Consider the following 55,016-nt stretch of genomic DNA (forward strand, 5'->3'; position numbering starts at 1 on the left):
GCGACGGCGACCATGCCAGCGCCGCCAGCTCGGACAGCACCCCCATCGCCGTGCAGCCGATCACGTTGACGACGATCGTCCCCACCGGAAAGCGGGTGCCGGCCCATTGCATGACCATCATCAGCATCAGGTAACGCGCCACCGATCCGGCGGCACCACCGACGGCGACGGCAAGCAAGGACAGCGGGGATGCGAGCACGGCGCCTCCGGTTCAGCGCAGGACGGTGGGAAATGGGTGACGAGCGCCGGATTAGAGCCAGAAACCGCGCCACTTGTCACGCGATGGACAATCGCGGCAGGATCGTCGGCATGGAAACGCTCCCCCACAACGCCGCCCTGCTGATCGTCGACCTGCAAAAGGCCATCGACGACCCGCGCTGGAGCCGCGTCGGCCCGCGCAACAACCAGCAGGCCGAAGCCAATATCGCTGCCTTGCTGGCCGCCTGGCGGCGGGACGGGCGGCCCATCATCCACATCCGCCACGATTCGGTGGAGCCCGGCTCCACCTACCGTCCGGGCTGCCCCGGCCATGTCTTCAAGGAGGAGGCCATGCCGCTGCCGGGCGAGACGGTGATCGGCAAGCGGGTGAACAGCGCCTTCATCGGCACGGACCTGGACGAGTGGCTGCACGGCCGCGGCATCGGCGCGCTGGTGGTGGGCGGCGTCATCACCAACAACAGCGTCGAGGCGACGGTGCGGATGGCCGGCAACCTGGGCTACGACGTGCATCTGGTCGCCGACGCCTGCTTCACCTTCGCCCGGCTGGACCGGTCGGGCAGAGTGTGGACGGCGGACGAGGTGCACGACCTGTCGCTCGCCAACATGGACGGCGAATATGCGACGGTGGTGGAGACGGCCGAGGTGTTGGGAGCGGTGTTGCGGTGATGCCCCCTCCCCATCCCTCCCCCGCTTCGCGGGAGAGGGGGTAGGAGCTTTGCGGGAAGTCCGGCGGAGTTCCCTCTCCCGCGTTAGCGGGGGAGGGTTAGGGAGGGGGCAACAGCACGCCCGACTACGCCAGCTTCGCCCTCAAAAACTCCACCGTCCGCTTCCAGGCCAGATCGGCGGCCTCCTTGTTGTAGCGTTCGGCCGACGTGTCGTTGTGGAAGGCGTGGTTGACGCCCTCGTACATGTGGATCTGGTGTTCGACGCCGGCCTTCTTCAGCGCCTCTTCATAGGCGGGAATCCCGGCGTTGATGCGCTGGTCGAGCCCGGCATAATGCAGCATCAGCGGCGCCTTGACGGTGGTGACCAGCGCCGGGTCGGGCGCCGGGCCGTAGAAGGCGACGCCGGCTTTCAGATCGGGCGCCTTCAGCGCCAGCCGGTTGACCATGCCGCCGCCCCAGCAGAAGCCGATGGCGCCGACCTTGGCCGAGGAATAGCGGTAGGCCATCAGATAGCTCATGGCCGCGATCAGGTTGTTGACCGTCTTGTCGCCGTCGAGCTGGCCGATCAGGTCGCGGGCCTTGTCGGGATCCTGCGGCGTGCCGCCCAGCGGCGACAGCAGGTCGGGCGCCAATGCCACGAAGCCTTCGGTGGCGAGCCGGCGGGTGACGTCCTCGACATAGGCATTCAGGCCGCGATTCTCGTGGATGACGATGACCGCCGGGGCCTTGTCCGCCAGCTTCGGCCGGGCGAGATAGCCCGCCACGTCGCCGGTCGCCCCCTGGAAGCTCACCTTTTCCGCCGCCAGACGGGTGTCGTCCTCGCCGACGATGGCCGCGTGGGCATAGTTCGGCTCGATTGCCGACAGAATGGCCGGGATCGCCGCCGCGCTGCCGGCCAGTGCCGCCAAGCGTTCCAGAAAGACGCGGCGCGGCAGCGGCGCATGGGTGTATTCGTCGTAGAGGTCTATGATACGCTGGTCCATCCCCGATGCCCCCTGTTCTTGCGTGTGCCGCAGCTCAGCCGGTGCGGTCGCGCATGAGAGTGGGGGCACGGAACCGGCTTGGCAACCGGGGGGACGACGCGCTTTCGGTCTATGACGCGTCCGGCGCCGCTTCGGCCAGGGGAACCAGGTCCGACGGCTGATATTCGACCAGCCGGCCGTCGCGCATCTCTAGAACCCGGTCCATGCGGCGGGCGAGGTCCAGATTGTGAGTGGCGACCAGGGCGCCGACCTTGGCCTGCCGGACGATGGCCGACAGCATGGCGAAGACATGCTCCGCCGTGTGGGGGTCGAGGTTGCCGGTCGGCTCGTCGGCGATCAGCAGCGACGGCGCGTTGGCCAGCGCGCGGGCGATGGCGACGCGCTGCTGCTCGCCGCCCGACAGGCGGGCCGGACGGTGGGTGCCGCGCTGTTCCAGCCCGACCATGCGCAGAAGCTCGTCCGCGCGCTGGCGGGCGACGGATTTCGGCACGGCGGCGATCATCTGCGGTAGCACGATGTTCTCCCGCGCCGAGAATTCCGGCAGCAGATGGTGGAACTGGTAGACGAAGCCGATGGAGCGGCGGCGCACCTCGGTCCGCTTGCCGTCGTCGAGATTCGACACGTCGGTTCCGGCGATGCGCACCGTGCCGCCGGTCGGCCGTTCCAGCAGGCCGGCGATGTGCAGCAGCGTCGATTTGCCGGCGCCCGACGGACCGACCAGCGCCACCAGTTCGCCGGCGCCGACGGTCAGATCGACCCCGCGCAGCACCTCAAGCGTCTCGCCCGCCTGTTCGAAACGGCGGACGATGCCCTTCAACTCCAGCATCGGCTGCATGACCGCGTCACTCATATCGCAGAGCCTCCACCGGATCGAGCCGGGCGGCGCGCCAGGACGGGTAGATGGTGGCGGCGAAGGACAGGCCCAGCGCCATCAGCGTCACCTGCACCACCTCGCTCCAGTCGATCTTGGCCGGCAGGTGGGAGAGGAAATAGATCTCGGCGTTGAACAGGTTGGTGCCGGTCAAGCCCTGGATCACCTGCCGGATGCTCTCGATGTTCAGCGCGAAGGACACGCCCAGCGCCAGACCCAGCAGAGTCCCCGTCACGCCCACGCTGGCGCCGGACAGGAAGAAGATGCGCATGACCATGCCGCGAGTCGCCCCCATGGTGCGCAGGATCGCGATGTCGCGCCCCTTGTCCTTCACCAGCATGATCAGGCTGGAGATGATGTTGAAGGCCGCGACCATGATGATCAGCGACAGGATCAGGAACATCACGTTGCGTTCGACCTGAAGGGCGGTGAAGAAGCTGGCGTTCGACTGCTGCCAGTCGACCACACGCCCTTCCCCGGCCACCGCCGACTGGACGGCGGCCCGCGCGGCAACGATCTGCATCGGATCGTCGACGAAGACCTCAAGCGAGGTCACCGCGTCGCCGGTGCGGAAGAAGGCCTGCGCCTCCTCCAGCGGCAGGAAGATGAAGCTGTTGTCGTATTCGAACATGCCGACGTCGAAGATCGCGCCGATGGGATAGCTGCGCATCCGCGGCACGGTGCCGAAGGCGGTGACGTTGCCCTGCGGCGCGATCAGCGTGATCTGGTCGCCGACGCTCAGGCCCAGCCGCTGGGCCATGCGCGAGCCGATGGCGATGCGGTCCTCCCCGAACTCCTCGGCCGAGCCGCGGATGACGTTGTTGGCAAGCGTCGGCCGCGCCTTGAAGTCTTCCGCCCGCACGCCGCGGATGACCGCACCCGAGGCGACGCCGCGCACCGACACCAGTGCCTGCCCTTCAACCGTCGGGGTGACAGTGTTGACGCCCGGCGTGTTGCGAAGCTTGCCGGCCAGGATGTCGAAGTCCGGCAGCGGCCCGCCACGCACATTGTAGACGTTGAGGTGCCCGTTGAGGCCGAGCACGCGGCCCAGCAGCTCCGCCCGGAAACCGTTCATCACCGCCATCACGATGATGAGGGTCGCGACGCCAAGCGCGATGCCCAGCAGCGAGAACCCCGCGATGACCGAGATGAACCCTTCCTGGCGGCGCGCCCGGAGGTAACGCATCGCGACCATGCGTTCGAAGGCGGTGAAGATCATGCGGCTGGGATCCTGTGGGTGGGCTGAAACGATGCCCTACATGGGAACGTGAGCGTGGCGGAAAAAGGGCGAACCGGTGCCCTGCACTTTATCCCTCTCCCGCCCCGGGAGAGGGAAGGCCCGCACAGATCCCCTCTCCCCCCCGGGGAGAGGGTTAGGGTGAGGGGGACGCACGGCAAGGATTCTTGGCCAAGGCACGCAACGCATCCCCCTCACCCCGACCCTCTCCCCGGGGGGGAGAGGGGGGACGGGAAAGGGAGGCCCGGACCGATCAGCCCAGCAGCTTCGCCAGCGCCGCCTCGACCGGCAACTCTTCCTTCTCGCCGGTGGCGCGGCGCTTCAGCTCGACGACGCCGTTCTTCAGGCCGCGCGGGCCGACGACCAGCTGCCAGGGAACGCCGATCAGGTCCATGTCGGCGAACTTGGCGCCGGGACGCTCCTCTCGATCGTCATAGGCGACTTCCAGCCCGGCCGCTTCCAGCTTCGCATACAGCTCGGCGCAGACGCGGTCGGTCTCGGCGTCGCCGGACTTCAGGTTGATCAGGCCGACATTGAAGGGGGCAACGGCGTCCGGCCAGATGATGCCGTTGTCGTCGTGGCTGGCCTCGATGATCGCACCCATCAGACGCGACACGCCGATGCCGTAGCTGCCCATCTCCACCGGGATCGACTCGCCGTTCGGACCGGCGACCACGGCGTTCATCGGCTTGGAGTATTTGGTGCCGAAGTTGAAGATGTGTCCGACCTCGATGCCGCGGGCCGACACCAGATCGGCCTCCGGAACCGGGCTGTTGGCCGGGTCGTGCTTCTCGTCGGTCGCCGCATAGATGGAGGTGATGCGGTCGAAGAAGGGCTGCAGATCGTCGTCGATGCCCGGAGCGTCCTTGAGCACGTCCAGGTTCATCCACTCCTTGTGGCAGAAGACGCCGCTCTCGCCGGTCTCGGCCAGGATGATGAATTCGTGGCTCAGGTCGCCGCCGATGGGGCCGGTGTCGGCGCGCATCGGAATCGCCTTCAGCCCGATGCGGGCGAAGGTGCGGAGATAGGCCAGGAACATCTTCTGGTAGGAACGGCGCGCGCTGTCCGCATCGATGTCGAAGGAATAGGCATCCTTCATCAGGAATTCGCGACCCCGCATCACGCCGAAACGCGGACGGATCTCATCACGGAACTTCCACTGGATATGGTAGAGGTTCAGCGGCAACTGGCGGTAGCTCTTGACGAAGGAGCGGAAGATGTCGGTGATCATCTCCTCGTTCGTCGGACCGAACAACATCTCGCGGTCGTGGCGGTCGGTGATGCGCAGCATCTCCTTGCCGTAATCGTCGTAGCGGCCGCTCTCGCGCCACAGGTCGGCCGACTGGATCGTCGGCATCAGCAGTTCCTGCGCGCCGGCGGCGTCCTGCTCCTCGCGGACGATCTGCTCGATCTTGCGCAGAACCCGATAGCCCAGCGGCAGCCAGGCATAGATGCCGGCGCTGGTCTGGCGGATCATCCCGGCCCGCAGCATCAGGCGGTGCGAGACGATCTGCGCCTCGGTCGGGGTCTCCTTGAGGGTCGGCATGAAGAAGCTGGACAGCCGCATGGCTCTGCTCTCGTGTGCGAGGTGTTCGACAAGGCCGCGCGGACATGCTCCTTATCGAACGGGAGCGCACTCGGGCGGCGGGTGAGCGACTTTAGGAAGGTCGCCCGCACTTGTCCACTGTAAGCCCCCGCCCCGGCCGCCCCCGTCGGCTATCGGGTGCGGCAATAGGCGTAGAGGCGGTCCTCCGCTCCCGGATCGATCGGCTGGCCGTTGAGATAGAGCCGGTCGCCGACCACGCTGAGCCACACCGCCGTCACATCGTCGGGCAGGAAGGGCACCGAAGGCAGGGCGATGCCCATCCGCCGAACAAGATCGACCGACAGCGGCAGGTCGATGGGGATTGGCGGCTGCGCGCCCGCACTGCCCGGCAGGTCTGCCGGCGTCACCGGGCGGCCGTTCACATCCACCCCCGGCCGGTATTCCACGTCGGCGGCCGGCACATGGCGGGTCAGCCGCTGGCACAGCGACAGATCGATCGCCGGCCGTTCGCGGGCGGCATCGGGGGTCAGGGGGATCGGTCCCGGCAGTTGCGGCTGCGATTGCGCCGAAGCGGCACCGGCCGTCAAGGCCAGCAGGCACGCTGTCAGCAGGCACGCGCTCAGGCCGGCGCGCAGGGCCTTCTGCGCCGTCACAGCGAGTGCCGCTCGGCCACCGGGGCCGGGTTGCGCATGGTTTTCCAGTAGAGCGACAGGTAGGGCATTCCTTTCTCCGCCTCCTCCTGGGTCCGCGCCGACTGGCGGATGTATTTGCCGATGAAGGGCTTGTTCACATGCTCCAGGTCCACCGCGGCCTTCAGCACCAGGAACTCGCCGATCTTGTCCGGCAGATTGTAATGCCATTTCTGCAGGCAGTCGGAGGTCACGCCGGGCTTCGCCTGTTCCGGTTCGGGCAGGTAGAATTCCTGGTGGTGGTACTGCGAAATCTCCTTTCAAGCCTGGGCGACCCGGCCGGGCTTCACCCGCGGCAGAGCCTTCAGGATGCGGACATCGTCGTGGAACAACGGCAGGAAACCCCGCTTCTCCGCCAGTTCGGTCAGCATGATGTGCAGCCCGGCCATCACGCCGCCTTCCGCACCGCCGCCATGCCCGTTGTCGGCCTTTTCCTGGCGCTTGCGGCTGAACAGGGCGCTGAAAAAGCCCTTCTTCTGCTTGGTGCCGCCGCCCGCCCCGCCGCTGTCCTGCCCGACCTTGCGCTCGTCCCACAGCGAATCCCAGGCGTATTCCCAGGAGGTGAAGATGGCGTTGGATCGGTCGTCGAGGACCGTCAGCAGATATTCACGGCCCTCCCGCGCCCAATCGACGTCGCCGACGATGGCGCGCACCGGCCGGCGGCTGAGCACGACCGGCAGAATGCCGACACGCACGAGGTCCTGATAGAACTCGACGAAGGACGGCGTCTGGATAAAGGGCAGCATTGAGCAGGGCTGCTGATCCGGCGCCAGCAACTCCATGCTTTTCCTGGTCCGCTCCAACAGTTCGGTCGTCAGAACCGCGGCGAACTGATCGAACCGTTCGTTTTCGTTCGCGGCCATCGGCGTCTCGACTGTCGTCCTTCTTCTGACACCCGCAGGAGCGGGCGAATGATCGGCTGCCCCGATCGGCCAATACGGACACACCCTCCGGGCGGCGCGTGCCTCCCGGCGGTATCTTACGGCCAGTCCGGCCGGATTGGGGAAAACCCCAGGGCCGATGTTGGCCCGAGCAACGCTAACAAGTAAACCGTTAACGTTTTCTGGACCTGCCGCGGAAATTTCCTGTCCGTAGGCAAATCATCCGCATGGCCGATAAAGAAAGGCCGCGCGGCAAATGCGGCGCGGCCTGTCGAGTTTAGGGAGGAATCGCCACCAGGCGTCGGAAAGGGAGGAAGAACCTCCCTCGTCACAGCAAAAGTGTGGACCCGAGCCGACCCCATGGCAAGCCTAAAACTGAGGCAACACCCCGTCATGCCCAAAGTTTTTGCATTTTTGCCCAACCTTTCAGCGATTGCCACCGTTCTGACCGGAGCCTTGCCTATTTCATGGGCTCGTACCCGCGATAGCCGCCGTCCACAGCGGTTTTCCAGGGCGGACTCTGCGCCAACACGGTGGCATGGACCGGACAATCCGGCTGATGCGCGCCCGGCAGATAGCCCAGGCTCATCAGGAACTCGCCGACGATCTCGCCGCCGGTGAAACGGAACGTCCGGCCGAACAGCTTTACCCATTCCGCCTTGGTCAGGGGGTGGTGAGCGCGCAGCCAACCGTCGAAGGAACCGTGGGTCTGGCGCAGCGCGATGATGCGGCGGGCATTTTCGATTACCGCGTCGACCTTCAGCCGGTTGCGAACGATACCGGCGTCGGCCAGAAGCCGCGCCCGCTCCGCCTCGCCATAGACGGCGACCCGGTCGATGTCGAAATCGTCGAAGGCGGCGCGGAACGCCTCGCGCTTCTTCAGGATGGTCAGCCAGGACAGCCCGGCCTGGTTGATTTCCAGCACCAGCCGTTCGAACAGCACCCGGTCGTCGCTGCTCGGGAAGCCGTATTCCTCATCATGGTAGGGGCCGTGGTGGGGGTGGCCGGGTGCGGCCGCGCAATAGGTCAGGCTCAACCCGCCCTCTCCTCTCCAGTCGGTCAGTACATATGGCGCGCCATTTCGCGGAAGGAGATGATCCCCGACCGCTCCACGCCGAAGATCACCAGCCACACCAGCAGCGCGACCACCGAGGTGATCATGAATTTGCGCAGGATGCGCGGCTCTACCGGCGCGGACGAGGCCATTCCAGGTTCCGGCTCGTCCGGCGTCCTGACACCCCAGGGCAGCACCGCGAACAGCACCACCCACCAAACGACGATGTAGACGAAGACCGCCGTCACCCAGTTGTCCATCGCCCCCTCCGCCGCCTCTCTTGCCTTTCCCGACCCGCACAGTCCGGCGGAGGGATCAGGCCTGTTCCAGTTCCACCAGCGTCCCGCAGAAGTCCTTGGGGTGCAGGAACAGGACCGGCTTGTCGTGGGCGCCGATCTTCGGCTCGCCGTCGCCGAGCACGCGGGCGCCCTGTTCCTTCATCCGGTCGCGGGCGGCGAGGATATCGTCCACCTCGTAGCAGATGTGGTGGATGCCGCCGGACGGGTTCTTTTCCAGGAAGCCGGCGATGGGCGACTTTTCGCCGAACGGATGCAGCAACTCGATCTTGGTGTTGGGCAGGGTGACGAAAACCACGGTCACACCGTGCGGCGGCAGATCCACCGGCTGTGACACCGCGGCCCCCAGCGTGTCGCGGTAGAGCGCCGTCGCCGCCGGCAGGTCCGGAACGACAATGGCGACGTGGTTGAGCTTCCCGATCATGCGTGTCCTCTCGCTGGCTGTCCATTCGGCCCGTTAGCGGGCTCTGATAAGCCTCTTATACACGGATTCCGTCAGACGCGGACCAGATGGACCTCGGTCACCGGCTTCTTGCCATGGGACGCATTGAAGCAGCGGCGCACGGCGATCCGCGCCGCCTCCTTCACCTGGGCGTCGTCGGCCCGTGCCGATCTGGGCAGCATCGCCACCGATTCGCGCACCGCATCGATCACGTCCAGCAGCAGGTCGCGGTCGGTCGCCTCATCGATCAGCCCCATCACCGCCACCTGCGGCGCCGTCAGCAGTTCGCCGGTCCCGGTCATCACCAGCGTCACCACGGCGGCGCCGTTGTTCACCATCCGGTTGCGCGCCCGCATCATGCCGGTGTCGAGCGGCACCAGCCGCTTGCCGTCCACCGCCATGCGGCCGGCCCGCACATGGGCCACCACCTGCGCACCCTCCGCCGCATCGAGCCGGATCAGTTCGCCATTGGCCGGCACGATGCTGTGGGCGACCTGGCAATCCTCCGCCAAAACGGCATGCGCCTGCTGGTGGCGCTGCTCGCCATGAACCGGCACGGCGATGCGCGGACGCACCCACTGGTACATGCGCACAAGCTCGTCCCGCGCCGGATGACCGGAGACATGGACCGCCGCCTCGTCTGCCGTGACCAGCTCCACGCCCTGGGCGACCAGCTGGTTCTGCATGCGGCCGATGGCGCGTTCGTTGCCGGGTATCTCGCGGGAGGAGAAGATCACCACGTCGCCGCGCGACAGCGTCACCTGCGGATGGTCGTTGGCGGCGATGCGGGCAAGGGCGGAGCGCGGCTCCCCCTGGCTGCCGGTGCAGATCAGCACCAGCTTTTCCCGCGGCAGATAACTGGCGTCATGCTCCGACAGGAATTTCGGCACGTCGGCCAGATAGCCGCTGGCCCGCGCCGCCTCGTTGATCCGCCACAGCGACCGGCCGACCAGCGCCACATGACGGTCATGCGCGGCGGCGGCGGCAGCGATGCTCTCCAGCCGCGCCACGTTGGTGGCGAAGCAGCTGACGGCGATGCGCGAGTCGCGGTAGCGGCCGAACAGCTCCATCAGCGAGGCGCGCACCGTCGCCTCCGACCCGGCGGAGCCCGGAACCAGCGCATTGGTGCTGTCGCCGACCAGAGCCAGCACGCCCTCGTCGCCGATGGCGCGCAGCCGCGCCTCGTCGGCGGTGTCGCCGACCAGCGGATCGGGATCCAGCTTCCAGTCGCCGGTGTGCAGGACGGTGCCGGCGGAGGTGCGGATGGCGAGCGCGTTCGGCTCCGGAATCGAGTGCGTCATTGTGACGTATTCGACGGAGAAGGGACCGATCTCCACCGTGCCGCCCAGCGGGATCTCATGGATCGGAACCGTTGCGCTCAGCCCCTTCTCGTGCAGCTTGGCGCGCAGGAAGGCCGCGGTGAAGGGCGTGCAATAGACGGGGCAGCGCAGGTCCGGCCACAGATACTGCACGGCGCCGAGATGGTCCTCATGCGCATGGGTCAGCACCAGCCCGACCAGATCCTCCCGCCGCTCGGCGATGAAGGACGGGTCGGGCATGATCACGTCCAACCCGGGCATGGTGTCGTCGGCAAAGGAGATGCCGAGGTCCACCATCAGCCATTTGCCCCGGTGGCCGTAGAGGTTGAGGTTCATCCCGATCTCGCCGGAACCGCCGAGCGGGAGGAAATACAGGCCGCCATCCTCCGGAACGAAGGTGTCCGCCGGGGCTGCAGGAATTCCGGCGGCTGTCTTGGAGGATTGTGTCATTGGACCGTGTTGCGCTTGTGGATCAGGAGGAGACCGCGGAGCGTCAGCTCATTGTCGGTGTGTTCGATCACATGGGTGGCCTTGGCGAAAAGAACAGCCAACCCGCCGGTGGCGACGACCCGCATCGGTTCGCCGTACTCCGCCCGGATGCGGGCCACCAGCCCTTCGATCAGGCCGACATACCCCCAGAAGATGCCCGACTGCATGCAGGCGATGGTGTTCTTGCCGATGACCTCGGCCGGCGGCTGGATTTCCACCCGCGGCAGCTTGGAGGCGGCCATCTGCAGCGCCTCCAGCGACAGGTTCAGCCCCGGCGCGATCACGCCGCCGCAATAGTTGCCGTCGGCATCCACCACGTCGAAGGTCGTCGCCGTGCCGAAATCGATAACGATCAGCGGAGTCTTGTAGGTCGCGGCGGCGGCCACCGTGTTGACCAGCCGGTCGGCCCCGACCTCCTCCGGCCGGTCGACCAGCGCCTTGGCGCCCAGATCGACGCCGGGCTGGCCGACGATCACCGGTTCGCAGCCGAAATGATCCTTGCACAGGCGCTTCAGGTTGAAGGTGGCTCCGGGAACGACGCTGGCGATGATCGCGCCATGGATGTCGACCGGCTTCAGTCCCTTCAGCGCCATCAGGTGCGTCAGCCACACCATGTATTCGTCGGAGGTGCGTTTGGGGTCGGTCGCCGTGCGCCAGATGCCGCGCTGGCGGTCGCCGTCATAGATGGCGAACACCACATTCGTGTTTCCGGCGTCGATGGCTAGCAGCATGGCGTGGTCCTGAGGGCGATGGGCACTTGGGATTAGCTGGCGGCGGGGGGCGCGAAGAACACGTCCCCGGCGGCGATCCGCTGGCGCGGTCCGCCGTCCGTTGGATCAAGCAACAGAACGCCGTCGCTGTCCAGATCGGCGAAGGTGCCGGGGATCGTCCGATCCGCCAGCCTGACCACGATCGGCCCGCCCAATCCGCGGGCGCGCGACAGCCACGCCTCCCGCACCGGAGCGAAGCCATGGGCGCGCCAGCGGCCATACCAGTCCGCCAGATGGCCGGCGAAGACCTCCAGCAGGGCGCCGGTTCCCATCGGCGGTGCCCCTTCGGCAATCAGCGATGTCGCGCCATAGTCGGCGGTCGCGGGAAAATGCCGCAGGTTGATGCCGACGCCAAGCACCACCCAGGCGACCGTACCGTCCGCGGCAGGTTCCGACTCGAGGAGGATGCCCGACAGCTTGCGGTCATGCACCAGCACGTCGTTCGGCCATTTGCAGCGAACCCCGCCGGGATCGGGCAGCACCGATTCCGCAGTCTCGGCGATGGCGAGGGCGGCGACGAAGGAGACCTGGGCAGCCGCCGCCGCCGGCAGTCCGGGCCGCAGGATCGTCGTGCTGTAGAGGTTGCCTTCGGGAGAGGTCCAGGCCCGGCCGCGCCGGCCACGCCCGCTTTCTTGCCGGCGCGCCCAGACGATGGTGCCTTCCGGTGCCCCTGAACGCGACAAGGCCTTCGCTTCGTCGTTCGTGCTGCCGACGGAGTCGAAGGCCTTGACCTGGAAGCCCGGAGGCAGGCGCAGACGCGCCGCCTCCGCTTCGAGCGATGACGTCATCGGTCCGCCGTCAGCCGGCGAACAGGGCCGCCGCGGCAGCCGCCGCACCGTTCAGGATCGGCGCCGGGGCGACGAAGAACAGCAGGGTGAACAGGCTGGTGACGACCAGGACGCCGGTCATGCCGTCGTCGTCCACCTTGTCGACCACCACCGCGGGCTCATCGAAATACATGATCTTGATGATGCGCAGGTAGTAGAAGGCGCCGACGACACTGGTCAGCACGCCGATCACGGCCAGCGTGTATTCCTGCGCCGCGACGGCGGCGAGGAAGACATAGAGCTTGCCGAAGAAGCCGGCCATCGGCGGGATGCCGGCCATGGAGAACATGAAGATCGCCATGGTGGCGGCCAGCATCGGGTTGGTCTTCGACAGGCCGGCGAAGTCCTTGATCTCCTCCAGCATTTGGCCCTTGGCCTTCATGCTGAGGATGACCGCGAAGGCGCCGATGTTCATGGCGATGTAGAGCGCCATGTAGATCAGCACGCCGCGCACGCCGTCCTGGGTCCCGGTGGTCAGGCCGACCAGCGCGTAACCGACATGGCCGATGGAGCTGTAGGCCATCAGGCGCTTGATGTTGGTCTGCATGATGGCGACGAAGGACCCGATCACCATCGACAGCACGGCGGCGGCGACCAGTACCTGATGCCACTGGTCGGCGAGATGGCCGAACGGCTCGATCACCACGCGGGTCAGCAGGGCGATGGCCGCGACCTTCGGGGCAGCCGCGAAGAAGGCGGTGACCGGGGTCGGCGCGCCCTCATAGACGTCCGGGGTCCACATGTGGAACGGAGCGGCGGAGACCTTGAAGGCCAGTCCGGCCATCACGAACACGAGGCCGATCACCAGACCCGGCGACACATGGGCGCCGCCGGCGAACAGAGCCGCCACCTTGTCGAAGGATGTCGTGCCGGCGAAGCCGTAGACCAGCGAGGCGCCGTACAGCAGCATGCCCGAGGAGAGCGAGCCGAGGACGAAATACTTCAGGCCGGCTTCCGACGACTTGGCGCTGTCGCGGCGGAAGGCCGCGATGACATAGAGCGCGAGGCTCTGCGTCTCCAGCCCGACATACAGCGAGATGAAATCGTTGGCCGAGATCATCATCAGCATGCCGAGGGTCGCGAAGACCATCAGGACCGGGAACTCGAAGCGGGCCATCTGCTCCCGCTCATTGAACCCGAGCGAGAGGACGACCGCGAAGGCCGCCGACACCAGCACCAGCACCTTCATGAAGACGCCGAAGGCGTCCATTACGAACATGCCGTTGAAGGTGACGATACGGCCGCTGCCGTAGCCCATCGCCAGAACGGCGGCGAGCAGCATGCAGACGATCGCCAGGTAGGAGACGGGACGGGTGAAGCCGTCGCCGCGGAACACGCCCAGCATCAGCAGGGCGACGCCCGAAAGTGCCAGGAAGATCTCCGGCAGGGCCGGCCAGATGTCGGGAAACACTGCGGTCATGTCGAAGAACCCCTTACCGAGCGGCGACCGAGACGCCGGACGCGGCGTGCGACGCGGCCAGCTTGGTCTGGTAGGTCTGGATCAGCTGCTCGACCGATGCCGAGGTGACGTTCAGGAAGCTGCTGGGATAGACGCCCATCCACAGGACGACGGCGACCAGCGGCAGGAACACCGCGATCTCGCGCGGGGTCATGTCGAACATCGCCTTGACGTCCGGCTTCACCAGCTTGCCGTAGACGATGCGGCGGTACAGCCACAGCGCATAGGCGGCGCCCAGCACCATGCCGGTGGCGGCAAGCGCGGCGACCCAGGTGTTGTCCTGGAAGACGCCGAGCAGCACCAGGAACTCGCCGACGAAGCCGGCGGTGCCCGGCAGACCGACCGAGGCCATGGTCATGAACAGGAAGACCACCGCGTATTTCGGCATGTTCTTCACGAGGCCGCCGTAGCGGGAGATTTCGCGGGTGTGCAGCCGGTCATAGACGACGCCGACGCACAGGAACAACGCACCCGACACCACGCCGTGCGACAGCATCTGGAACACCGAGCCTTCGATGCCCTGCTGGTTCAGCGCGAACATGCCGATGGTGACGAAGCCCATGTGGGCGACCGACGAGTAGGCGATCAGCTTCTTCATGTCCTCCTGCGCGAGAGCGACCAGCGAGGTGTAGATCACGGCGACGACCGACAGGGTGTAGATCAGCGGCGCGAAATACTCGGTGGCTTCCGGCAGGATCGGAATGTTGAAGCGCAGGAAGCCGTAGCCGCCCATCTTCAGCAGTACGCCGGCCAGGATGACCGAACCGGCGGTCGGCGCCTCGACGTGGGCGTCCGGCAGCCAGGTGTGGACCGGCCACATCGGCACCTTCACCGCGAAAGAGGCGAAGAAGGCCAGCCACAGCCACAGCTGCATGTTGCGCGGGAACTGGGTGGCGGTGATGGTCGGGATGTCGGTGGTGCCGGCCACGAAATACATGGCCAGGATCGCCAGCAGCATCAGGACCGAGCCGAGCAGCGTGTAGAGGAAGAACTTGAAGGCGGCATAGACGCGGCGCGGACCGCCCCAGACACCGATGATCAGGAACATCGGGATCAGGACACCTTCGAAGAACATGTAGAACAGCACGAAGTCCAGCGCGCAGAACATCCCGATCATCAGGGTTTCCAGCGCGAGGAAGGCCATCATGTATTCCTTCACCCGGACCTGCACCGACTCCCAGCTCGCCAGGATGCACAGCGGCATCAGGAAGCCGGACAAGACGACGAACAGCACCGAGATGCCGTCGACGCCCATGTGGTAGTTGATGCCGAATTCCGGGATCCAGCCCGCCTTCTCGACCATCTGATAGCCGGGATTGCGCGGATCGAAGTTGGCCCAGACGAGCAGCGTCAGCACGAAGGTGACGAGCGTCGTCCACAGCGAGATGTACCGCACGTTCCGCAGCACGTCCGGGGAATTGCCCCGGCAGAACAGCAGGATCAGCGCGACGCCCACAAGCGGCAGGAAGGTCGCGAACGACAGGATCGGCCAGCTAGCCATTGTTGTTGTTCTCCTTCGATACCGCTCAGCCGAAGACCGACAGCCAGGCGACGAACAGGACGACCCCGATCACCATGGCAAAGGCGTAGTGATAGACGTAACCGGACTGCAGACGGCTGGCGCGCGCCGCGACATCGCGGGTGGCGGCGGCGACGCCGTCGGGACCGACGCCGTCGATCACCGCACCGTCGCCCGCCTTCCACAGCCCATAGCCCAGGGCCTTGGCCGGACGGGTGAACAGCGCGTCATACAGCTCGTCGAAGTACCACTTGTTGTAGAGGAACTGGTGGATGCCGCGGAAGGTACCGGCGATCTGGCCCGGCAGGCGCGGCATCATGATGTAGCCGACATAAGCCATGGCGATGCCGATCAGGCCGACCACCAGCGGGGCCAGCTTGACCCAGCCCGGGGTGTGGTGGTGCGCCGCCTCGATGGTGTCGTGGTCGTGCAGGACCATCAGGGCCTTGCCCCAGAACTCGGCGCGGTCGTGGCCGATGAACCACTCGTGGAAGCCGACGCCGGCGAACAGCGCGCCCAGGGTCAGCACCGCCAGCGGCACCAGCATGACGACCGGCGACTCATGGGCGTGATCGTAGACCTTCTTGTCCATCCGCGGCGTGCCGTGGAAGGTCATGAACAGAAGGCGCCAGGAGTAGAAGGCGGTCAGCAGCGCGGCGGCAATGCCGAGCGCGAAGGCGAAGCGCCCCACCCCGCTGCCCGAGGCGAAGGCCGCCTCAAGGATCATGTCCTTGGAATAATAGCCGGCGAAGAAGGGCAGACCGGCCAGTGCCAGGTTGCCGATCCACATCATCGCGTAGGTAGCGGGGATCTTGCGCCAGACGCCGCCCATCTTGCGCATATCCTGCTCATGGTGCAGGGCATGGATGACGGAGCCGGCGCCGAGGAATAGCAGCGCCTTGAAGAAGGCGTGCGTGAACAGGTGGAACATGGCGGCGCCATAGGCCGACACGCCGATGGCGAAGAACATGTAGCCGAGCTGCGACATCGTCGAATAGGCGATGACCCGCTTGATGTCGAACTGGGTGAAGCCGATGGTCGCGGCGACGAAGGCGGTCAGGCCGCCGACCACCGCGACGACTTCCAGCGCCGTCGGCGCGTATTCGAACACCGGGGACAGGCGGCAGAGCATGAAGACGCCGGCGGTCACCATGGTGGCCGCGTGGATGAGCGCCGACACCGGAGTCGGGCCTTCCATCGCGTCCGGCAGCCAGGTGTGCAGGCCGAGCTGCGCCGACTTGCCCATGGCGCCCATGAACAGCAGCAGGCAGGCAACGGTCAGGCCGTTGAAATCCCAGCTGAGGAAATGCAGCGTCTCGCCGGTCAGCGTCGGGGCCTTGGCGAAGATCGCGTCGAACTGGACCGAGCCGGTCAGCACGAAGATCGCGAAGATACCGAGCGCGAAGCCGAAGTCGCCGACACGGTTGACCAGGAAGGCCTTCATGGCGGCGGCGTTGGCCGAGGGCTTCTCGTACCAGAAGTTGATCAGCAGGTAGGAGGCGAGACCGACGCCCTCCCAGCCGAAGAACAGCTGAACGAGGTTGTCCGCAGTCACCAGCATCAGCATGGCGAAGGTGAACAGCGACAGGTAGCCCATGAAGCGCGGCTTCTGCGGATCCTCGGCCATGTAGCCGATGGAGTAGACATGCACGCAGGCCGAGACGGTGTTCACGACGATCAGCATCACCGCGGTGAGCTGGTCGACGCGCAGCGCCCACTTAACGTCCAGCGTGCCGCTCTGGATCCAGGTCATCAGCTCGATGGTGCGCGGGTGACCGCCGACGGCGACGTCGAAGAACAGCACCCAGGAGAGGATCGCCGACACCAGCACGGCGCCGGCGGTCACGAACTGCGAGACGCGGTCGCCGACGGTCGGCGGGCCGGCGACGGCATGATGGTCGTCATGCCCGTCGTCGTGGCCATGATCGTCGTGGGAATGGTCGTCATGGGCGTGGGCGATCTGGGCGTGCCCGTGATCGTCATGGCCATGACCGTGGCTTCCGTGACCCGCAGCTGCCGGCTCGGCCTTCGGCCCGCCGAACAGCGCGATCGATCCGGCGACGAGGAACGCCAGGAACGGAAGGAATACGACTAGCACTTCCATGGCGCCGCCTCAGCCCTTCATCATGTTGATGTCTTCGACTCGGATCGAGCCGCGGTTGCGGAAGTAGACCACCAGGATGGCGAGGCCGATGGCCGCCTCGGCGGCGGCGACGGTCAGGATGATCATGGCGAAGATCTGGCCGACCAGATCGTGCAGGAAGGTCGAGAAGGCGACGAGGTTCAGGTTCACCGCCAGCAGCATCATCTCGATCGACATCAGGATGATGATGACGTTCTTCCGGTTCAGGAAGATTCCCAGCACACCCAGCGTGAAGATGATGGCCGAGACCGTCAGGTAATGTCCGAGACCGATCTCCATGATCACACGCCCTCCCCGGTCGTGACCTTGCGAATGACGACCACGTCTTCCCGGCGACGGGAGATCTGGGCGCCGACATTCTGTTTGCGCACGCCCGGACGGTGCCGCAGCGTCAGCACGATGGCGCCGATCATGGCGATCAGCAGGACGATGCCCGACGCCTGGAACAGGTAGACGTACTGCGTGTACATCAGCCGGCCCAGCGCATGGGTGTTCGTCACCTGATCGAGCGCCGGCGTCGGCGCACCGGCCACCGTCGCCACATTCGGAGCGACGATCCAACCGCCCAGCACGGCCGCCAGTTCCGCCAGCAGGATCAGCCCGACGAGCGCGCCCAGCGGCAGCGCTTCCATCGCGCCCTTGCGCAGTTCGCGGAAGTTGATGTCGAGCATCATCACCACGAACAGGAACAGCACGGCGACGGCGCCGACATAGACGATGACCAGGATCATCGCGATGAACTCGGCGCCCATCAGGACGCAGAGACCGGCCGCCTGGAAAAAGGCGAGGATCAGGAAAAGGACCGAATGAACGGGGTTCCGCGCCGAGATGACCATCACACCGGAGGCCACCAGCAGCGCGGCGAACACGTAGAAGGCGATGCCTTGGAGTATCATCGTTTTTCTCGCTTCCGCTTACCGGTAAGGAGCCTCGGCCGCGAGGTTCTGGGCGATTTCCGCCTCCCAGCGGTCGCCGTTCGCCAGCAGCTTCTGCTTGTTGTAGAAGAGCTCTTCACGGGATTCGGTGGAGAACTCGAAGTTCGGCCCCATGACCACCGCGTCGACCGGGCAGGCCTCCTGGCACAGGCCGCAGTAGATGCACTTGGTCATGTCGATGTCGTAGCGCGTGGTGCGGCGGCTGCCGTCGTCACGCGGTTCGGCCTCGATGGTGATGGCGAGAGCCGGGCACACCGCTTCGCACAGCTTGCACGCGATGCAGCGCTCCTCGCCATTCGCATAGCGTCGGAGCACATGCTCGCCGCGGAAGCGGGAGCTGATGGGGCCCTTCTCATAGGGATAGTTGATCGTGACCTTGGGCTTGAACATGTAGCGCAAGGTCAGCGCCATGCCGCCCAGCAGCTCGGTCAGGAACAGGCTGCGCGCCGCGCGGTCGAGGAACGCCATGGCCTCTTCGTCTCCTTCCTCGCCGGCGGTCGCCCGTTTTGTGGACGGCTCGCCGGCACTCAAATCGACACACGATGGTGGGTTCGGTGCAGGCTGGCTTGTCTAAGCCCGGTTGTTACGTCCGGATCACTTGGGCAGCCAGCCGAAGGTCACCAGCACGCCAGCGGTCAGCACGACCCAGAACAGCGAGAAGGGCAGGAAGACCTTCCAACCCAGCCGCATCAGCTGGTCGTAGCGGTAGCGCGGCATGGTGGCGCGAACCCAGACAAAGGTGAACAGGCACAGCGCGATCTTCAGCGCAAACCACACGATACCCGGCACCCAGGTGAAGGGTGCGAAGGGCAGCGGGGGCAGCCAGCCACCGAGGAACAGGATGCTCGTCATCGCGCTCATCAGGATCATGTTGGCGTATTCGCCAAGGAAGAAGAGCGCGAAGGGAGCGGAGCTGTATTCCACCATGAAGCCGGCGACCAGCTCCGACTCACCTTCCGGCAGGTCGAAGGGGGCGCGGTTGGTTTCTGCCAGCGCCGAGATGAAGAACATCACGAACATCGGCAGCAGCGGGATGGCGAACCACACCGTTTCCTGCGCCTTCACGATGTCGGTCAGGTTCAGCGAACCGACGCAGAGCAGAACGGTGATGATGATGAGGCCCATCGAGACCTCGTATGACACCATCTGTGCTGCGGAGCGCAGCGCACCCAGGAAGGCGTAGCGCGAGTTCGACGCCCAGCCGGCCATCACGATGCCGTACACGCCCAGCGACGAGATCGCGAACAGGTACAGCACGCCGACATTGATGTTGGACAGCACCACCCCGTAATCGAACGGGATGACCGCCCAGGCGATCAGCGCCAGGAAGAAGGTAATCATTGGCGCGATGTAGAAGACGATGCGGTTGGCGCCTTCCGGCAGGACCTGCTCCTTCGCGAACAGCTTCAGGCCGTCGGCGAAGGGCTGCATCAGGCCGAAGGGACCGACGATGGCCGGACCCTGGCGCAGCTGCATCGCGCCCATGATCTTGCGCTCGGCATAGGTCATGAAGGCGACCGCCACCAGCAGAGGCACGGTGATCGCCAGGATTTGCAGGACCATAATGATCAGCGGCAGGAGGAAGCCGCTCCAGAACTCAGCCATGGGTGCCAGTCCTCTCCTGAGCAGGGCCCACCAGCGCTTCCGTGCAGTTGGCCATCGTCACCGATGCCCGGCTGATCGGGTCGGTCATGTAGAAGTTGGTGATCGGCGTCACGAAGGGAGCGGCATCGACCGGACCCTGCGCGCCGAAGGGCGCCCAGGCGGCCGGGGTCATCTCGCCGATCGCACCGAAGATCGGATTGGCCGCCATCAGCCGCTGGCGCAGCTGGCCATGGGTGTCGAAGGGCAGCGTGGCGCCCAGGACTTCCGACAGGGCGCGGACGATCTTCCAGTCCTCGCGCGCTTCCCCAGGCGGGAAAACCGCGAGGCGGGCGAGCTGTGGACGGCCTTCGGTGTTGACGTAGACCGCGTTCTTCTCGGTGTAGGCGGCACCCGGCAGGATCACGTCGGCGCGGTGGGCGCCGGCGTCGCCATGGTGGCCCTGATAGACGACGAAGGCGTTGCCCAGCTTCGCCGTATCGATCTCGTCGGCGCCCAGCAGATAGACGACGTCGATCTCGCCCTTCGACGCACCGTCGAGAATGCCGTGGAGATCGCGGCCACCCTCGCCCGGCAGGAAGCCGGCTTCGATGCCGCCGACCCGCGCCGCGGCGGTGTGCAGCACGTTGAAGCCGCTCCAGTCGTCGCGGAACATGCCGTACACCTCGCCGACCAGACGGGCGGCGGCCTGCACCGCGAGACCGTCGGCGCGCTGGAAGGCGCCCATGCCGACGATGATCATCGGATTCTTGGCGGCGCGCAGGGTCTCGGAGAACGGGTGGCTGCCGTCGACCAGCTGCTGCAGAGTCTCCGGGCCGGAGCCGATCACGCTGTAGGGGTAGGTCAGGTCACGCTGCTCGCCGATGGAGGCGATGGTGACGCCGCCGGCCAGATAGCGCTTGCGGATGCGGGCGTTGACCAGCGTGCCTTCCCAGCGCGGGTTGGTGCCGACCAGCAGGATGACGTCGGCCTTCTCGATGCCGGCGATGCCCGAGTTGAACAGGTAGCCGGCCCGCACCGAGGTGTCGAACCGCGCACCGTCCTGGCGGCAATCCAAGTTCGTGGAACCCAGGCGCGACAGCAGTTCCTTCAGCGCGAACTGGGCCTCGACGTCGACCAGATCGCCGGAGATGGCGGCGATGCGGTTGCCGGGCAGGCCCTTCAGGCGCGCCGCGATGGCGGTGAAGGCATCGGCCCAGCTGGCCGGAACCAGCTTGCCGTTCTGACGAATGTAGGGGCGATCCAGGCGCTGGCGCTTCAGACCGTCATAGGAGTAGCGGCTCTTGTCGTTCAGCCACTCCTCGTTGATGTCGTCGTTCACGCGCGGCAGGACGCGCATCACCTCGGCGCCACGGGCGTCGACGCGGATGTTCGAGCCGACGGCGTCGAGGACGTCGATGGTCTCGGTCTTGCGCAGCTCCCACGGACGGGCCGTGAAGGCGTAGGGCTTGTGGGTCAGCGCGCCGACCGGGCAGACGTCGGCAAGGTTGCCCGACAGCTCCGACCCGATGGCCTTCTCGACGAAGGTGGTGATCTCCATATGCTCGCCGCGATAGACGGCGCCGACATCGGGGACACCGGCCACTTCGTTGATGAAGCGGACGCAGCGGGTGCAGTGGATGCAACGGGTCATGATGGTCTTGATGACCGGACCCATATACTTGTCCTTGACCGCCCGCTTGTTCTCGCCGTAGCGGCCGCGGTCGAAACCGTAGGCCATGGCTTGGTCCTGCAGATCGCACTCGCCGCCCTGGTCGCAGATCGGGCAATCGAGCGGGTGGTTGATCAGCAGGAACTCCATGACGCCCTTGCGGGCCTTCAGGACTGTCTCGCTGTTGGTGCGGACGACCATTCCGTCGCCGCAGGGCATGGCGCAGGACGCGACCGGCTTGGGCGCGCGCTCCATCTCCACCAGACACATGCGGCAGTTGGCCGGCACGCTCAGGCGCTCATGGTAGCAGAAGCGCGGAATCTCGATCCCCAGCTGCTCGCAAGCCTGGAGGATCGAGGTGCCCGGCTCGACCTCGATCTCGATCCCGTCGATGGTCAGTTTCGGCATGGGAACGGGAACTCCTTACTCGGCCGCCAGCGGGGCGCTGTTGCGGTAGGCCTGGATGCGCCGCTCGACTTCCGGACGGAAGTGGCGGAACAGGCCCTGGATCGGCCAGGCGGCGGCGTCGCCGAGCGCGCAGATGGTGTGGCCTTCGACCTGCTTGGTGACCTGCAGCAGCATGTCGATCTCTTCCATGCGCGCATTGCCGGTGACCATGCGCTGCATGACGCGGCTCATCCAGCCGGTGCCTTCGCGGCACGGCGTGCACTGGCCGCAGGACTCATGGGCGTAGAAGGACGACAGACGGGCGATGGCCTTCACGATGTCGGTGGACTTGTCCATCACGATCACCGCGGCGGTGCCGAGGCCCGACTGCACTTCGCGCAAGGAGTCGAAATCCATCAGCACGGTGTCGCAGATCGACTTCGGCAGCACCGGGACCGACGAGCCGCCGGGGATGATGCCCAGCAGATTGTCCCAGCCGCCGCGCACGCCGCCGGCATGCTTCTCGATCAGCTCCTTCAGCGGGATGCCCATCTCTTCTTCGACGTTGCACGGCTTGTTGACGTGCCCGGAGATGCAGAAGAGCTTGGTGCCCGAGTTCTTCGGACGGCCGAGGCCGGCGAACCAGGAGGCGCCGCGACGCAGGATGGTCGGAACGACGGCGATGGATTCGACGTTGTTCACCGTGGTCGGGCAGGAATAGAGACCGGCCTGGGCGGGGAATGGCGGCTTGTTGCGCGGCTGCCCCTTCTTGCCCTCGATCGACTCGATGAGCGCGGTTTCCTCGCCACAGATATACGCGCCCGCACCCCGGTGGATGTAGACGTCGTAGTTATAGCCGGTGCCGCAGGCGTTCTTGCCGATCAGCCCCGCCGCATACGCCTCGTCGATGGCGCGCTGGACGTTGGAGCCCTCGTTGTAGAACTCGCCGCGGATGTAGATGTAGCAGGCGCTTGCGCCGATGGCGAAACCGGCGATCAGGCAGCCTTCGATCAGCTTGTGCGGATCGTGGCGCAGGATGTCGCGGTCCTTACAGGTGCCGGGCTCGCCCTCGTCGGCGTTGATGACGAGGTAGACGGGCTTGTCGGTCACGTTCTTGGGCATGAAGGACCACTTCATGCCGGTCGAGAAGCCGGCGCCGCCGCGGCCGCGCAGCCCCGATTCCTTCACCTGCTCGATGATCCAGTCCCGACCGTTGGCCAGGAAGGACGCCGTGTTGTCCCAGTCACCGCGCTTGCGGGCCGCCTCGAGACCGAAGTCCTGGTAGCCGTAGAGGTTGGTGAAGATGCGGTCCTCATCGCGAAGCATCGCTGTCCCCTCCCCCTCAATCGTCCGCTTGCGCGGTGTTGGCGTCCGCTTGCGCGGTGGTGAAAGCCTTCAGCGTCGTCGGGCCGCCGACCGGCTCCGAGGACTGACGGCCGGTCTGCGAACCGGGCTTCGGCGTCTCGCCGCGCGCCAGCGCGTCGAGGATGCGCTCCATATGCTCCGGGGCCACGTCTTCGTAGTAATCGTCACCGATCTGCACAACCGGCGCGTTGACGCAGGCGCCCGAGCACTCGACCTCGCCCAGCGTGAACTGGCCGTCGGCCGTGGTCTCGCCCACCTCGATGCCGAGCTTCTTCTTGCAGGTGTGGACAATGTCGTCCGACCCGCGCAGCCAGCAGGGCGTGGTGGTGCAGACCTGGATGTGGTGCCTGCCGACCGGGTTCTTGTTGTACATCGTGTAGAAGGTCGCGACCTCGTACACGCGGATGCGCGGCATGCCGAGCAGGTCGGCCACGGCGTCCATGGCGACGCGAGGCAGCCAGCCGCCGTTCTGGCGCTGGGCCACGTCCAGCAGCGGCATGCAGGCGCTGGCCTGCTTGCCCTGCGGGTACTTGGCGATGATGCGCTTCGCCAGCTCCAGGTTTTCCGGAGTGAAGGTGAAGCTGGTCGGCTCGGCGTGGCCGTGATCGGAAGCGGGCGCGCTCATCGATCGATTTCTCCGAAAACGATGTCCATCGAGGCGATGTTGGCGACGGCGTCGGCCAGCATGTGACCCTTCGACATGAAGTCCAGGCCCTGAAGATGGGCGAAGCCCGGCGCGCGGATCTTGCAGCGGTAGGGCTTGTTGGTGCCGTCCGACACCAGATACACGCCGAATTCGCCCTTGGGCGCTTCGATGGCGGTATAGGTCTCGCCGGCGGGGACGTGGAAGCCCTCGGTGAAGAGCTTGAAGTGGTGGATCAGCGCTTCCATCGAGCGCTTCATCTCGCCGCGCGGCGGCGGCGACACCTTGCGGTCCTCGATCTTGTAGGGGCCGGCCGGCATCTCCTTGCAGCACTGGCGGATGATGCGCAGCGACTGCCGCATCTCTTCCATGCGCACGAGATAGCGCGCCCAGCAGTCGCCGGTCACGCCGACCGGGACGTCGAACTCCATGCGGTCATAGACCTCGTAGGGCTGCGACTTGCGCAGGTCCCAGGCGACGCCGGAGCCGCGCAGCATCGGACCGGTGAAGGCCCAGTCCAGCGCCTCCTCCTTGGTGACGATGCCGATGTCGACCGTGCGCTGCTTGAAGATGCGGTTCTCGGTCAGCAGGCTTTCGAGGTCGTCCATGAACTTCGGATAACGCTCGGTGAAGGCCCAGATGTCGTCCAGCAGCCCGTCCGGCAGGTCCCAGGCGACGCCGCCCGGCCGGAAATAATTGGCGTGCAGGCGGGCACCCGAAACGCGCTCGTAGAACTCCATGAGGATTTCGCGTTCCTCGAAGCCCCACAGGGCCGGCGTGATGGCGCCGACGTCGAGCGCACCCGTCGTGATCGACAGGATATGGTTCAGGATGCGCGTGATCTCCGAGAACAGGACGCGGATATACTGGGCGCGCAGCGGCGCCTTGATCTGCAGCAGGTTCTCGATGCCGAGCACATAGGCATGCTCCATGCACATCGGGCTGACATAGTCCAGCCGGTCGAAATACGGCACGGCCTGGACGTAGGTCTTGTACTCGATCAGCTTCTCGGTGCCGCGGTGCAGCAGGCCGATGTGCGGGTCGCAGCGCTCCACCACCTCGCCGTTCAGCTCCATCACCAGACGGAGCACGCCGTGGGCGGCCGGGTGCTGCGGCCCGAAATTCATCGTATAGGGCTTGATCTGCGTCTTGGTCTCGGGACCCGACGCGCTGATCGGCCCGGTGGGGCCAGTCGTGACGACGCCGGTCGCCGATTCGGTCGAAACGGTCATGCTCACGGCTTCTTGCTCCCGTCCTGGAGGGCCGCCTTCTCGTCGCCGGGCAGCATGACGTTGGTCATGCCTTCCCACGGGCTGAGGAAGTCGAAGGCGCGGAAATCCTGGGTCAGACGGACCGGCTCGTAGATCACGCGCTTCTGGTCCTCGTCGTAGCGGGCTTCGACATAGCCGGTCAGCGGGAAGTCCTTGCGGAACGGGTGCCCCTCGAATCCGTAATCGGTGAGGATGCGGCGCAGGTCCGGGTGATTCTCGAAGAAGATGCCGAACAGGTCCCACACCTCGCGCTCGAACCAGTTGGCCGCGCTGAAGACGGACACGGCCGACGGGACCGGCGTGTCCTCGTCGGTGGCCAGCTTCACGCGCATGCGCCGGTTGTGGGTGTAGCTGAGCAGCTGGTAGACGACCTCGAACCGCTCGACGCGATCCGGGTAATCGACCGCGGTGATGTCGGTCAGCTGCTCGAACCGGGTGGCCGGATCGTCGCGCAGCGCGGTCAGCACCGTCAGGATGGCCGGCCGTTTGACCGTCACCATCAGCTCGCCGAGCCTCACCTCGACCTTCAGGACGTCGCCGCCGAGTTTGGCCGCGATGACGTCCCCGAGTTCCTTCAACGCCTGTTCGGACATGGGTGGGACCCTGCCTTCCTACTTGTCTTCAGCGCGCTTGTCGTTCGTCCCGCCCGGCAGCGGCATGGCTGCGGGCGGGAACGGTACGCCGTGGTCAGCGGGCGATGCGGTTGCCGCGCTTGATCTTCTTCTGGAGCTGGAGGATGCCGTAGATCAGCGCCTCCGCCGTCGGCGGGCAGCCGGGAACATAGATGTCGACCGGAACGATCCGGTCGCAGCCACGGACCACGGCGTAGGAATAGTGGTAATAACCGCCGCCGTTGGCGCAGGACCCCATGGAGATCACCCAGCGCGGCTCCGGCATCTGGTCGTAGACCTTGCGGAGAGCGGGGGCCATCTTGTTGGTCAGGGTGCCGGCGACGATCATGCAGTCGGACTGGCGCGGGCTGGGACGCGGGATCACGCCGAAACGGTCCAGGTCATACCGGCTCATATAGGCGTGGATCATCTCCACCGCGCAGCAGGCCAGACCGAAGGTCATCGGCCACAGCGAACCGGTGCGGGCCCAGGACAGCAGGTCCTCGTACTTCGCCAGCACGAAGCCCTTGTCCTGGATCTCGTCGGAGACCGCGCGGATGTAGGCGTCCTGTTCCGGTCCGGGCGGAATCGGCGCCAGCGGCTTGGCGACCTCTACTCCCATTCCAGAGCTCCTTTCTTCCACTCATAAATGAAGCCGATGGTCAGGATGCCCAGGAACAGCATCATCGACCAGAAGCCGAACAGCCCGATGTCGCCGAGGGCGATCGCCCAGGGGAACAGGAAGGCGACTTCCAGGTCGAAGATGATGAACAGGATCGAGACCAAATAGAACCGCACGTCGAACTTGGTGCGCGCGTCCTCGAACGGCTCGAAGCCGCATTCGTAGGGGGAGACCTTCTCGGCGTCCGGGTTCTTCGGGCTGATGACGTAGGATGCCCCAACCATCACCGCGGCCAGCGCGATGCCGATCAGCAGAAACACCAGGATCGGAAGATACTCAATGATCAGCGGAGTCGACACCGCGTTCCTCCCATAAGCCCACGACCACGGGCGCCGTTCCAGCCGGAAATCGGTGGAAGCGCAAAGCCGTGGCAGCCATGCCTTGGATTAGCCCATCAGACGGGCCGGAATATATGCCGAGACCGTGGGCAAGGAAAGCGCTTTGAATCGCTTTTCACTACGCGGAAGGACAAGCCGGTCCCAGCGGTAGATCCTGGTAATACCACGTTTTTAAAATCGGGCAAAGGGTAGACTATTCGCATGCGAAAAAGGACCCGCGATCTGCGAGTCCTTGGGCCATACTGGCGAACGACAGCGATTTTCAAAGAGAAAGTGGCGCGAGTGACGGGACTTGAACCCGCGGCCTCCGGCGTGACAGGCCGGCGCTCTAACCAACTGAGCTACACCCGCGCTGAGCGACTTGGCTTCAACATCGGCAAATCTCAAAGCCAAAGCTTTGAACCGCCTACCGTTTTCACCCGGACCGTTGTGGCCCCGTCGTTCGGTGGGCGGTTTGTAGTCGCCCGGGAGGCCGCCTGTCAATCACCAAATTGCAAAAAATTAATGTCGAGCCGGCACCTCGGATTCCGGCGGTTTCCCCAGTCTGCTCAAGGCAGTCGATGCGCTTCCCGGCGCAGGGCTTCCAGGCGGTCGAAGGCCTGGATCATGCCCGCCGACAGTTCGCGGTGGTCGACGGCATCGGGTCCGCCGAAGCGGGTCAGTGTTTCTTCCAGGGCCCGCGCCAGATGTTCGGCGACGTCCAGATGCTTTTGTTCCAGCGCCAGTTCGAGTGCGGCGAGGATGCGGTCGCCGAGCCGCCGGTCGTTCGAAGTCATGCGTTTCCCCAACCCGTGAATTTCTGCGGCCGGCCATCGGCCGCCCTTGTTTCGGTTGAACAGGCAGAATAGCAGTTTCGCTGCAGCGGAGCGGCGGGAATCGCACGCTGCGACATTTCGGAGGCACCTCTTCCGATTCGGCGTCTCGTCATGCGATAGTCCGGCCATGCCATTCCTTGTTCCGTCCCGCCGCAGCCTCGTCGCCCTTCTACTGACCGCCAGCGTCGTCATGGCGGCGAGACCGGCGCAGGCCGCCTCCAATGTCTCCGCCGCGCAGGCGGAGGCCAAGGAGATCGCCAAGTCCATGGGCAACTGCACCCCGGCCAAGGTCGAGGTGCTGCGCTATACCGTCGGGCGCGAGGGATCGACGACCTTCAAGATCGGCTGCAGCGAGGACAAGGATGCCTTCGTCGTCGTGCAATGCCGGTCGCGCATCTGTGCGTTGGCGCGCTGAGATCCGCAAGGTCGAGCCGTATGAGTGAATTCACCGCTTGTTAACCGCGCTCGCGCGCAATGGCGGAGTCCGGCGGATCGGGGCCGGTGCGCGCATGGCAACAGGGGCCGGATGACGATGGGCATGGGACGGACGGCGTCGGTGCGGGGATGGCTGGCCATTGCAGTTGCGGCGCCGGTGATGGCCTTGGCCGGCTGCACCTCCCCGCTCGGGTTGGCGGCGGCCGGCGCGGATGTGGTGACGCTGAACGCCACCAAGAAGACCATCGGCGATCATCTGGTGTCGGCGGCGACCGGCCGCGACTGTTCGATCCTCAACTTCGAGCAGAGCGGCGATTACTGTCCGGACAAGGTGGAGGTCGACCGCTCGCGGGTCTATTGCTACCGCACGCTGGCCGATGTCGAGTGCCACCACATCCCCGACCCCTACCGCAACGGCAACACGGCGCTCGCCAGCCCGCCGCCGGATATCCGGACGGTGCCGCGCCGAAAGAGCTTGTTCGACGACGCCACGCCCTATTCGGCGAACAACGGAAGCTGAGACTGCTCAGCGCACCTTCTTGGCGACGAAGGCCTTGGCGATCGCCATCATCGCCTTCTCGTGCGTCGGCCCGCCGGCCGGAGCGTCGTGAACGACAGCCCCCTTTGCAGCCGCCGCAGCCTTGCCGGCGGCGGCGCCGCGCTGTGGAACCGGATCTCCCGAATCGCGGCCCAACTGGTTCAGCAGGTTTTCAAGCGCATCGCGGCTGAGACCCGAGGCGGACGGCCGCCCTCCCCCTGCCCCGCCGCCGGCGGCCGGTCGCGCGGGCGCGTTCCGGCTGGGCGGACGGCCGGCACGCTCGATGGCGGCGGCGGCGATGGCCTTCAGGAAGGGCTGGGCAATCCCGCGCAGCAGGTCGGGGTCTTCGACGGCCCAGGCCATCAGGAGCTTCTGCGCGTTCATCCGGCTGCCCTTGGCCGCCAGGATCGCTTCGCGGACCTTGCCGTCGACGTAGGAATTGCTCATCGGGAATCGTCCACCGGGATATGTCCGCCCGCCGCGTCACGACCGCGGGAACCACGGAGGACTGTCGGGCCAACTCGGTTAACAAACGGTTGCGGGGGCCTTTGCGCTTTGCGGAAGGAATGGAAGAAGCGGTTGCCGCCGGCCGGGGAGGCGCGGATAGTGGCGGGATGCTGATCGAAACCTTCGCCGACCTGATCTGCCCCTGGTGCTACATCGGCAAGCGCCGGCTCGACCGCGCGCTGATGCAGCGGCCGGGCCTGCGCCCGGAACTCCGCTGGCAGCCGTTCCAGCTGAACCCGGACATGCCGCGCGGGGGGATGTCGCGCGACGATTATCTGGCTGCCAAGTTCGGCGGCGGGGAGCGCGCCCGGCAGATTCACCGGGTGGTCGAGGATACGGCGGCGCGCGACGGGCTGCCGCTGGCGCTCGACCGCATCCAGCGCACGCCCAACAGCTTCGACGCGCACCGGCTGGTCCGGATCGCCGGGCGCCACGGGCTGGGCAACGCGATGGCCGATGCGCTGTTCGCCGCCTATTTCGTCGAGGGCGTGGACATCGGCGACCGGGACGCATTGGCCAGCGTCGCCGCCGGGCTGGGAATGGATTTCGCCGAGACGCGGCGCCAGCTGTCCACCGACGCCGAATCGGCGTCCGTGCATGCCGCCGACGCGCTGGCCCGCCAGATGGGACTGCAGGCGGTGCCCTGCTATATCTTCAACCGCCGTTACGCCCTGTCCGGCGCGCAGGAGCCGGCGAGCTTTCTGCCGCTGCTGGACCTCGGCAGCGAAGAGCCGGAGAATTTGTCGGTCGTATCCGGCTGACACAGCCCAACGAGAAAGGGCGGCCCGAGAGCCGCCCTTTTCCCTGTCCGCCCGGTCAGGCCGGCGTGCTGCTGGTCTTGGCGTAGCCCAGCGTCTTCAGCGCATCGGCGATCTCCGGCAGGATGCCCGGATCGTCGATGGTCGCCGGCATCTTGTAATCCTGGCTGTCGGCGATCTTCTGCATGGTGCCGCGCAGGATCTTGCCCGACCGCGTCTTCGGCAGGCGGTCGACCACCAGGGCGCGCTTGAAGTCGGCGACCGGGCCGATCTGCTCGCGCACCAGCTGGACAACCTCCTTGACGATCTCCTCATGCGGGCGGGTGACGCCGGCCTTCAGGCAGACGAAGCCCAGCGGCACCTGGCCCTTCAGGTCGTCGGCGACGCCGATCACCGCGCATTCGGCGACGTCCTTGTGGCTCGACAGCACCTCTTCCATGGCGCCGGTCGACAGGCGATGGCCGGCGACGTTGATGATGTCGTCGGTGCGCGCCATGACATAGACATAGCCGTCATCGTCGATGAAGCCGGCGTCGCCGGTCTGGTAATAGCCCGGGTAGTCGGCGAGGTAGGATTTCTTGAAGCGCTCGTCGGCGTTCCACAGCGTCGGCAGCGTGCCCGGAGGCAGCGGCAGCTTGACGCAGATGGCGCCGATGTCGCCGCGCGGAACCTCCTTCAGCTCGGCGTTCAGCACACGCACGTCCCAGCCCGGCATCGGGCGGGTGGCGGAGCCGTATTTGATCGGGAACAGGTGGACGCCCAGCGGATTGCCGGAAATCGCCCAGCCGGTCTCGGTCTGCCACCAGTGGTCGATGACCGGGACGTTCAGATTGTCCTCGGCCCAGTGCAGCGTGTCGGGGTCCGACCGCTCGCCGGCAAGGAACAGGGCGCGGAAATGCGACAGGTCGTATTTCTTCAGGTGATTGGCGTCCGGATCCTCGCGCTTGATGGCGCGGAAGGCGGTGGGCGCGGTGAACAGCGTGCCGACCTTGTGCTGCTCGATCACGCGCCAGAAGGTGCCCGGATCGGGGGTGCCGACCGGCTTGCCTTCGAACACCACGGTGGTGCAGCCGGTCAGCAGCGGCGCATAGACGATGTAGGAATGGCCGACGACCCAGCCCACATCCGACGCCGCCCAGTAAACCTCGCCGGGCTTGACGTTGTAGATGTTGGTCATGGTCCAGCGCAGCGCCACCGCATGGCCGCCGTTGTCGCGCACCACGCCCTTGGGCTGGCCGGTCGTGCCGGAGGTGTAGAGGATATAGAGCGGGTCGGTCGCCTTGACGGGCACGCATTCCGCCGGTTCGGCCTTCGCCACGGCCTCCATCCAGTCGACGTCGCGGCCGGCGACCAGCGTCGCGGTCTCCTGCGGGCGCTGATAGACGATGACGCTGCTGGGCTTGTGGGCCGACTGCTCGATGGCGGAGTCCAGCATCGGCTTGTACTTGACGATGCGGTTCGGCTCGATGCCGCAGGAGGCCGAGACGATGGCCTTCGGCTTGGCGTCGTCGATGCGGGTCGCCAGCTCGTGCGGGGCGAAGCCGCCGAACACCACCGAATGGACGGCACCCAGACGGGCGCAGGCCAGCATCGCGACGACCGATTGCGGGATCATCGGCATGTAGAGGAGGACGCGGTCGCCCTTCTCCACGCCCTGGGCGCGCAGCGCGCCGGCGAAGCGGGCGACCTGTTCCCGCAGCTCGGCATAGGTGATGGTCTGGACGGTCTGGGTGACCGGGCTGTCATAGATGATCGCCGCCTGGGCGCCGCGCCCGTCTTCCACATGACGATCGACCGCGTTGTAGCAGGTGTTCAGCTCCCCGCCGGTGAACCAGCGGTAGAAGGGCGCGTTGCTGTCGTCCAGCACCTTGTCCCACGGCTTGAACCAGGAAATGTCCTTCGCCGCCTCGCCCCAGAACCCGGCGGGGTCCGACAGGGAACGGGCATGCATCTGGTCGAAAAGCTCTGCAGTCGTGGTGCTGGCGGTCGGGCTCATGGCGGGGCGTCCCTCGTTCTATTTTGGTACTATTCGGTGCGCATTTCCTCTCGGCCACGAAACGATCAATTTCGCAGCCTCCACAATCTGCGACAAAAGCATAAGTGCAGGCAAATGTCAGAAGGTCGGGGGTGCGGCGAGCTGTCGCATTCCCCGTTCGTGAAACGCCGTTCCGACCCCTGGAATTCAAAAGGAAACACAGACCGGCCTTATGGCGAGTCCGACGGACTGCTGGTGGAATCGCTCCTTGTACGATTCGACGATTTCGCGGATGAGCGACAGCGTCGCCGGCCCTCCTTCGGCCAGCAGGGTCAGCACCTTGCTCGGCTCCCGGATCAGCCGGCCGGTCTCGCTGTCGCGCCAATGGCCGGAAGCGTCGATGACGGTCAGACCGTTGGGAAAGCGCGGCGTCACCTCGCCATCCAGGAAATCGGCCCAGTCGCGCTCGCTGACGCCGACATCCGCACCGATGTTGCGGCCGAAGAACAGCTGCGCCTCGATCATCGGGGCGGCGGAATAGGCCTCGCACGCGAGCGGAGCCGCGGCCGGAGCGAAGGCGGGCTGCATGGGGGCCAGCTGTGCCGCGGCCGGCGCGCTCAGCAACAGGAGCGGGAGAAGAACGGACGGCAGAGTCGGGACGGGGCGCATCGGCGAGTCTCCGTTCGGGCGAGGGATGGCACGTCAAGTCAGGCGGGCGGCATCTGGATCAGCGACGCTCTGGTCAGGACGCCCACGGACCGTTATGCATGGATCATGGCCATCGATCCACCCATCACCGGGATTCGCCCGATCCTGACCGTCGTCCACGGCAACGGCGAGCGCCTGATCGTGGCCCGTCTCACCAACCTGGGCGGCGGCAGCCAGTCCAACCGCTTCGTCCTGCGCCGCGCCGACTTCCGCGCACCGTGGGAGCAGCCGGAGAAGGGCTATTTCGGCTATGCCGAGGTCGCCCGCGCGCTGGACGCCAACGGCTGGCGCGGCTGCAGCATCGAAGCGATGGCGACCACCGACCTGGAGGAACGCCGCGCCCGCCAGCTCGCCCGCAAGAAGCTGCACCTGCAATGCGTCGAGGCGGCGATCCGGCGGGCGCAGGAGGGGGAGCACGCTTAGGCTCCGGCCTCCCCGATCAGCAATCCGGCGGCAATGGCCCACATCACCAGGGCGATGACACCGTCCATCACCCGCCAGGAGGCCGGCCGGGCGAACAGCGGGCGCAGCAGGCGGGCGCCATAGCCGAGCCCGAAGAAGAACAGGAAGGACGCCGTCATCGCCCCCAGCGCGAAGGCCTCCCGCGCCTCGGCAAAGCGGGCTGAGACGGAGCCGACCAGCACCACCGTGTCCAGATAGACATGCGGGTTCAGCCAGGTCAGCGCCAGACAGGTCAGCAGCGCCGGCAGCAGCCCCGCCGGCTCCCGCTCCGCCGGGGTCAGCCCGGTTCCGCTGCGCAGGGCGGATCGGGCGCTGCGCAGGCCATAGACCAGCAGGAACGCGGCACCGGCATAGCGCATCAGCGGCTCCAGCCAGGGCCAGCGCGCGCCGGCCGTGGCGAAACCGCTGACGCCGATCAGGATCAGCACCGCGTCGGACAGGGCGCAGGTGGCGCAGATCGCCAGCACATGCTCGTTGCGCAGGCCCTGGCGCAGCACGAAGGCGTTCTGCGCCCCGATGGCGACGATCAGGCTAAATCCCAGGAACAGGCCGGGCAGGAAGGCGGTGAGCAGGGCGGAGGAAAACAGGGAGGCGGCAAAGGGGTCGGTCATGGCGCGGTTCCGGAGTCGGTGGATGCCAATCCGCTACCATCGGACCGCCCTTTGCCCTACTTAACACTCCTTGCCCCGATTAAGCGGAGCTAATCCATGCTGGACTATCCGCTGCTGGCGGCACTGGCCGCCGTGATCCGCACCGGCAGTTTCGAACGCGCCGCCCAGCAGCTGCACGTCACGCCCTCGGCGGTGTCGCAGCGGGTCAAGCTGCTGGAGGAACGGCTGGGCAGCGTCCTGGTGGTGCGCGGCCAGCCCTGTACCGGGACGGCCGCCGGCCAGCGCCTGTGCCAGCATGTGGAGCGGGTTGCCCTGCTGGAAAGCGAACTGCGCGGCGCCCTGCCCGGCTTGCTCCCGGCAGAGGGGCCGACCACCCTGCGCATCGCGGTGAACGCCGACAGCCTCGCCACCTGGTTCGTCGCGGCGATGGCCGAGATGCCCGATTGCCTGTTCGATCTGGTGCTGGACGACCAGGACCACAGCGCCGAATGGCTGCGCAAGGGCGAGGTGCTGGCCGCCGTCACCGCCAGCGCGGCACCGGTCCCCGGCTGCAACAGCCATCCGCTGGGCGCGCTGCGCTACCGCGCGACCGCAAGCCCCGACTACATGCGCCGCCATTTCCCGGACGGCGTGACGCCCGACGCCCTGGCCCGCGCGCCCTGCCTGACCTTCAACCGCAAGGACCGGCTGCAGGCGCAATGGCTGCGGACGGTGCTGGGCGACCGCGATTCACAAACGCCGACTCCGCCCACCCATTGGCTGCCCTCTACCCACGCCTTCGTCGACGGGGCGCTGGCCGGGCTGGGATGGGGGATGAACCCGGACCCGCTGGTCGCCGACCATCTCGCCGCCGGCCGGCTGGTGGAGCTGGTGCCCGGCCAGCCGTTGGACGTGCCGCTCCATTGGCAGCAGAGCCGCATTGCCGGAACGGCGCTGGCCGAGCTGTCGCGTGCCGTGCTGCGCGCCGGCCGGCGGGCGCTGCAGGACCCCGCATGAGGACTTTGCCCGCGGCGCGTGCGCGCTTATATGGATCCAACCAATCTCTGGAGGGATTCGATGACCAGCAGCGCCGCCATGGCCGCAAACGACACCCCCGAACTGGGTGCGCTTCCCACCTGGGACCTGAGCGACCTCTATCCCGGCATGGACTCGCCGGAGCTGAAGGCCGACCTCGACCGGATGGAGCGGGAGTGCAAGGCCTTCCGCGAACGCTACGCCGGCAAGCTGGCCGCGCTGAAGGGCGATGAACTGGCCGCGGCGATCCGCAGCTATGAGAGCATCGACGAGACGCTGTCGCGCGTCATGTCCTATGCCGGGCTGGTCTACAACGGCAACATGATCGACCCGACCATCGCCAAGTTCTACCAGTCCGCGCAGGAGCGGGTGAACGACATCTCCGCCCACCTGATCTTCTTCACGCTGGAGATCAACCGGCTGGACGAGGCCGATCTCGCGGCCAAGCAGAAGACGTCCCCGGCGCTGCGCCATTACGAGCCGTGGCTGCGCGACGTCCGCCTCTACCGCGACCACCAGCTGTCCGACGAGATCGAGCGGCTGCTGCACGAAAAGCATGTCGTCGGCCGCGCCGCCTGGAACCGCCTGTTCGACGAGACCATCGCCAGTCTGCGCTTCCCCATGGGCGGGAAGGATCTGACCTGTGCGGAGGCGCTGAACCGCCTGTCCGACCGCAACCCCGCCATCCGCCGCGAGGCCGGCGAGGTGGTCGGCAAGGTGTTGGGCGAGAATGCGCGGCTGTTCGCGCTGGTCACCAACACGCTCGCCAAGGACAAGGAGATCGAGGACGACTGGCGCAACTATCCGACGCCGACCTCCGCCCGCAACCTGTCCAACCGGGTCGAGGACGAGGTGGTCGACGCGCTGGTCTCCGCCGTCAGGGGCGCCTATCCGGACCTGTCCCACCGCTATTATGCGATGAAGGCCAAGTGGTTCGGCCAGGACCATCTGGATTATTGGGACCGCAACGCCCCCCTGCCGGAGGATGCCGACCGCAGCATCCCCTGGGAGGAGGCGCGCGACATCGTGCTCGGCGCCTATGCCCGCTTTTCCCCCGACCTCGCCAGCCTGGGCAAACGCTTCTTCGACAATCCCTGGATCGACGCGCCGGTCCGCCCCGGCAAGGCGCCGGGAGCCTTCGCCCACCCGACCGTGCCCAGCGTCCACCCCTATCTGCTGGTCAATTACCAGGGCAAGACCCGCGACGTGATGACGCTGGCCCATGAGCTGGGGCATGGCGTCCACCAGATCCTGGCGGGCAAGCAGGGGCATTTCCTGTCCGACACCCCGCTGACGCTGGCGGAAACCGCGTCGGTGTTCGGCGAGATGCTGACCTTCCGCGCCCTGCTGGCGGCGGAGACCGACCCCAAGCGCCGCCGCATCATGCTGGCCGGCAAGGTCGAGGACATGCTGAACACGGTGGTGCGCCAGATCGCCTTCTTCGATTTCGAACGCCGCGTCCACACCGAGCGGCGCGAGGGCGAACTGACCTCCGACCGCATCGGCGAAATCTGGATGGCGGTGCAGACCGAGAGCCTCGGCCCGGCGCTGCGCTTCGACGAGGGATACCGGCACTACTGGTCCTACATTCCCCACTTCATCCATTCGCCCTTCTATGTCTACGCCTATGCCTTCGGCGACTGTCTGGTGAACTCGCTCTACGCGGTCTATCAGGATGCCGAGAAGGGCTTCGCCGAGAAGTATCTGGCGATGCTGTCGGCCGGCGGCACGCTGCGCCACAAGGAGCTGCTGGCCCCGTTCGGGCTGGATGCCTCCGACCCGGCCTTCTGGCAGAAGGGTCTCGGCGTCATCCGCGGCTTCATCGACGAACTGGAGGCCGGCGAGGCGAAGGGCTGACGATCCGGCTGTCTTGACCGCCGTCAAGAGACCATGACGGCAGTGCGGGTATGGTGGCCTTCGGAGCGTCGTCTCCGAAGGCCATCTTCGTTTCAGGAAGCCCCGCCATGCTTGCAACCGCCACGCCCGCCGCCACCGCCAGCGATGTCCCCATGCTCGGCCAAGCGGTCATGGACCGCGACCATATCGATTCCGTCGCCCTGCTGCAGGCGGCCTGCGATGCCCCGGCCGGCGAACTCCGGGCGCCCTTCGCCATCTTCGCCAAGCATCTGCGCGAGCATTTCGCCCGCGAGAACGCGCTGATGACCCAGCACGGCTTCTTCGCCCTGCATTGCCACATGGACGAGCACGCCCGCGTCCTGAAGGTGGTCGCGACCCTGGAAGCGGAACTGGCGGAGGGCAAGGAAGACCGCGCCCGCCTGTATGTGACCGAGCATTTCCCCGACTGGTTCCACACCCATCTGGCGACGATGGACCGGGTGACCGCGGATTTCCTGGCGCATGCGGCGGGGTGAGGGTTCGGCAGCCGGTTGCCCCCTCCCCATCCCTCCCCCGCAGCGCGGGAGAGGGGGGCGGACGCTTGTCGGCGTGACAGATGTGCAAAGCGGCGGCAGTCCCCTCTCCCGCTCTCGGCGGACCGAAGGTCCGTCCGATGGCGGGGGAGGGTTAGGGAGGGGGCACCACGCGGACGCCACGACCACTCCCAAACAGAACCCCAAAACTGGAAAGGGGCCGGAACCTGCTCGGTTCCAGCCCCTTATGGATGGTGGGCGCACAAGGACTCGAACCTTGGACCCGCTGATTAAGAGTCAGCTGCTCTACCAACTGAGCTATGCGCCCATCCGTAGGAAATGTTCAAGAGATGGTGGGCGCACAAGGACTCGAACCTTGGACCCGCTGATTAAGAGTCAGCTGCTCTACCAACTGAGCTATGCGCCCATCTCTTGCTGCGGCGAACCTGGCTGAAATCCCTGCAGAAATCAGCCGACTGTTCATCGCCCCGGCCAAGCCGTTGTCCCGGCCGGTGTGGCGCGGTTTATAACGAAGGGCTTTTGGCCTGTCGATAGCAAAATCGCACCCCATGTGAATTTTTTGGCGCGCGCTTTTCGGTGGCCGGACTCGACCCCCGGCGGCTACACCGGCGCTTTCGAGAACGGGCATCGAAACGGGAGATCGGGAATGGGCGGCTGGACCGAAGGCTATGTCGGCGGCATCGACTATATCCGCGCCGTCTATCGCGACTGGTCGCCGGCCCTGCTCTGCTTCGCCCTGATCCTGCGCGGCTGGCGCCCGCCCGAAGCGCTGCGCCGCGGCAGCTTCACCATGGCGGAGCCCGGCTGCGGTCATGGGCTGACCAGCGCGCTGCTGGCCGGCGCCCACCCGGCGGCGCGGTTCGAGGCGATGGACTTCAACCCCTCCCACATCGCCGGCGTCCGGCGGCTGGCCGACGATGCCGGGCTCGCCAACGCCACCTTCCTGGAGGAGAGCTTCGCCGACCATGCCCGGCGCGAGGGGCCGATGCTGGACGTGGTGGCCCTGCACGGCGTCTGGTCCTGGGTGAGCGCGGAGAACCGGGCGATCCTGCTCGACACGCTGCGCCGCCGGCTGGCGCCCGGCGGGGTCGTGTTCGTCAGCTACAATGCCCTGCCCGGCACGTTGACCCATATGCCGCTGCGCCGCCTTCTGGTGGAGCGTTGCGCCGAGGGCGACGGCCCCCTGCCCGACCGCATCGCGCGGGCGGTCGAATTCGCCTCGCGGATGGCTGCCCAGGGCGGCGGCTGGTTCGGCAGCACCGACGGCGTGGTGGAGCGGATCGAACAGCTGCGCCACAAGTCGCCGAACTACATCGCCCACGAATATCTCAACGGCGACTGGACGGCCTTCTACCACGCCGACGTTGCGCGCGAGCTGGCCGCCGCCAAGCTGGAGTTCGCCGGCGCCGCCGTGCCGATGGAGCAGTTGCACGACCTCAGCCTCTCCCCCGCGCAGCAGGCATTGGCAGCGGAATCGCGCGACCCGGCCCAGGCCGAGACCTTGCGCGACGTGATGACCAACCGCAGCTTCCGCCGCGACCTGTTCGTGAAGGGCGGCGAGCGGCTGGGTCCGGCCGAGCGGCGCACGCTGTTGGGTGAGACCCGGTTCGCGCTTCTGGTGGCCGCCGACGACCTGCCGGAGGTCGCCTCCACCCCCGTCGGCCGCCTGCCCTTCCCGCGGGCGCTCTACCAACCGCTGGGCGAGGCGCTGGCCGAGGGGCCGCAGAGCCTCGACGCGCTGCTTGCCCGGCCTGCCCTGGCGGCGCAGGGGGAGGAGGCGGTGCTGCGCGCGCTGATCCTGCTGACCAGCCTGTCGCTGGCCGCGCCGCTCATGCCGGAGGACGGATTTGCCGAACGCAAGATCTCCAGCGACCGCTTCAACGCCGCCGTTCTGCAACGCCACCGCTTCGGCGACACGCCGGGGCAGCTCGCCTCCCCGCTGCTGGGCGCCGGGGTGCCGGTGTCGCGGATCGAGGCGCTGTTCCTGCTGGCCGCCCGGCTGGGCGAGGATCCCGCCGCCTTCGCCTGGCGCCACCTGTCCGCCGACGGAATCACGCTCGGCCGCGACGGCGAGCGCTGCGAGGGAGATGAGGCCAACCGGGCGGAACTGGCGCGCCGGCATGCAGCCTTCGCCCAGCGGCGGTTGCCGTTGCTGGAAGTGTTGGGAGTGGTTTGAGGCCTGGGAGCGTCGGCGTCGTTGCCCCGACAGCCCTCTCAGCGCTCGGCGACGACCTTGGGCAGCTTCTCGGCGATGCCGTAAAGCGCTTCACGCCGCCGGATTTCGGCGAACACGTCGTCCGGGTGGATGTTCAGCGTCGCCCACAGAACCGACAGGTTGTACAGCAGGTCCGCACTTTCGTTGATGACCCCCTGGCGATCCTCGTTCATGGCGTCCAGCGCCACCTCGACCGCCTCCTCACCCACCTTCTTGGCGATCTTCTTCGGACCGGCGGCGATCAGCCGGGCGGTCTTGGACTGGGCGGGGTCCATCTGCTGGCGGTCGAGTATGGCGTCATAGAGGCGGATCAGGTCGTCGGTCATCGGGAAGGGTTTGTCTCGTCTGCGGGCGGGAACGGCATCCCGTTAACGTGATCGCTCCGCAACGAAGATGCTATCCCCCATCGGCCCGGTTCCAGGCCGAACGATCGCCTTATGCCTTGCGGTGACAACCAGCCTCAGCCAGCCGGATCATAGGAATGGTCGGCCTTCGGACGCTCGTCCAGCAGAGTCTGGCCGGTGCTGACGAAATACACGACCTCGGCGATGTTGGTGGCGTGGTCGCCGATGCGCTCCAGGTTCTTGGCGATCATCATCAGGTGCATGTGCGCCATGAACTGGTCCGGAGCCGAAAGGGCAGACCGTTCCACTTCCGCAACGAGGCTGGTGTAGAGTGCATCCACCTCGTCGTCGGTGCGCCAAATGCGCAGGGCCGCCTCGCTGTCGCAATCGACATAGGCGTCGACCACGGCGCCGAGCCGCTCGCGCACCAGCCGGCCGAGTTGCGGCAGGCCGGGCAGCGAGGCCGATTCCGTAAGGCTGAAGATGGCGACCGCGCGCTTGGCGGTGTTGGCGGCATGGTCGCCGATACGCTCCAGATTGCCGGCGATCTTCAGCGCCGCCACGACCTCGCGCAGGTCGTCGGCCACCGGCTGGCGCAGGGCCAGCAGGCGCATGCAATGCGCTTCGATGTCATGCTCGAAGGAGTCGAGTCGCGCATCCGACTCGACGATTTCACGCGCCAGATCGGGGTTGCGCTGGGCCAGACAGGTCAGGGCCTGATCAATCTGCGTCTCCGCAGCGCCGGCCATCTGTACGATGGCGGATTTCATCCGCTTCAACGCGTCCTCGAACGCGGACACGATGTGCGGCGCGGAGGTCTTCATGGTCGCCAAACCCTTCCCGACGGTCTCTTCCCAAGCCGGGACCATAGCGCCCGGACGTTACGGTACGATGACAATGCCTATGCGAACGGATGATCCGACCCTCTCCGCACGAAGAATGAAATGCCCGGTTGATTTTGCGGCGCAGCATTGCGAAACATCCGCCGTCTCCACGACTTCCCTAATCAACGACGTGCCGAACCCGCCATGATCGAACGCCGCTTTGAACAGATCATCTTCGCCAGCCGCTGGCTGCTCGCCCCCTTCTATCTCGGGCTCGTGGTCTCGCTGGCGGCCCTGCTGGTGAAGTTCACCCAGGAAATCCTCCACATCATTCCGCATGTGCTGGACATGAGCGAGAAGGACGTGCTGCTGGCCGTGCTGACGCTGATCGACCTGTCCTTCGCCGGCAACCTTCTGCTGATGGTGATCTTCGCCGGCTACGAGAACTTCGTCTCGAAGATCGACGTGGCCAATCACGAAGATCGGCCGGACTGGATGGGCAAGGTCGATTTCGGCGGGCTGAAGCTGAAGCTGATCGCCTCCATCGTCGCCATCTCCGGGATTCATCTGCTCAAGGCCTTCATGAATCTGGCCCAGACCTCGAAAGAGGAGTTGATGTGGCTGGTCATCATCCACATGACCTTCGTTGTGTCCGGCGTTCTGCTGGCCTTCATGGACCGGCTGGAGGGCCACCACGCCCCTGCGGCCAAGCCGGCCGGCAAGCCTGGAACCGGGGGTCACTGAAAATCTCCACGGATTGGCGGCCAATTGCCCGTTGCGGCGCAACAAGGTTCGGACTAGACACTGAACCGTTACACCGGCACAGAGGCTGTCGGCAGATCAGGATGGGGTTTACCGCAAGGGCTCGCCCGCAAGAGCTCGGCCGTTGACGGAAAATTAACCCTGATCCGCCAGTTTCGCCTTCACCAGACACCGCAAGAGGCGGCGGGTACCGGCCATCCGGAACCTGCTTTCGCGACACGGGTCAGGACTGCCGGGCGCACTCTCCGCTTGAGCGCGCGGACGCATTCGACTATGGAACCGTCGGCGGGCATGCTATGCCAGTCTCCGCCGGCTCGGCCGTCTCAACCGCTTTGATAGAGTTCGTCAGCTCCATGCTCTCCAAACTGCTGGGCGTTCTGTCCGCCGACATGGCGATCGATCTGGGGACGGCCAACACCCTGGTCTATGTCAAGGGCCGCGGCATCGTCCTGAACGAGCCGTCCGTCGTCGCCATCGCCAACGTGCGCGGCAAGAAGCAGGTCCTCGCCGTCGGTGACGAGGCGAAGATGATGCTCGGCCGAACCCCCGGCAACATCCAGGCCATCCGGCCGCTTCGCGACGGCGTCATCGCCGATTTCGAAGTCGCGGAGGAAATGATCAAGCATTTCATCCGCAAGGTTCACAACCGCCGCAGCTTCGCCAGCCCGCAGGTCATCATCTGCGTGCCGTCGGGTTCGACCGCGGTGGAACGCCGGGCGATCCAGGAATCGGCAGAGGCCGCAGGCGCCCGCCGCGTCTTCCTGATCGAGGAGCCGATGGCCGCCGCGATCGGCGCCGGGCTTCCGGTGACGGAACCGACGGGCTCGATGGTCGTCGACATCGGCGGCGGCACCACCGAGGTGGCCGTGCTGTCGCTGGGCGGCATCGTCTATTCGCGGTCGGTCCGCGTCGGCGGCGACAAGATGGACGAAGCCATCATCGGCTACATCCGCCGCAGCCACAATCTGCTGGTCGGCGAAGGCTCGGCCGAGCGGATCAAGAAGGAAATCGGCTCCGCCTGCCCGCCCGAGGACGGCGAGGGCCGCATCCTCGAGATCAAGGGCCGCGACCTGATGAACGGCGTACCCAAGGAACTGATCATCTCCGAACGGCAGATCGCCGAGTCGCTGGCCGAACCCGTTTCGGCCATCGTCGAGGCGGTGAAGGTGGCGCTGGAACACACCGCTCCGGAACTGGCCGCCGACATCGTCGACAAGGGCATCGTGCTGACCGGCGGCGGCGCCCTGCTGGGCAACCTGGACTTCGTCCTGCGCCACGCCACCGGCCTGCCGGTGTCGATCGCCGACGATCCCCTCTCCTGCGTCGCGCTCGGCACCGGCCGCGCGCTGGAGGAGATGAAGACGCTGCGAAACGTCTTGGTCAGCGCTTACTGATTGGTGTATCCCTGATTGGAAGGCCTCCGGCCCGTCGCCCAATCCCCGGGCGGTGAGGGCCGGAGACGGACCGCGTATCTGGACGGGAATTTCCTGTGAAGTCACGCTCATCCGGCTCCGTCATCCGCCTTGCCGCGCCTTTGCGGGCCCTCGCGCAGCGTTTCTCCTTCCTCCTGCTCGTCCTGGCCTCCATCGCGCTGATGATGGTCGGCAAGATCGAGTCCGTGTCGGTGGACAGCGCCCGCGCCCGCGTGACCGACGCCTTCGCCCCGATCCTCGACGCCATCTCCCGCCCCGCCGCGACCGCGGCGCGCGTCGTCGAGTCGGTGGTGGAGCTTGAAAACGCCTTCGACGAGAACCAGCGCCTGAAGGCGGAGAACGCCCGGCTGCTGCAATGGAAGCAGGCGGCATTGCGGCTGGAGGCGGAGAACAGCAGCCTGCGCAGCCTGCTGCGCGTCCGTCCGGAGCCCTCCGTCAACTACATCGCCGCCCGCGTCATCGCCACCCCCGGCAGTTCCTTCGTCCGTACGCTGGTGGTGACCGCCGGCAAGCGCGACGGGGTGCGCAAGGGACAGGCGGCGCTGGCCGGGGCCGGTCTGGTCGGCCGGGTGATCGAGGTCGGCGAATGGTCCTCCCGCATCCTGCTGCTGACCGACATCAACGCCCGCGTCCCGGTGGTCCTGGCCAACACGCGCCAGCGCGCCATCCTGGCCGGAGACAATTCCGATCAGGCCAAGCTTCTTTATCTGCCGCCGGAGTCGCCGATCCAGGTGGGTGAGCAGGTGGTGACCTCGGGCGACGGCGGGCTGTTCCCATCCGGCCTGCCGGTCGGCGTGGTGACCGCGGTCAGCGAGCGCGGCGTGCGCGTGCTGCCCAGCGCCGACCTGTCGCGGATCGAACATCTGCGTTTGGTGGATTTCGGACTGCCCGGCACCGACCTGGACCCGTCGCCGGAGTGGAAGTGAGCCGCTCCTACAGCGCCCCGGCGGGAAGGCCGCCGGTATGACGGCTACCTTCTGGCAACGGGTCGACAAGGCGGGACGCAATCTGGCGCCCTTCGCCGTCACCGTCATGATGGTTCTGGTCGGCATGATCCCGGTGCCGGTGCCGGGCTACGCTCCGGTGGCGCCGAACCTGACGCTGGTGTCCGTCTATTACTGGACGATCCACAGGCCTGACCTGATGCGTCCGGGGGTGGCCTTTCTGATCGGGCTGCTGCAGGATTTCCTGATCGGCGGTCCGTTGGGCGTCAATGCCCTGCTGCTGATCGTGGCGCAATGGGCGGTGCTGAACCAGCGCCGGGTGTTCCTGGCCAGCACCTTCGCGTTGCTGTGGTTCGGCTTCACCCTGGTGACGGCCGGGGCCGTGGTTCTGCAATGGCTGGCCTTCACGGCACTGGATGCGGCCGCGCTGTCGATCCTGCCGGCGCTGTTCCAGGGCCTGCTGACGGTGGCGGTGTTTCCTGCGGTGGGCTGGCTGCTGATCCGCGTCCATCGCGCCTTCTTGAACGGGTAAAGGGTCCCGGCGGTTTCATGAGTTCGATCGATCGCGATACCGACCGTTCCCGCCTGCTGGCGCGCCGCGCCCTGGTGCTGGGCGGCATCAAGCTGGCCGGACTGTCCGCGCTGGTCGGTCGGCTCTATTACCTGCAGGTGGTCGAATCCGCGCGCTACACCATGCTGGCGGAGGAGAACCGCATCAGCCTGCGGCTGATCGCCCCGTCGCGCGGCAACATCGTCGACCGGTTCGGCGTGCCGCTGGCGGTGAACGAACAGAACTACCGGGTCGTCGTCGTGTCGGAGCGCACCCACAACATCCAGGAGACGCTCGACAAGATCTCCCGCATCGTGCCGCTGACCGACGGCGACCGCCGCCGCGTGCTGCGCGAGCTGCACCGCAAGCGCCGCTTCGTCCCGGTCACCGTGCGCGAGAACCTGACCTGGGAGCAGGTGGCGACGCTGGAGACCAACACCCCCGATCTGCCCGGCGTGGCGATCGAGGTGGGCGAGCTGCGCCATTACCCGCAGGCGGAGGCGACCGCCCATATCCTGGGCTATGTCGGCGCGGTGTCGGAAGCGGAGCTGAGCGGCAACAGCGATCCGGTGCTGTCCCTCCCCGGCTTCCGCATCGGCAAGGCCGGTATCGAGAAGTATCACGAGAAGGTCCTGCGCGGCACCGCCGGCACCAGCCAGCTGGAGGTCAACGCGGTCGGCCGCGTCATCCGCGAGTTGTCGCGCGACGAGGGGCAGTCGGGCCGCGAGATTCAGCTGACCATCGACATGGCGCTGCAGCGCTTCGTGCAGGAACGCCTGTCGCAGGAGGTCAGCGCGTCGGCGGTGGTGATGGACGTTCACACCGGCGGCATCTATGCGCTGTGTTCCCACCCCAGCTACGACCCCAACCAGTTCACCATGGGCATCAGCGCCGAATTGTGGGAGGAGCTGCTGTCCAACCAGGCGACGCCGCTGAACAACAAGGCGGTGGTCGGCCAGTATCCGCCGGGCTCCACCTTCAAGATGATGGCGGCGCTGGCGGCTCTCGAATCGGGAATCGTCAGCAGCAGGCACACCGTCTTCTGCCCCGGCCACATGGAGCTGGGCGACCATCGCTTCCACTGCTGGAAACGCGGCGGCCACGGCACGGTCGATTTCGTCGGGGCGCTGCGCCATTCCTGCGACGTGTTCTTCTACGACGTGTCGCGCCGCATCGGCATCGACCGCATCTCCGAGATGTCGAACCGCTTCGGCCTCGGCGCCCGCACCGGCATCGACCTGCCGCATGAGCGCGCCGGGCTGATGCCGTCCATCGCCTGGAAGAAGGCGACCCTGGGCAAGGGCTGGGACATGGGCGAGACGCTGGTCGCCTCCATCGGCCAGGGCTATGTGCTGGCCACGCCGCTGCAGCTGGCGGTGATGACCTGCCGGCTGGCCAATGGCGGCTATGCGGTCAAGCCGCATCTGACCAAGCAGATCAAGACCGTCAGCGGCGAGCAGACCGCCTGGCCCAGCATCGGCGTGAAGAAGGAGAATCTCGACATCGTCCTGCGCGGCATGAACGAGGTGACCAACGCGCCCAACGGCACCGCCTTCAAGTCGCGCATCACCGAGGTCGGGTATGAGATGGCGGGCAAGACCGGCTCCGCCCAGGTCCGCCGCATCACCATGGCGGAACGCACCTCCGGCGTGAAGAAGAACGAGGATCTGCCCTGGCGCGAACGTGACCACGCGCTGTTCGTCGCCTTCGCGCCCGTCCAGGCGCCGCGCTATGCCTGCGCCGTGTTCGTCGAACATGGCGGCGGCGGCTCCACCGCGGCGGCGCCGATTGCCCGCGACATCCTGCTGGAAACCCAGAAGCGCGACCCCGGCCGCGCCGCGGTGGCCGAAACCCCGCCGACGAGCTTCAGGGACCCGCGGGGATAAAGTGTCTGCCGGGATTGCTCCCTCCCCATCCCTGCCCCACCTTCGGTGAGAGGGGCAGGAGCTTCGCGGACGTATTGCGGCAGTCCCCTCTCCCACCAAAAATGGGGGAGGGTCAGGGAGGGGGCACCGCCCCAGCCACTCCCAAAAGAAAAGCGCGCCCCCGAAGGGACGCGCTTTCCGGAAAACCGACTTGGCTTTCGCCCGATCAGTTCTTCGACTTGTCGACCAGACGGCGCTCGGCGATCCACGGCATCATGGCGCGCAGCTTCTCGCCGACCTTCTCGATCTCGTGCTCGGCGTTGCGGCGGCGGATCGCCTTGAAGGACGGCTGGCCGGCCTTGCATTCCAGCATCCAGTCGCGGACGAAGCGGCCTTCCTGGATGTCGGTCAGAACGCGCTTCATCTCGGCCTTGGTCTCGGGCGTGATGATGCGCGGGCCGGTGCGGTAGTCGCCGTATTCGGCCGTGTTGGAGATCGAGTAGCGCATGTTGGCCATGCCGCCCTCGTACATCAGGTCGACGATCAGCTTGACTTCGTGCAGGCACTCGAAATAGGCCATCTCGGGGGCGTAGCCCGCCTCGACCAGCGTCTCGTAGCCGGCGCGGATGAGCTCGGTCAGGCCGCCGCAGAGCACGGCCTGCTCACCGAACAGGTCGGTCTCGCACTCTTCCTTGAAGGTGGTCTCGATGATGCCGGCGCGACCGCCGCCATTGGCCGAGGCGTAGGACAGGGCGATGTCCAGCGCGTTGCCCGAGGCGTTCTGGTGAACGGCGACCAGCGACGGCACGCCGCCGCCACGCTGGTATTCGCTGCGCACGGTGTGACCGGGGCCCTTCGGCGCGATCATGAACACGTCGAGGTCGGCGCGCGGCTCGATCAGGTTGAAGTGGACGTTCAGGCCGTGGGCGAAGGCCAGGGCGGCGCCCTGCTTCATGTTCGGGGCCAGATCGTCACGGTACAGGTCGGCCTGCAGCTCGTCCGGGGTCAGAACCATCACGACGTCGGCCCAGGCGGCGGCTTCGGCCGGGGTCATCACGGTGAAGCCGGCAGTCTCGGCCTTCTTGATGGTGGCCGAACCCGGGCGGAGCGCGATCCGCACGTCCTTCACGCCGCTGTCACGCAGGTTGTGGGCGTGGGCATGGCCCTGGCTGCCGTAGCCGACGATGACGACCTTCTTGCCCTTGATCAGGTTGACGTCGGCATCACGATCGTAATAGACGCGCATGGAGATGGTTCCTTAAATTTCACTAGCCGGGTGTTGTACGAAGCGATTAGTGCGCGGAGCGGATTAGTCCATCGGCGGCAAGGCCGCGTCAAGCAAAAGCCGTCCGTCCGCGGTGAAGGGGTTCAGGAAAGTGACGCCGCCAAGCCGCCGTCCGCCTTGAAAATCTTCGGACACAAGGTACTTGCAGCCATATGCATCGGCATTCGCCCACAAGACCGCATCCCAGATTTGCAAGCCGTGCGCGGCTACGACCTCGAAGGCGCGCCGGAAAGCGTCGGTGGCAACGGGAAGACGTTCGAAGGTCTGCTCGTAATCACGAACCAAATCCAATGCTTCGGCCGGCGGGAGGATCCGCTTGCGGGTCAGCGACGCATAAAGCTCGCACAACACCTGTCCTGCGATCACGACAGCCGAACCGGCCGCCGCCGCTCTCTCCAACAAATCCAGCGCGATTTCATATTTGACGGGATCACGCTGGTCGGCCGCATAAAACAGGATGTTCGTGTCGAAACTGACCAACGGTCGACTCATGGCAAGGAACCACGCTCGTGCAGGTCGTCACGGGTCCAGTCACGGCCGCCCAGGTCGTAGCCCTTGCGCAGCTTTCGCAACAACCGCTCTCCAGCCTGCCTGCGACGCTCCTCATCGGAAAGCGCTTCAGACGCCGGTTCGGTCGCCGAAAGGCGGGCCACCGGGGTACCGTTCTCGGTCAGCACGATCTCCTCGCCACGCTTGGCGGCCTCGATCAGCGCGCCGAGCTGGTCTTTCGCCTCTTCCACCGACAGCATCTTCATGACCGTTCCCCGCTGCTCGCCGCCCGGCCGTGCCGGCAGGACATCCTAGCCCAGAACGGACCGGACGGCGATGGAGACCGAAGAGACCCTCGGGGGGAGCGTCAGAACGCCGCCGGTCCCTTCGACATGGCGACCACGCCGGTGCGGCTGGCTTCAACGAGGCCGAGCTGGCCCATCAGGCCGACGAAATCGTCGACCTGTTCGGTGGTGCCGGTCAGCTCGAAGACGAAGCTGGTGAGCGTCGCGTCGACCACCTTGGCCTGGAAGATGTCGGCGAGACGGAGCGCCTCGATCCGGCGGTCGCCGGTGCCGGCCACCTTGACCAGCGCCAGTTCGCGTTCCACCGATGGTCCTTCGTCGGTCAGGTCGTGGACGCGGTGGACCGGAACCAGCCGGCCGAGCTGCGCCTTGATCTGCTCGATGATCATCCGGGTGCCGGAGGTGACCAGCGTGATGCGCGACAGGTGGTCGGCGTTGTTCACCTCGGCCACCGTCAGGCTTTCGATGTTGTAGCCGCGGCCGGAGAACAGCCCGATGACGCGGGCGAGAACGCCCGGCTCGTTGTCCACCAGCACGGCGATGGTGTGCTTTTCGATCGCGTTTTCCATGAGACCCATTCCCCCCGTTCGTTCGTCGTCAGCCGATCAGACCAGCACCATGCCGTCTTCCGGCGTGGCGTCGGACGGGCTGTCGTCCGGACCGAACAGGATCTCGTTGTGGGCCTTGCCGCCCGGGATCATCGGGAAACAGTTTTCCTTGGGATCGACGGCGATGTCGATGATGCAGGGGCGGTCGGTGACCGTCAGCATCTTCTCGATCACCTGATCGACCTCGGCCACGGTGGTGGCGCGCAGGCCGACGCAGCCCCAGGCCTCCGCCAGCTTCACGAAGTCCGGCAGGGCTTCCGAATAGCTCTGGGAATAGCGCGAGCCATGCAGCAGTTCCTGCCACTGGCGCACCATGCCCATATACTGGTTGTTCAGGATGAAGATCTTGACCGGCGCGCGGTACTGCACGGCGGTGCCGATCTCCTGCATGTTCATCAGGAAGCTGGCCTCGCCCGACACGTCCACCACGATGGCGTCGGGGTGGGCGAGCTGGGCGCCGATGGCGGCCGGCAGGCCGTAGCCCATGGTGCCGAGCCCGCCCGACGTCAGCCAGCGGTTCGGCTGGTCGAAGGGCAGGAACTGCGCCGCCCACATCTGGTGCTGGCCGACTTCCGTCGTGATGTAGTGGTCCTTGCCGCGCAGAGCCTCGCGCAGGCGTTCCAGCGCATATTGCGGCTTGATGACCGATTCGGTGCGGTTGTAGTTCAGGCAGTTGCGGGCACGCCATCCCTCGATCCTGCCCCACCACTCCTTCAGCGCGGCCTTGTCGGCGCTCTTGGCGCGCGCCTTCCAGATGCGCAGCATGTCTTCCAGCACGGCGCCGCAATCGCCGACGATGGGAATGTCGACCGCGACGTTCTTGTTGATCGAGCTGGGGTCGATGTCGACATGGATCTTCTTGGACCCCGGCGAGAAGGCCGACAGCTTGCCGGTCACGCGGTCGTCGAAGCGGGCGCCGATGTTGATCATGACGTCGCATTCGTACATGGCGAGGTTCGCCTCGTACGTGCCGTGCATGCCGAGCATCCCCAGCCACTGGCTTTCGGACGCCGGGAAGGCGCCCAGCCCCATCAGGGTGGAGGTGATCGGGAAGCCGGTCGCCTTGACGAACTGCGTCAGCAGCTTGGCGGCGAAGGGGCCGGCATTGATCACGCCGCCGCCGGTGTAGAAGACCGGCCGCTTGGCGTTGGCGATCAGCTCGATCGCCTCCTCGATGCGGGCCATCTCCGGCTTCACCTGAGGCCGGTAGGTCTTGTGCTTGACCTCTGCCGGCGGGACATAGGTGCCGTCGGCGAACTGCACGTCCTTCGGGATGTCGACCAGCACCGGGCCGGGACGGCCGCTGCGCGCGACATAGAAGGCCTCGTGCAGGGTGCGGGCCAGATTGTCGACGTCTTTCACCAGGTAATTGTGCTTGGTGCAGGGACGGGTGATGCCGGTGGTGTCGGCTTCCTGGAAGGCGTCGTTGCCGATCAGGTGGGTCGGCACCTGCCCCGACAGGCAGACGAGCGGAATGCTGTCGCACAGCGCATCCAGCAGGCCGGTCACCGCGTTGGTGGCGCCGGGGCCGGAGGTCACCAGCACGCAGCCGACCTTGCCGGTCGAGCGCGCATAGCCCTCCGCCGCGTGAACCGCGGCCTGCTCGTGGCGTACAAGGACATGCTTCAGGTCGTTCTGCTGGAACAGCGCGTCGTAGATGGGAAGTACGGCGCCGCCGGGATAGCCGAAGATGATGTCAACGCCCTGATCCTTCAGGGCCTTGATGACGATCTGGGCGCCGGTCAGCTTCTGTTCGGACATCGCTCACGACCTTCTCATGTGGGCGCCTCCTCTAGGGCACCCGGTTCCTTGGGAACACCAACCCTGCCGGGAGGGGATGCCGTTCAGAACAACGGCTTAGCCCCGATGGCTTGTGCTGGGACCGGCAAATTAGTCAAATCATCCGTCATAGGTCAACCCAATTCGCGAATGTTCGCAAAGTTTTTTTGCCGCAGTTTTTCCAATTGTTGCGCATCGATAGGGGGTGGCGATCCCGCCCGGCCCCAGTCTGCCGCAAACGCAAACGGCGGCCGCACCGAAGCGCGGCCGCCGTTCCGAACAGGCGACGAGTGGGATGGACGAACCGTCAGGCGGCGGTCTTCAGCAACTCGCACAGCCGGCGGATGCCCTCGCGGATCTGGGCCGGCTTGGTGACGGAGAAGGCGAGGCGCAGCGTGTTCTTGCCCGACCGGTCGGCGTGGAAGGCCGATCCGGGGACGAAGGCGACGTTGGCCTCCTTGATGGCGCGGGCCAGCAGCTCGGTGCCGTCGACGCCCTCCGGCGCCTCGATCCAGACGAACAGGCCGCCTTCCGGCTTGGTCCAGGTGACGCCCGGCGGGGCGTATTCGTCCAGGGCCGCCAGCATGGCGTCGCGGCGCTCCTTGTACTGGGTGCGCAGCAGCTTGAGGTGGCTGTCGAAGATCTGCGAGACGACGTCGTGCATGACGATCTGGTTGATCGTGCTGGCATGCAGGTCGGCCGCCTGCTTCATCAGCACCAGCCGGTTCACCACCTCCGGCGCCGCATTGACCCAGCCGACGCGCATCGCCGGCACCATCGTCTTGGAGAAGGTGCCGCCGAAGATGACGTTGGTCAGCTTGCCGCCGTTGCGCTCGCAATCCAGCGCCGCCATCAGCGGCAGATGCTCGCCGTCATAGCGCAGCTCGCAATAGGCGGTGTCCTCGATCACCGGCACGCCGGCCGCATCGCAGGCGTCCAGGATGGCGTGGCGGCGGGCCAGCGTCACCGTGGTGCCGTTGGGATTCTGGAAATCGGGGACGAGGTAGAAGAACTTCGGCTTCTGCGCCAGCGCCTCGGTCAGCGCGGTCATCTCCGGCCCTTCCTCGTCCATCGGAATGGAGAGATAGGTCGGCTCGTAGGGCGAGAAGGCCTGCAGCGCGCCGAGATAGGTCGGGCGGGTGACCACGATCTTGTCGCCGGGGCCGATCAGCAGCTTGCCGACGAACTCCAGCACCTGCTGAGAGCCGTTGGTGACCAGCACGCCGTCCAGGCCGATGTTAACGCCCTTGCCGCCCATGTAATCGCAGATCCATTCCCGCAGCGGCGTGTAGCCTTCGGTGATGGAATACTGCAGCGCGGCACCGGCACCGGAATTGGACTGGAAGATCTTCTCGTAGGACCGAGCGATGGCCGAGCTGGGGAACAGGTCCGGATCGGGAATGCCACCGGCGAAGGAGATGATCTCCGGACGATCGATCAGCTTCAGCAGTTCCCGGATTTCGGACGCCGTCATGCCGCCCACGCGGCCCGCGAACACATGACCCCAATCAACCGACACGGTGCTTCTCCTTCGGATCAGTAATTTAGTATCGTTCTCAGGCGGTCGAGCATTGCATTTCGTACCGCGGGCGAACAAGGCAGATCGATGGTATGGCAGCTATGCTGTCCTGTATGACTTACCAGCATTTCAGGTGTTTTGCCAACAATCTGATGCCGGAACCATGTCACCTGCCGTTTGGCATAGCGCCGGGTGGATTGCTGGGCCAGGGCGACCGCCTCGGCGAGCGGGATTTCGCCATGCAGGTGGCGGCGCAGTTCCGGCACGCCCAGCGCCTTCAGCACCGGCAGGTCGGCGGCGAGGCCCTGATCGCGCGCCAGGGCGTCCAGCCGCCGCACCTCCTCCAGCGCCCCCTGCTCCATCATCAGGTGGAAACGCCTGTCGCACTGGGCATAGAGGTCGGCGCGCGGCGGGTCGAGCACGATGACGGTGAAGCGCAGGTTCTCCGGCGCACCCTGGGCGGTCTGGCTCTGCCAGTGGGACAGCGGATGGCCGGTCGCCTCCAGCACCTCCCAGGCGCGGGTCAGGCGGGTGGTGTCGCCGGGATTCAGCTTGGCCGATGCCGGGTCGCGGGCGACCAGCTCGGCACGGAAGGTTTCGCCGCCGATGGTCTCCAGCCGGGCATGGGCAGCGGCGCGCACCTCGTCCGGGATGGGCGGGACCTCGCTCAAGCCCTGCATCAGCGCACGCAGGTAGAGACCGGTGCCTCCGACCACCACGGGCAGCCGGCCGTCTTTCTTGGCGGCGTCGATCTCCGCCAGAGCCATGTCGCGCCAGCGCGCCGCCGACCCGCGCTCTGCCGCCGGCAGCACGCCATAGAGGCGGTGCGGCGCCCGCGCCAGATCGTCGGCCGGCGGGCGGGCGGTCAGCACATCCAGGTCGGCGTAGAGCTGCATGCTGTCGGCATTGATGACCGTGCCGCCGAACGCCTCGGCGACAGCGAGTGCCAGTCCCGACTTGCCCGACGCGGTCGGCCCGCCGATGACGACGACGTCGGTGAGGTGGGTGGTAAGGTCGCTCATCCCCCTTCCATGGCGTCCCCGCGCTTCCATTGCAACACCCAACCGCATGACGACGCCGAAGCTTCGTTGGACCCGGCTCCCCGCCTGTGGTAGGCAGCGCGCAAAGGCCCTCTTTTCCTCGGGATACCCGCCGATGAACGCCGTCGCCACGCTGATCGCCCCCCGCACCGCCACGCTCGACGAGTCCGTCGTCCAGACCGCCAAGGCGGCGCTGGTCGGGCTGGGCGCCGACGCCGGAGCGCCGGATTGGCTGGCCCCCGGCACCGCCTGCGACCTGCCCTTCGGCAACCTCGCGCCGGAACAGGCGGAGGCGGCGATCCGCCATGCCCTGACCGGCGTGCCCCTGGACATCGTCGCCCAGCCGGCGGCGACCCGGCGCAAACGGCTGCTGGTCGCCGATATGGAATCGACGATCATCGAGCAGGAGATGCTGGACGAGCTCGGCGACTATGTCGGGCTGAAGGACCACATCGCCGCCATCACCGCGCGCGCCATGAATGGCGAGATCGACTTCAAGGACGCGGTACGCGAGCGCGTCGCCCTGCTGAAGGGCCTGAAGGAGACGGTGATCGACGAGGTGTGGCAGCGCGCCACCCTGATGCCGGGGGCGGCCCAGCTGGTCGGCACCATGCGCGCCAACGGCGCCGTCTGCGTGCTGGTATCGGGCGGCTTCCGCTGCTTCACCGGCCGGGTGCGCAGCTGGATCGGCTTTGACGACGACCGCGGCAACGATCTGGAAGTGGTCGACGGCGTGATGACCGGCGCGGTGATCGAACCGATCCTGGACAAGGACAGCAAGCTGCAGGCGCTGATGGCCTATGCCGGCGAGCACCGCGTGCCGATGGCGGAGACCATGGCCGTCGGCGACGGCGCCAATGACCTGCCGATGCTGCTGGCCGCCGGGCTCGGCGTCGCCTTCCATGCCAAGGCGGTGGTCGCCGCCGAGGCCCGCGCGCGCGTCGACCATGGCGACCTGACCGCCCTGCTCTATGCCCAGGGCTATCGCGCCACAGAGTTCGTGGGGTAAGCGCCTGCCTCTATCCGCTCACGCCCAGACGCCCCGCACATAGGGCGTGAGCTGCGTGTCCATCAGGATGATGTGGCGGACAAGCCAGTCGGCGGTGAATTTGTACAGCTTCTCGGCGTTCTCGTGGGTGGGCTCGATGGAGAAGCGGTTGGACAGCTCGCTGACCATCTTGACCGCGGCGCGGTGCATGGCGACATGCTCCTCGAATTTCGGGTAGCGCACGATCTGCATGATCCGCTCCTCGCGGGCGAAATGCTCCTTGGTGTATTCCAGCAGCTTGACCAGAATCTTGGCAACGCGAACCGGCTGGAACCGCGGGGCGGCCAGCGCTGCGTCGAGTTCGTTCAGATACTCGATCAGATGCTTGTGATCGTCGTCGATGGCCGGCTGGCCGACGCTCAACTGCCGTCGCCATGTGATGGCGCCCATGACCTTGCCGCCTCCCCCCGTACCGGCACCCCGTTTGGGCGGATTATGGCTGGTGCTACCACCGCACCCAAACAGTCGGGACGTCACACGGCAATTTGACGCACCTTGGAGAGGCGTTCCAAACGGAACGGGGCGGATGCGTCGCCGCACCCGCCCCGTTCTTCAACCGTAAATCCGCCGACCTCAGCCGATGATGGAATAACCGCAATCGACATAGGTGGTGTCGCCGGTGATGCCCTTGGCGCCGTCGGTGGCGAGGAAGGCGGTGGTGTAGCCGACCTCCTCGATGGTCACCAGCCGGCCTTCCGGCGCGCGCTCGGCAGCCTTGTTCATCAGCTCGTCGAAATGGGCGATGCCGGAGGCGGCGCGGGTCTTGATCGGGCCGGGGGAGATGGCATGGACACGGATGCCCTTCGGGCCGAGTTCAGCCGCCAGATAGCGCACGCTGGCCTCCAGCGCGGCCTTGACCGGACCCATGACGCCGTAATTGTCGATGACGCGGTTGGCGC

At 66.4% G+C, this 55,016-nt stretch carries 59 protein-coding genes and 3 tRNA genes (2 of these 62 running past the window's edge); 15 read left to right on the forward strand and 47 right to left on the reverse strand.

Annotated elements, in window-relative coordinates:
• On the reverse strand, positions 1-199 hold the 5' portion of the coding sequence (crcB, locus tag AZOLI_RS09435; RefSeq protein WP_014248390.1) for a fluoride efflux transporter CrcB. Its footprint begins 203 nt before the window's first position; 199 of the gene's 402 nt are visible here — the first part of the coding sequence; it begins with the start codon at positions 197-199; its stop codon lies beyond the left edge, outside the window.
• A gap of 110 nt (positions 200-309) precedes the next feature.
• On the opposite strand from crcB, the gene AZOLI_RS09440 reads away from it, so the two are divergent.
• The gene (locus AZOLI_RS09440) at positions 310-885 is read left to right on the forward strand and encodes a cysteine hydrolase family protein (protein ID WP_014248391.1); all 576 of its coding nucleotides are present in this window, start codon (positions 310-312) and stop codon (positions 883-885) included.
• A gap of 124 nt (positions 886-1,009) precedes the next feature.
• Here AZOLI_RS09440 and AZOLI_RS09445 read toward each other — a convergent pair whose 3' ends face one another.
• The 29 genes from AZOLI_RS09445 to AZOLI_RS09580 form a co-directional block, all read right to left on the reverse strand.
• Positions 1,010-1,867 carry a dienelactone hydrolase family protein gene (locus AZOLI_RS09445; RefSeq protein ID WP_014248392.1) on the reverse strand — a complete coding sequence of 286 codons (858 nt, stop codon included), beginning with the start codon at positions 1,865-1,867 and terminating at the stop codon, positions 1,010-1,012.
• A 109-nt stretch (positions 1,868-1,976) separates the two neighbouring features.
• Positions 1,977-2,717, reverse strand: coding sequence for an ABC transporter ATP-binding protein (locus AZOLI_RS09450; protein WP_014248393.1), 741 nt, complete (start codon positions 2,715-2,717; stop codon positions 1,977-1,979).
• Entirely contained in the window at positions 2,710-3,957 is a 1,248-nt protein-coding gene (locus tag AZOLI_RS09455; protein WP_014248394.1) for a lipoprotein-releasing ABC transporter permease subunit, read from the reverse strand. Before AZOLI_RS09455 ends, AZOLI_RS09450 begins: the two co-directional genes overlap by 8 nt.
• A 271-nt stretch (positions 3,958-4,228) precedes the next feature.
• Entirely contained in the window at positions 4,229-5,542 is a 1,314-nt protein-coding gene (gene proS, locus AZOLI_RS09460; protein WP_014248396.1) for a proline--tRNA ligase, read from the reverse strand.
• 149 nt (positions 5,543-5,691) lie between these two features.
• Positions 5,692-6,174: a hypothetical protein gene (locus AZOLI_RS09465; RefSeq protein WP_014248397.1), complete on the reverse strand. Its 483-nt coding sequence runs from the start codon at positions 6,172-6,174 to the stop codon at positions 5,692-5,694.
• Entirely contained in the window at positions 6,171-6,404 is a 234-nt protein-coding gene (locus tag AZOLI_RS33185; RefSeq protein WP_014248398.1) for a hypothetical protein, read from the reverse strand. Before AZOLI_RS33185 ends, AZOLI_RS09465 begins: the two co-directional genes overlap by 4 nt.
• Positions 6,405-6,470: 66 nt before the next feature.
• The gene (locus AZOLI_RS09470) at positions 6,471-7,073 is read right to left on the reverse strand and encodes a hypothetical protein (protein WP_014248399.1); all 603 of its coding nucleotides are present in this window, start codon (positions 7,071-7,073) and stop codon (positions 6,471-6,473) included.
• A 478-nt stretch (positions 7,074-7,551) separates the two neighbouring features.
• On the reverse strand, positions 7,552-8,127 hold the full coding sequence (locus AZOLI_RS09475; RefSeq protein WP_014248400.1) for a DNA-3-methyladenine glycosylase I: 576 nt from the start codon (positions 8,125-8,127) through the stop codon (positions 7,552-7,554).
• 23 nt (positions 8,128-8,150) lie between these two features.
• Entirely contained in the window at positions 8,151-8,405 is a 255-nt protein-coding gene (locus tag AZOLI_RS09480; protein ID WP_014248401.1) for a DUF1467 family protein, read from the reverse strand.
• Positions 8,406-8,460: 55 nt separating this feature from the next.
• Entirely contained in the window at positions 8,461-8,865 is a 405-nt protein-coding gene (gene mce, locus AZOLI_RS09485; RefSeq protein WP_014248402.1) for a methylmalonyl-CoA epimerase, read from the reverse strand.
• A gap of 71 nt (positions 8,866-8,936) precedes the next feature.
• Entirely contained in the window at positions 8,937-10,652 is a 1,716-nt protein-coding gene (locus AZOLI_RS09490; RefSeq protein ID WP_014248403.1) for a ribonuclease J, read from the reverse strand.
• On the reverse strand, positions 10,649-11,422 hold the full coding sequence (locus AZOLI_RS09495; RefSeq protein WP_014248404.1) for a type III pantothenate kinase: 774 nt from the start codon (positions 11,420-11,422) through the stop codon (positions 10,649-10,651). Before AZOLI_RS09495 ends, AZOLI_RS09490 begins: the two co-directional genes overlap by 4 nt.
• Before the next feature lie 32 nt (positions 11,423-11,454).
• Positions 11,455-12,249 (reverse strand): biotin--[acetyl-CoA-carboxylase] ligase, encoded by a 795-nt coding sequence (locus tag AZOLI_RS09500; RefSeq protein WP_014248405.1) that lies wholly within the window; start codon positions 12,247-12,249, stop codon positions 11,455-11,457.
• A 10-nt stretch (positions 12,250-12,259) separates the two neighbouring features.
• Positions 12,260-13,708 carry an NADH-quinone oxidoreductase subunit NuoN gene (nuoN, locus tag AZOLI_RS09505; protein ID WP_014248406.1) on the reverse strand — a complete coding sequence of 483 codons (1,449 nt, stop codon included), beginning with the start codon at positions 13,706-13,708 and terminating at the stop codon, positions 12,260-12,262.
• Positions 13,709-13,721: 13 nt separating this feature from the next.
• Entirely contained in the window at positions 13,722-15,248 is a 1,527-nt protein-coding gene (locus AZOLI_RS09510) for an NADH-quinone oxidoreductase subunit M (RefSeq protein WP_014248407.1), read from the reverse strand.
• 25 nt (positions 15,249-15,273) lie between these two features.
• A complete protein-coding gene (gene nuoL / locus AZOLI_RS09515; protein ID WP_014248408.1) occupies positions 15,274-17,370 on the reverse strand; it encodes an NADH-quinone oxidoreductase subunit L in 2,097 nt (698 codons plus the stop codon).
• Positions 17,371-17,379: 9 nt separating this feature from the next.
• Complete coding sequence (gene nuoK / locus AZOLI_RS09520) at positions 17,380-17,688, reverse strand: NADH-quinone oxidoreductase subunit NuoK (RefSeq protein ID WP_014248409.1); 309 nt, start codon at positions 17,686-17,688, stop codon at positions 17,380-17,382.
• Between the two features lie 2 nt (positions 17,689-17,690).
• Entirely contained in the window at positions 17,691-18,305 is a 615-nt protein-coding gene (locus AZOLI_RS09525; protein ID WP_014248410.1) for an NADH-quinone oxidoreductase subunit J, read from the reverse strand.
• Between the two features lie 18 nt (positions 18,306-18,323).
• Positions 18,324-18,812: an NADH-quinone oxidoreductase subunit NuoI gene (nuoI, locus tag AZOLI_RS09530; RefSeq protein WP_014248411.1), complete on the reverse strand. Its 489-nt coding sequence runs from the start codon at positions 18,810-18,812 to the stop codon at positions 18,324-18,326.
• A 126-nt stretch (positions 18,813-18,938) separates the two neighbouring features.
• A complete protein-coding gene (nuoH, locus tag AZOLI_RS09535) occupies positions 18,939-19,949 on the reverse strand; it encodes an NADH-quinone oxidoreductase subunit NuoH (RefSeq protein WP_014248412.1) in 1,011 nt (336 codons plus the stop codon).
• Positions 19,942-22,005 (reverse strand): NADH-quinone oxidoreductase subunit NuoG, encoded by a 2,064-nt coding sequence (gene nuoG / locus AZOLI_RS09540; RefSeq protein ID WP_014248413.1) that lies wholly within the window; start codon positions 22,003-22,005, stop codon positions 19,942-19,944. The genes nuoH and nuoG overlap by 8 nt, the downstream gene beginning before the upstream one ends.
• Before the next feature lie 15 nt (positions 22,006-22,020).
• Complete coding sequence (gene nuoF / locus AZOLI_RS09545; RefSeq protein WP_014248414.1) at positions 22,021-23,310, reverse strand: NADH-quinone oxidoreductase subunit NuoF; 1,290 nt, start codon at positions 23,308-23,310, stop codon at positions 22,021-22,023.
• A 16-nt stretch (positions 23,311-23,326) separates the two neighbouring features.
• A complete protein-coding gene (gene nuoE, locus AZOLI_RS09550) occupies positions 23,327-23,974 on the reverse strand; it encodes an NADH-quinone oxidoreductase subunit NuoE (protein ID WP_014248415.1) in 648 nt (215 codons plus the stop codon).
• Entirely contained in the window at positions 23,971-25,119 is a 1,149-nt protein-coding gene (locus tag AZOLI_RS09555) for an NADH-quinone oxidoreductase subunit D (protein WP_414637093.1), read from the reverse strand. Before AZOLI_RS09555 ends, nuoE begins: the two co-directional genes overlap by 4 nt.
• Positions 25,120-25,226: 107 nt before the next feature.
• Positions 25,227-25,856 (reverse strand): NADH-quinone oxidoreductase subunit C, encoded by a 630-nt coding sequence (locus AZOLI_RS09560; protein ID WP_014248417.1) that lies wholly within the window; start codon positions 25,854-25,856, stop codon positions 25,227-25,229.
• A gap of 94 nt (positions 25,857-25,950) precedes the next feature.
• Positions 25,951-26,496 carry a NuoB/complex I 20 kDa subunit family protein gene (locus AZOLI_RS09565; protein WP_193353738.1) on the reverse strand — a complete coding sequence of 182 codons (546 nt, stop codon included), beginning with the start codon at positions 26,494-26,496 and terminating at the stop codon, positions 25,951-25,953.
• Positions 26,487-26,855, reverse strand: a complete 369-nt coding sequence (locus AZOLI_RS09570) for an NADH-quinone oxidoreductase subunit A (protein ID WP_014248419.1) — start codon at positions 26,853-26,855, stop codon at positions 26,487-26,489. The genes AZOLI_RS09565 and AZOLI_RS09570 overlap by 10 nt, the downstream gene beginning before the upstream one ends.
• A 313-nt stretch (positions 26,856-27,168) precedes the next feature.
• Positions 27,169-27,245 (reverse strand) — tRNA-Asp (locus tag AZOLI_RS09575).
• Between the two features lie 197 nt (positions 27,246-27,442).
• Positions 27,443-27,670, reverse strand: a complete 228-nt coding sequence (locus AZOLI_RS09580) for a hypothetical protein (RefSeq protein ID WP_014248421.1) — start codon at positions 27,668-27,670, stop codon at positions 27,443-27,445.
• Between the two features lie 166 nt (positions 27,671-27,836).
• On the opposite strand from AZOLI_RS09580, the gene AZOLI_RS09585 reads away from it, so the two are divergent.
• Entirely contained in the window at positions 27,837-28,124 is a 288-nt protein-coding gene (locus tag AZOLI_RS09585; RefSeq protein ID WP_044549972.1) for a hypothetical protein, read from the forward strand.
• A 123-nt stretch (positions 28,125-28,247) separates the two neighbouring features.
• Positions 28,248-28,664, forward strand: a complete 417-nt coding sequence (locus tag AZOLI_RS09590) for a hypothetical protein (RefSeq protein ID WP_244442465.1) — start codon at positions 28,248-28,250, stop codon at positions 28,662-28,664.
• Positions 28,665-28,670: 6 nt separating this feature from the next.
• On the opposite strand, the gene AZOLI_RS09595 is transcribed toward AZOLI_RS09590, so the two are convergent.
• Positions 28,671-29,129 (reverse strand): hypothetical protein, encoded by a 459-nt coding sequence (locus tag AZOLI_RS09595; RefSeq protein ID WP_014248425.1) that lies wholly within the window; start codon positions 29,127-29,129, stop codon positions 28,671-28,673.
• A 167-nt stretch (positions 29,130-29,296) separates the two neighbouring features.
• Here AZOLI_RS09595 and AZOLI_RS09600 point away from each other — a divergent pair, with 167 nt between their 5' ends.
• Positions 29,297-29,950, forward strand: coding sequence for a DsbA family oxidoreductase (locus AZOLI_RS09600; RefSeq protein WP_014248426.1), 654 nt, complete (start codon positions 29,297-29,299; stop codon positions 29,948-29,950).
• A gap of 55 nt (positions 29,951-30,005) precedes the next feature.
• Here the strand turns inward: AZOLI_RS09600 and AZOLI_RS09605 are convergent, their stop codons facing one another.
• Positions 30,006-31,943, reverse strand: coding sequence for a propionyl-CoA synthetase (locus tag AZOLI_RS09605; RefSeq protein ID WP_014248427.1), 1,938 nt, complete (start codon positions 31,941-31,943; stop codon positions 30,006-30,008).
• A gap of 186 nt (positions 31,944-32,129) precedes the next feature.
• On the reverse strand, positions 32,130-32,591 hold the full coding sequence (locus AZOLI_RS09610; RefSeq protein ID WP_014248428.1) for a DUF3574 domain-containing protein: 462 nt from the start codon (positions 32,589-32,591) through the stop codon (positions 32,130-32,132).
• Positions 32,592-32,696: 105 nt separating this feature from the next.
• Here AZOLI_RS09610 and AZOLI_RS09615 point away from each other — a divergent pair, with 105 nt between their 5' ends.
• On the forward strand, positions 32,697-33,053 hold the full coding sequence (locus tag AZOLI_RS09615; RefSeq protein WP_014248429.1) for a hypothetical protein: 357 nt from the start codon (positions 32,697-32,699) through the stop codon (positions 33,051-33,053).
• On the opposite strand, the gene AZOLI_RS09620 is transcribed toward AZOLI_RS09615, so the two are convergent.
• The gene (locus tag AZOLI_RS09620) at positions 33,050-33,703 is read right to left on the reverse strand and encodes a LysE/ArgO family amino acid transporter (protein ID WP_014248430.1); all 654 of its coding nucleotides are present in this window, start codon (positions 33,701-33,703) and stop codon (positions 33,050-33,052) included. The two genes, AZOLI_RS09615 and AZOLI_RS09620, sit on opposite strands and share 4 nt — an antisense overlap.
• A 96-nt stretch (positions 33,704-33,799) precedes the next feature.
• On the opposite strand from AZOLI_RS09620, the gene AZOLI_RS09625 reads away from it, so the two are divergent.
• The 3 genes from AZOLI_RS09625 (at position 33,800) to AZOLI_RS09635 (ending at position 37,089) form a co-directional block, all read left to right on the forward strand.
• Positions 33,800-34,699 carry a LysR family transcriptional regulator ArgP gene (locus AZOLI_RS09625; RefSeq protein WP_014248431.1) on the forward strand — a complete coding sequence of 300 codons (900 nt, stop codon included), beginning with the start codon at positions 33,800-33,802 and terminating at the stop codon, positions 34,697-34,699.
• A gap of 60 nt (positions 34,700-34,759) precedes the next feature.
• A complete protein-coding gene (locus AZOLI_RS09630) occupies positions 34,760-36,574 on the forward strand; it encodes a M3 family oligoendopeptidase (RefSeq protein WP_014248432.1) in 1,815 nt (604 codons plus the stop codon).
• Between the two features lie 107 nt (positions 36,575-36,681).
• Positions 36,682-37,089 carry a bacteriohemerythrin gene (locus AZOLI_RS09635; protein WP_014248433.1) on the forward strand — a complete coding sequence of 136 codons (408 nt, stop codon included), beginning with the start codon at positions 36,682-36,684 and terminating at the stop codon, positions 37,087-37,089.
• 249 nt (positions 37,090-37,338) lie between these two features.
• Here AZOLI_RS09635 and AZOLI_RS09640 read toward each other — a convergent pair.
• Positions 37,339-37,414 (reverse strand) — tRNA-Lys (locus tag AZOLI_RS09640).
• 23 nt (positions 37,415-37,437) lie between these two features.
• A tRNA-Lys gene (locus tag AZOLI_RS09645) sits at positions 37,438-37,513 on the reverse strand.
• A gap of 240 nt (positions 37,514-37,753) precedes the next feature.
• Here AZOLI_RS09645 and AZOLI_RS09650 point away from each other — a divergent pair.
• Positions 37,754-39,283: a class I SAM-dependent methyltransferase gene (locus AZOLI_RS09650; protein ID WP_014248434.1), complete on the forward strand. Its 1,530-nt coding sequence runs from the start codon at positions 37,754-37,756 to the stop codon at positions 39,281-39,283.
• Between the two features lie 38 nt (positions 39,284-39,321).
• Here the strand turns inward: AZOLI_RS09650 and hisE are convergent, their stop codons facing one another.
• Positions 39,322-39,648, reverse strand: a complete 327-nt coding sequence (hisE, locus tag AZOLI_RS09655) for a phosphoribosyl-ATP diphosphatase (protein ID WP_014248435.1) — start codon at positions 39,646-39,648, stop codon at positions 39,322-39,324.
• A 134-nt stretch (positions 39,649-39,782) separates the two neighbouring features.
• The gene (gene phoU / locus AZOLI_RS09660; protein ID WP_014248436.1) at positions 39,783-40,490 is read right to left on the reverse strand and encodes a phosphate signaling complex protein PhoU; all 708 of its coding nucleotides are present in this window, start codon (positions 40,488-40,490) and stop codon (positions 39,783-39,785) included.
• 204 nt (positions 40,491-40,694) lie between these two features.
• On the opposite strand from phoU, the gene AZOLI_RS09665 reads away from it, so the two are divergent.
• From AZOLI_RS09665 to mrdA, 5 genes are all read left to right on the forward strand, one after another.
• Positions 40,695-41,234, forward strand: a complete 540-nt coding sequence (locus AZOLI_RS09665) for a TIGR00645 family protein (RefSeq protein ID WP_014248437.1) — start codon at positions 40,695-40,697, stop codon at positions 41,232-41,234.
• Positions 41,235-41,605: 371 nt separating this feature from the next.
• Positions 41,606-42,646 (forward strand): rod shape-determining protein, encoded by a 1,041-nt coding sequence (locus tag AZOLI_RS09670; RefSeq protein WP_012974729.1) that lies wholly within the window; start codon positions 41,606-41,608, stop codon positions 42,644-42,646.
• Positions 42,647-42,741: 95 nt separating this feature from the next.
• Positions 42,742-43,611, forward strand: a complete 870-nt coding sequence (gene mreC / locus AZOLI_RS09675) for a rod shape-determining protein MreC (RefSeq protein WP_044549975.1) — start codon at positions 42,742-42,744, stop codon at positions 43,609-43,611.
• Positions 43,612-43,648: 37 nt separating this feature from the next.
• Complete coding sequence (gene mreD, locus AZOLI_RS09680; RefSeq protein WP_014248439.1) at positions 43,649-44,161, forward strand: rod shape-determining protein MreD; 513 nt, start codon at positions 43,649-43,651, stop codon at positions 44,159-44,161.
• A 17-nt stretch (positions 44,162-44,178) separates the two neighbouring features.
• Positions 44,179-46,065, forward strand: a complete 1,887-nt coding sequence (mrdA, locus tag AZOLI_RS09685; RefSeq protein ID WP_014248440.1) for a penicillin-binding protein 2 — start codon at positions 44,179-44,181, stop codon at positions 46,063-46,065.
• A 205-nt stretch (positions 46,066-46,270) separates the two neighbouring features.
• Here mrdA and ilvC read toward each other — a convergent pair whose 3' ends face one another.
• The 7 genes from ilvC to miaA all read right to left on the reverse strand — a co-directional run bounded on the left by ilvC (position 46,271) and on the right by miaA (position 53,051).
• A complete protein-coding gene (gene ilvC, locus AZOLI_RS09690; RefSeq protein WP_014248441.1) occupies positions 46,271-47,290 on the reverse strand; it encodes a ketol-acid reductoisomerase in 1,020 nt (339 codons plus the stop codon).
• 63 nt (positions 47,291-47,353) lie between these two features.
• Positions 47,354-47,809, reverse strand: coding sequence for a PIN domain-containing protein (locus AZOLI_RS09695; protein ID WP_244442466.1), 456 nt, complete (start codon positions 47,807-47,809; stop codon positions 47,354-47,356).
• 8 nt (positions 47,810-47,817) lie between these two features.
• On the reverse strand, positions 47,818-48,084 hold the full coding sequence (locus AZOLI_RS09700; protein ID WP_014248443.1) for a type II toxin-antitoxin system prevent-host-death family antitoxin: 267 nt from the start codon (positions 48,082-48,084) through the stop codon (positions 47,818-47,820).
• 101 nt (positions 48,085-48,185) lie between these two features.
• Entirely contained in the window at positions 48,186-48,692 is a 507-nt protein-coding gene (ilvN, locus tag AZOLI_RS09705) for an acetolactate synthase small subunit (RefSeq protein ID WP_014248444.1), read from the reverse strand.
• A gap of 36 nt (positions 48,693-48,728) precedes the next feature.
• Complete coding sequence (locus AZOLI_RS09710) at positions 48,729-50,492, reverse strand: acetolactate synthase 3 large subunit (RefSeq protein ID WP_014248445.1); 1,764 nt, start codon at positions 50,490-50,492, stop codon at positions 48,729-48,731.
• Between the two features lie 325 nt (positions 50,493-50,817).
• Positions 50,818-52,029, reverse strand: coding sequence for a PLP-dependent aminotransferase family protein (locus AZOLI_RS09715; RefSeq protein WP_081505925.1), 1,212 nt, complete (start codon positions 52,027-52,029; stop codon positions 50,818-50,820).
• A gap of 17 nt (positions 52,030-52,046) precedes the next feature.
• On the reverse strand, positions 52,047-53,051 hold the full coding sequence (miaA, locus tag AZOLI_RS09720) for a tRNA (adenosine(37)-N6)-dimethylallyltransferase MiaA (protein ID WP_014248447.1): 1,005 nt from the start codon (positions 53,049-53,051) through the stop codon (positions 52,047-52,049).
• A gap of 133 nt (positions 53,052-53,184) precedes the next feature.
• Between miaA and serB the strand changes: the two genes are divergently transcribed.
• Positions 53,185-54,078 carry a phosphoserine phosphatase SerB gene (gene serB, locus AZOLI_RS09725; RefSeq protein ID WP_014248448.1) on the forward strand — a complete coding sequence of 298 codons (894 nt, stop codon included), beginning with the start codon at positions 53,185-53,187 and terminating at the stop codon, positions 54,076-54,078.
• An 18-nt stretch (positions 54,079-54,096) separates the two neighbouring features.
• Here the strand turns inward: serB and AZOLI_RS09730 are convergent, their stop codons facing one another.
• Positions 54,097-54,507, reverse strand: a complete 411-nt coding sequence (locus AZOLI_RS09730) for a bacteriohemerythrin (protein WP_014248449.1) — start codon at positions 54,505-54,507, stop codon at positions 54,097-54,099.
• A 183-nt stretch (positions 54,508-54,690) separates the two neighbouring features.
• Positions 54,691-55,016: the 3' portion of an enoyl-ACP reductase FabI gene (gene fabI, locus AZOLI_RS09735; protein ID WP_014248450.1), read on the reverse strand. 460 nt of this gene lie beyond the right edge of the window; 326 of the gene's 786 nt are visible here — the last part of the coding sequence; its start codon lies beyond the right edge, outside the window; the stop codon is at positions 54,691-54,693.

Origin of the sequence: Azospirillum lipoferum 4B, from assembly GCF_000283655.1 — a bacterium.
Taxonomy (GTDB): Bacteria; Pseudomonadota; Alphaproteobacteria; order Azospirillales; family Azospirillaceae; genus Azospirillum; species Azospirillum lipoferum_C.

Coding starts and splice junctions, on each gene's coding strand:
- AZOLI_RS09440 (WP_014248391.1), top strand. CDS start 310: ATGGAAACGCTCCCCCACAACGCCGCCCTGCTGATCGTCGACCTGCAA.
- AZOLI_RS09445 (WP_014248392.1), bottom strand. CDS start 1,867: ATGGACCAGCGTATCATAGACCTCTACGACGAATACACCCATGCGCCG.
- AZOLI_RS09450 (WP_014248393.1), bottom strand. CDS start 2,717: ATGAGTGACGCGGTCATGCAGCCGATGCTGGAGTTGAAGGGCATCGTC.
- AZOLI_RS09455 (WP_014248394.1), bottom strand. CDS start 3,957: ATGATCTTCACCGCCTTCGAACGCATGGTCGCGATGCGTTACCTCCGG.
- proS (WP_014248396.1), bottom strand. CDS start 5,542: ATGCGGCTGTCCAGCTTCTTCATGCCGACCCTCAAGGAGACCCCGACC.
- AZOLI_RS09470 (WP_014248399.1), bottom strand. CDS start 7,073: ATGGCCGCGAACGAAAACGAACGGTTCGATCAGTTCGCCGCGGTTCTG.
- AZOLI_RS09480 (WP_014248401.1), bottom strand. CDS start 8,405: ATGGACAACTGGGTGACGGCGGTCTTCGTCTACATCGTCGTTTGGTGG.
- mce (WP_014248402.1), bottom strand. CDS start 8,865: ATGATCGGGAAGCTCAACCACGTCGCCATTGTCGTTCCGGACCTGCCG.
- AZOLI_RS09490 (WP_014248403.1), bottom strand. CDS start 10,652: ATGACACAATCCTCCAAGACAGCCGCCGGAATTCCTGCAGCCCCGGCG.
- AZOLI_RS09495 (WP_014248404.1), bottom strand. CDS start 11,422: ATGCTGCTAGCCATCGACGCCGGAAACACGAATGTGGTGTTCGCCATC.
- AZOLI_RS09500 (WP_014248405.1), bottom strand. CDS start 12,249: ATGACGTCATCGCTCGAAGCGGAGGCGGCGCGTCTGCGCCTGCCTCCG.
- nuoN (WP_014248406.1), bottom strand. CDS start 13,708: ATGACCGCAGTGTTTCCCGACATCTGGCCGGCCCTGCCGGAGATCTTC.
- AZOLI_RS09510 (WP_014248407.1), bottom strand. CDS start 15,248: ATGGCTAGCTGGCCGATCCTGTCGTTCGCGACCTTCCTGCCGCTTGTG.
- nuoL (WP_014248408.1), bottom strand. CDS start 17,370: ATGGAAGTGCTAGTCGTATTCCTTCCGTTCCTGGCGTTCCTCGTCGCC.
- nuoK (WP_014248409.1), bottom strand. CDS start 17,688: ATGGAGATCGGTCTCGGACATTACCTGACGGTCTCGGCCATCATCTTC.
- AZOLI_RS09525 (WP_014248410.1), bottom strand. CDS start 18,305: ATGATACTCCAAGGCATCGCCTTCTACGTGTTCGCCGCGCTGCTGGTG.
- nuoI (WP_014248411.1), bottom strand. CDS start 18,812: ATGGCGTTCCTCGACCGCGCGGCGCGCAGCCTGTTCCTGACCGAGCTG.
- nuoH (WP_014248412.1), bottom strand. CDS start 19,949: ATGGCTGAGTTCTGGAGCGGCTTCCTCCTGCCGCTGATCATTATGGTC.
- nuoG (WP_014248413.1), bottom strand. CDS start 22,005: ATGCCGAAACTGACCATCGACGGGATCGAGATCGAGGTCGAGCCGGGC.
- nuoF (WP_014248414.1), bottom strand. CDS start 23,310: ATGCTTCGCGATGAGGACCGCATCTTCACCAACCTCTACGGCTACCAG.
- nuoE (WP_014248415.1), bottom strand. CDS start 23,974: ATGAGCGCGCCCGCTTCCGATCACGGCCACGCCGAGCCGACCAGCTTC.
- AZOLI_RS09555 (WP_414637093.1), bottom strand. CDS start 25,119: ATGAATTTCGGGCCGCAGCACCCGGCCGCCCACGGCGTGCTCCGTCTG.
- AZOLI_RS09560 (WP_014248417.1), bottom strand. CDS start 25,856: ATGTCCGAACAGGCGTTGAAGGAACTCGGGGACGTCATCGCGGCCAAA.
- AZOLI_RS09565 (WP_193353738.1), bottom strand. CDS start 26,496: ATGGGAGTAGAGGTCGCCAAGCCGCTGGCGCCGATTCCGCCCGGACCG.
- AZOLI_RS09580 (WP_014248421.1), bottom strand. CDS start 27,670: ATGACTTCGAACGACCGGCGGCTCGGCGACCGCATCCTCGCCGCACTC.
- AZOLI_RS09585 (WP_044549972.1), top strand. CDS start 27,837: ATGCCATTCCTTGTTCCGTCCCGCCGCAGCCTCGTCGCCCTTCTACTG.
- AZOLI_RS09590 (WP_244442465.1), top strand. CDS start 28,248: ATGGGACGGACGGCGTCGGTGCGGGGATGGCTGGCCATTGCAGTTGCG.
- AZOLI_RS09595 (WP_014248425.1), bottom strand. CDS start 29,129: ATGAGCAATTCCTACGTCGACGGCAAGGTCCGCGAAGCGATCCTGGCG.
- AZOLI_RS09600 (WP_014248426.1), top strand. CDS start 29,297: ATGCTGATCGAAACCTTCGCCGACCTGATCTGCCCCTGGTGCTACATC.
- AZOLI_RS09605 (WP_014248427.1), bottom strand. CDS start 31,943: ATGAGCCCGACCGCCAGCACCACGACTGCAGAGCTTTTCGACCAGATG.
- AZOLI_RS09610 (WP_014248428.1), bottom strand. CDS start 32,591: ATGCGCCCCGTCCCGACTCTGCCGTCCGTTCTTCTCCCGCTCCTGTTG.
- AZOLI_RS09615 (WP_014248429.1), top strand. CDS start 32,697: ATGGCCATCGATCCACCCATCACCGGGATTCGCCCGATCCTGACCGTC.
- AZOLI_RS09620 (WP_014248430.1), bottom strand. CDS start 33,703: ATGACCGACCCCTTTGCCGCCTCCCTGTTTTCCTCCGCCCTGCTCACC.
- AZOLI_RS09625 (WP_014248431.1), top strand. CDS start 33,800: ATGCTGGACTATCCGCTGCTGGCGGCACTGGCCGCCGTGATCCGCACC.
- AZOLI_RS09630 (WP_014248432.1), top strand. CDS start 34,760: ATGACCAGCAGCGCCGCCATGGCCGCAAACGACACCCCCGAACTGGGT.
- AZOLI_RS09635 (WP_014248433.1), top strand. CDS start 36,682: ATGCTTGCAACCGCCACGCCCGCCGCCACCGCCAGCGATGTCCCCATG.
- AZOLI_RS09650 (WP_014248434.1), top strand. CDS start 37,754: ATGGGCGGCTGGACCGAAGGCTATGTCGGCGGCATCGACTATATCCGC.
- hisE (WP_014248435.1), bottom strand. CDS start 39,648: ATGACCGACGACCTGATCCGCCTCTATGACGCCATACTCGACCGCCAG.
- phoU (WP_014248436.1), bottom strand. CDS start 40,490: ATGAAGACCTCCGCGCCGCACATCGTGTCCGCGTTCGAGGACGCGTTG.
- AZOLI_RS09665 (WP_014248437.1), top strand. CDS start 40,695: ATGATCGAACGCCGCTTTGAACAGATCATCTTCGCCAGCCGCTGGCTG.
- AZOLI_RS09670 (WP_012974729.1), top strand. CDS start 41,606: ATGCTCTCCAAACTGCTGGGCGTTCTGTCCGCCGACATGGCGATCGAT.
- mreD (WP_014248439.1), top strand. CDS start 43,649: ATGACGGCTACCTTCTGGCAACGGGTCGACAAGGCGGGACGCAATCTG.
- mrdA (WP_014248440.1), top strand. CDS start 44,179: ATGAGTTCGATCGATCGCGATACCGACCGTTCCCGCCTGCTGGCGCGC.
- ilvC (WP_014248441.1), bottom strand. CDS start 47,290: ATGCGCGTCTATTACGATCGTGATGCCGACGTCAACCTGATCAAGGGC.
- AZOLI_RS09700 (WP_014248443.1), bottom strand. CDS start 48,084: ATGAAGATGCTGTCGGTGGAAGAGGCGAAAGACCAGCTCGGCGCGCTG.
- ilvN (WP_014248444.1), bottom strand. CDS start 48,692: ATGGAAAACGCGATCGAAAAGCACACCATCGCCGTGCTGGTGGACAAC.
- AZOLI_RS09710 (WP_014248445.1), bottom strand. CDS start 50,492: ATGTCCGAACAGAAGCTGACCGGCGCCCAGATCGTCATCAAGGCCCTG.
- miaA (WP_014248447.1), bottom strand. CDS start 53,051: ATGAGCGACCTTACCACCCACCTCACCGACGTCGTCGTCATCGGCGGG.
- serB (WP_014248448.1), top strand. CDS start 53,185: ATGAACGCCGTCGCCACGCTGATCGCCCCCCGCACCGCCACGCTCGAC.
- AZOLI_RS09730 (WP_014248449.1), bottom strand. CDS start 54,507: ATGGGCGCCATCACATGGCGACGGCAGTTGAGCGTCGGCCAGCCGGCC.